The organism is Kordiimonas lipolytica (genome assembly GCF_042651265.1).
Taxonomy (GTDB): domain Bacteria; phylum Pseudomonadota; class Alphaproteobacteria; order Sphingomonadales; family Kordiimonadaceae; genus Kordiimonas; species Kordiimonas lipolytica.
Map to the genome: position 1 here is coordinate 399664 of NZ_JBHSCR010000001.1, position 56477 is coordinate 456140.

Below are 56477 nucleotides of genomic sequence, written 5' to 3' on the forward strand. Positions count from 1 at the left end.
GGTGGCGGCGGTTTCTCAGACGAACGCAGCCTGGACCAAACCCTTGAGGGCGAGGAAAACCTGCATGATTTCCTGATGCGCCAGATGGCCGTGTTGCTGCAGGAACCGGCAGACCGGCTGATCGCGACCCACCTGATCGACCTGGTGGACGAATCCGGCTATGTGAATGCGGACGACGCGAGTGAAGTGGGTGAACAACTGGGAGCCTCCAAGCAAGACATCGAGCGGGTTCTTGAGGCCCTGCAAACCCTCGAACCTTCAGGCTGCTTTGCCCGTAGCCTGTCCGAATGTCTCGCAATCCAGCTCAAGGAGTTGGACCGGTATGACCCCGCGATGCAGGCGCTCGTTGAAAACCTGGAACTTTTGGCCAAGCGCGACATGGCGGCCTTGAAGCGGCTTTGCGGCGTTGACCAGAACGACCTGGCGGACATGATCAAGGAAATCCGCCTGCTGAACCCGAAACCGGGCCTCGCTTACGGCGGGCAGGCGGTACAGCCTGTGGTGCCTGACATTTTCGTGCAAAAAAGCCGTGCTGGCACCTGGGTGGTGGAGCTGAATACCGATACCCTGCCAAAGGTGCTGGTGAACCAGCAGTATCTGACCGAACTGGGCGACGTGGGTGGCGGCAAGGAAGCCAAAGCTTTCGTTTCCGACTGCCTGTCGAACGCCAACTGGTTGGTGAAAGCGCTGGATCAGCGGGCACGAACCATTCTCAAGGTCGCGACCGCGCTGGTGAAAACCCAGAGCCAGTTTTTCGAGCATGGTGTCAGGTTCCTGAAGCCGCTGACGCTGAAGGACATCGCCGACGAGATCGAGATGCACGAATCTACCGTCTCACGCGTAACCAACAACAAGTTCATGTCCTGCCCACGCGGCATGTTCGAGCTGAAATATTTCTTCACATCGGCAATTTCCGCGGGCGATGGCGGTGATGCGCATTCGTCCGAGTCGGTCAAATTCCGTCTCAAGGAGCTGATCGACGACGAGGATCCGAAGAAGATTCTGTCCGACGACAAGCTGGTGATCATGATGAAGGCTGAGGGCATCGACATCGCACGCCGCACGGTTGCAAAGTACCGCGAAGCCATGAAGATCCCATCTTCCGTTCAGCGCCGCCGCCTGAAAAACATGGGCAGCTAGAAAGCCGCAAGGACAGCCCCTTGGAAAACCGCATGCTGAGTCGTTTTCAGCCCTTGCAAAACCGGCCGTTGATCCACACATAAAAACTTGTGGAGATTCAAAAATTTGACACAAATCAAGGTGGATTAACCACACTTAAACCATCTTTTGTGGTAGGCTGAAACTTCCAGCCGCAATGGGTGGAAAGCGGTGCCAGTGTCGGACGGGGACAGACGCTGGAACTCAACGCCGCAGCCGGGCCGCGACGGCCCGTGGTATAGTAGCGGTAGCCTCCCCGGCTACCTGAGAAAGGATGATTGGCTCCTATGGATATCAATGTTACTGGACGGAAAATGAATGTTGGTGAATCTCTGACCCAGCATGTCGAAGAACGCCTCGAAACTGTCGCAGAAAAGTTCTTTAGCCGCACCATTGATGCAAACGCCACTTTTGTCAAAGAAGGACACTTATACCGAGTTGATGTATCGCTTCACGCCAACCAGGGCATCAATATGCAGGCCCACGCGGAAGCGGATGACCCCTATGCTGCATTCGAACTTGCAGCCGATAAAATAGAAAAACAGTTGCGTCGATACAAACGACGCCTTAAGAACCACCACCACGTACCACAGCGCGAGATTGCAGTAGAGGTCGCAAGCGACCTGATACTCGCGCCGGAAGAAGAAGATGCCGAGGGCATGCTGAACGGCGATAGCGCCGAAAGCCAACCGTTAATCATTGCGGAGAACAAGAAAGAGATCCCCCACGTGAGTGTGCGGGACGCCGTGATGTTGATGGACTTGGCCGATGCCAGCGTCTTCATGTTCCGTAATCGCAAGGGCGATACGCTGGACGTGGTTTACCGTAGGCCGGATGGCAACATCGGGTGGATCAGCCCAAGTGCCGCCTAACGCGTAAACAGGTTGGAAACTGACAAGAGGGTAAACCGGGCCCGCCGCTTGTGGGCCCGGATGAGAGAGAGATCATGGAGATCGAAGATCTGCTTTCAGCAGAGAACGTACTTGGTGACTTCAAAGCATCAAGCAAGAAACAGACATTGCAATCCCTGTCCCGCAAGCTCGCTGACTTTGCCGGGGTGGATAGCCGTCTTGTATTCGACAAGCTTCTCGAACGCGAAAAACTGGGCAGCACCGGCGTTGGTAAAGGTGTGGCCATTCCGCACGCCCGCGTCGAAGGCCTGGACGAGATCAAGGGGCTGTTCGCGCGGCTCGCGAGCCCGATTGACTTTGATTCCGTTGATGACCAGCCGGTAGACATCGTCTTCATGCTGCTCGCGCCCACAGACGCGGGCGCAGATCACCTGAAGGCGCTTGCCCGTGTGTCGCGCCTGTTGCGCGACGAAGCCACACTGAAGAAGCTGCGGGCGACATCGGACGACAGCGCGCTTTATGCCATGCTCGCCCAACCTGCCAGCAACGCTGCCTGAGCCCTCGCCCAACAGGGCGTATCACGATCTTGCTGCAAACATCACCCCCAGGCACGCGGTGCTCTTGGGACTGGTATCGCTGTCCTCTATATCTGCTTTCAGAGCTAGAAAAATATAGAGACAGCGAGACCCCAATGAACAACCTGAAAACCTTCCTTCTGAAGCGACCAGTCGTCGGATCGGCATGCCTGATCGCCATCAGCTTGCTGCTTGTCCTTGGCATTCCCTATCTGTTGGGCAGCCAGCCTGAGCTGAAACTGATCGCTAAAACCTCAACCCGCCTGCTGGCCGCAATCGCCGCAGCTTATCTCCTTTGGAAAATGAACTGGGCGTGGGACGCGGGCCTCACGCGGCGGCCATGGCGCAGGCGTTGGTGGATTGCCCCCCTGCCCATGCTTGCCATCGTTGGCATCAACCTTCTGGGCGTGAACTGGTCGAAACTTGCTTTCACACCCACCGCCACAGCCGGCTGGCTGGGCTATAACCTCTCGGTCGGGCTATTTGAGGAACTCCTGCTGCGGGGTGTGTGTTTCTGCCTGCTGGCCACAGCGTGGCGCCAGCGCAAGAACGGCTTGCTTCTAGCGGCCGTCACCCAAGGCGCCATCTTCGGCCTTCTGCACCTGATCAATCTCGTGCACGCGCCTGTGCTGGATACCGTCAGCCAGACTGTCTATGCCACCCTGCTGGGCATCGGGTTCGCGGGCATGACCGTATTCTGCCGTAGCATCTGGCCAGCAGTCATGGTGCACACCGCCATCAATCTGGCGGGCTCGATGAACAGCGACCTGGTGCCGGGCGCCATCCAGGCTGAAGGCTCGCTGGAAGGATATATTGTGGCGACGGTGGTAATTTTGCTGGTGTCGGCCCTGCCGGGCGTGTGGCAGCTCAGAAAAGAACAGCGAGCGCTCGTGGGCGCTTCTGCCTAATACTCTACGCGCTTGAAATAAAGACCGTCCGGCGGGGCATTGAGCCCAAGCGCCTGGCGGTCACGCGCCTCAAGTGCCGCCTTCACGTCATCCTTTGTCCAGTTGCCTTCGCCCACCAGCTTCAGCGTGCCTATGATGGACCTGATCTGGTGATGGAGGAACGACCTTGCGCCAGCAAGCAGCCGCACCTCGTCGCCTTCGCGCTCAACCGTCAGATAGTCCATGGTCTTGATCGGGCTTTTCGCCTGGCAAGCCACATGCCGGAAGGTGGTAAAGTCGTGCTGGCCTACTAGAACCTGCGCCGCCTCGTGCATGGCATCGGCGTCCAGCGGCGTTTTCACATGCCACTTGAGACCAGCATCGAACGTGAGCGGCGCGCGACGGTTGGCAATGCGGTACACATAGTGACGCTTGAGGGCGTCAAAACGGGCATTGAACTCAGCATCCACAGCCTCAACCTTCACAATAGCGACCGTGTTCCTGGGCTGCATATGGTAGTTCAGCGCCCCTTGAACCTGATCCGGTGTCATCTCACGCTCAAGATCAAAATGGGCGATCTGCCCCAACGCATGCACGCCCGCGTCTGTCCGGCCCGAACCGGTCACCCGGACATTTTCATTCGGCGCGAATTTTTTGATCGCATCCTCAATGGTGGCCTGCACTGACGCACCATTGTCCTGACGCTGCCAACCCACAAAGGGGCGGCCATCATATTCAATTGTCAGCTTGAAGCGCTGCATGATGGCTCCTCAGTCGAACCGCGTGCCCTTGGGCACGCTGAAACCGCGCAGCAATTCTTCGCGGTCCATTGCCGCCTTACCCGCACGCTGACCACGGTCGATCCTGTAAGCACCCTGGCCGCACGCGACCAGAAGCCTGTCATCAAGGGCCGTACCCGCGTCACCCGAAGCATCTTCCACGCTTCCCGCAAGGATTTTCAGCCGCTCGCCATCCACCATGGTCCAGGCCCCGGGGAAGGGAAACAGGCCGCGCACCTGCCGGTCAACCGCGTCCGCGCCCAAAGTCCAGTCCACCTTGGCTTCGGCCTTGTCGATCTTGTGGGCGTAGGTCACGCCTTCTTCCGTCTGCGGCTCCGCCGTGTGCGACCCGTCAGCCAGGCCCTCGATCGCCTCCACGATCAGCTCGCCGCCCATGGCCGCCAGCCTGTCATGCAGGCTCAGCGTCGTGTCATTCGGCGCGATGTCGGTTTCCGCGCGCATCAGCACGGGACCCGTATCAAGCCCGGCTTCCATCTGCATGATGCAAACGCCGGTCTTTTCGTCCCCTGCCATAACCGCCCGGTGGATGGGCGCGGCCCCGCGCCAGCGCGGCAAAAGGCTCGCGTGCACGTTGACGCAGCCATGCTTTGGCGCGTCCAGCACCGCCTGCGGCAATATCTGGCCATATGCCACGACAACCGCAACATCGAGACCAAGCGCGGCGAACTCTGCCTGCGTAGCCGTGTCGCGCATCGACTTCGGTGTATAGACCGGAATGCCCTGACTTTCCGCCCAGGCATGAACGGGCGACGGCCGCTCTTTCTTGCCGCGCCCGGCGGGGGCAGGCGGCTGGCTATAGACAGCCACCACGTCATGTGAGGAGGCTGCAAGCGCCTTCAAGGTTGGCAGGGCGAAATCGGGGGTGCCCATAAAGGCAATGCGCATGGGAAGCTCTCCCTTAAAGGACCTTGGTGTCCTTGGTTGCCTTCTGGACTTTCTTGATGATCATATTGCGCTTCAGGCGCGACAGATAATCAATGAATACAACACCGTTCAGGTGGTCGATCTCATGCTGCACGCAGGTGGCCATCAGACCTTCCATCAGCTCATGCTGCTCTTTGCCGTCATAGTCCAGGTATTTAACCTTCACGGCTGCCGGGCGCTCCACCTCGGCATAATGCTCGGGCACCGACAGGCAGCCTTCATTATAAACATTGAATTCTGGCGACTCCCAGGTAATCTCCGGGTTCACCAGGAAAATCGGCTGGCGATCTTCCTCATCCCCTTCGGTATCCAGAACAATCACCCGCTTCGGTACCGCTACCTGAATGGCAGCCAGGCCAATGCCCGGCGCGTCATACATGGTCTCCAGCATGTCGTCCATCAGGCGCCGCAGGTCGTCATCCACCTGACCGACAGGGTCAGACAGGGTTTTCAGAAGCGGGTCTGGCACATTCACGATTTGCAGTTTCGACATGCTCGGTTTCCTTAAAGGATCAATACTCAGTACTTTTCTTATGGGCTTTACCTATGGTTGGCGCCCTTCTCCGTCAAGCTGAAAGCGGCCTAAAACTCCGAAATCGGGGCATCAGGCACATATTTGCTGGTGCTGTCTTCAATCTCGATCACCCAGAGGTCCGGGTCGAAACCGCGTTTCTTGGCGATAAGCGCATCCGCCGCCTGTTCATCCTGGCCTTCAGCCGCACCCAAGCGCCGCCAGATGCGATTGCCGTCGAAATCCAGAGACTGCTCGAAAAGGAGCACACCGTCCTTGAAGCGGTTTACCTTCAGGATAACCCCGCCGCGCTCCGCATCGCCCTTGGCAACCACAAAAGACGGCATGTCTGCGCCAAAACAAGTGCGCAGATGGGCATCAATCCAAAACTTTGTTGAAAGGCGTGCAGTCATGGAAAGGATATGCGCCAAGGAGCGCAGCCCGGTCAAGGGAGAAGAAAAGAGGGTGACTTAATCGTCTTCACTGAGACCAAGCACGTGCAGGCGGTCTTCGAACATGCGCTTGATCACATCCGGGCCCACATTGAAGGCGACCCCCAGAAGCTCACCCTTGGCCCAGGCAACCGTTGCCGGGATTTCACCGCGACCGGTCATGACCAGCTCAATCTCGACACCGTCCTGAAGCGGCAGGTCCACCCGTACCCGGGCACCGCCGAGCGACAGGTTCCATATCTGGCAGGAAAGCTCATGCTTGCCCACCCTGATTTTGGCAGGCCAAAGCACGGACCGACGTTTAAAGCGCCGGCTGTCCAATCCTTCGGCTTGGGCCTCTTCAGCCTCTGCCGTCTTATTCAAAGTGTCTTTTGCCACGTCTTGCGCCACGCCACCAATGAACGATACCTGCAGGTTTGCACAGGTATGCTACCACAATTCCGCATTCAGACTATAGCCTTAACCGGTAAACCAAAAATGACCAAATCCATAGAATTTTCCTAAATTGCCCCGAAGCGCCCACCCGAAGAACCCATACGGGTGGTGGTGCAAGGAGATGCTTGTTTATGGGTACGCCATTCGGTACCAATAGAGAACCGGGGGGTAAGGAGCGCTCTATGGCGTCAAAGGAATTGTCTGAAACAGCTGGGGCTGCGGACCAGCCTCCGATCTTGATCGTTGAGGACAGCCCGACGCTGGCGCTGACCTATCGCGAATATCTGCGCCGTGCAGGCATGGACGCCATCATTGCCGAAACCGGGGCTGCGGCGCTTGAGGCAATCAGCAAGTCAAAGCCCGCGATTATCCTTCTGGATTTGCGCCTGCCTGACATGGACGGACTTGATATCCTCAAGAAGCTCAATGCGGAAAACAACAGCGCGCGCACCATCGTGATCACCGCTCATGGGTCGGTGAAGGTCGCTGTTGAGGCCATGCAGGAAGGGGCGTCCGACTTCCTGCTGAAACCCTTTGCAGCCGAACGGCTGGTAACTACCGTTAACAACAACCTTGAGATCACGCGCCTCGCAGGCCTGGTGCAGCAATATGCCGGCGGCCAGAAGAAGAAATTCGGCCGCTTTATCGGCGTCAGCCCGGCCATGCAGGCGGTCTATCATATGATCGAAGACTGCGCGTCATCGAAGGCGTCTGTCTTCATCATGGGCCAGTCGGGCACGGGCAAGGAACTGTGCGCCGAATCGATCCACAACCAAAGCCCCAGGAAAGACCGGCGCTTTGTGGCCCTAAACTGTGCGGCCATCCCGTCGAACCTGATCGAAAGCGAGATTTTCGGCCACAAGAAAGGCGCCTTCACCGGCGCCACGTCAGACCGGGAAGGTGCAGCCGTGGCGGCAGACGGCGGCACGCTGTTCCTGGACGAAATCTGTGAGATGCCGCTGGATCTCCAAGCCAAGTTACTGCGCTTCATCCAGACAGGTGAAGTGGTGCCTGTGGGCAGCAACACCCCCATCCAGGTGAATGTGCGTTTTGTTTGCGCCACCAACCGCACACCTTGGGAAGAGGTGGAGGCCGGGCGCTTCCGGGAAGACCTTTACTACCGGCTTCATGTGGTTCCCATTCACCTGCCGCCACTTGCGGAACGGGACCAGGACGTACTGATCATCGCACGCCATATGCTGGAAAGTTTCGCCAAGGAAGAGGGCAAGGAATTCACGGGTATCAGGGCGGACGCGGAAAACCGTCTGCTGGCCCACAGCTGGCCCGGCAACGTGCGGGAACTGGGCAATGTGATCCAAAGCGCTGTCGTACTGAACGAGGGCCCAGAACTGACGGGTGAGATGCTTGACCGGCTGATGGGCCCGACACGCAGGCAGGCGCTGAGGCAACCAGCCAGCCCAATCTTGCCTGACGGCATGACATCCACGGGCGCCATAGAGCCGCTTGCAGCAGCCGAACGCCGGATCATCGAACGGGCGATTGAGATTTGTGGTGGGAAAGTCAGGCTTGCAGCCAAGCGGCTTGAGGTAAACCCCTCCACGCTTTACCGCAAGCTCAAGGAATGGGAGGCGGACTAACCGCCCCCGCGTCTATTCAGCCCTTATTCGGCGCTTATTCAGCGTCCTCGTGGCCCAGCTCTTCCCGCGCCTGCTCCAGCGCGAAGGCCGTACTGGCCGCAAGACCGGCCATATTCACAAGGTCGGATGCACTGGCCGTCATGCGCGCCACCTGGATGGAATGTTCCATGCCCAGAAGCATCGGACCGATAATGCGCGCGCCGCCAAGCTCGGTCAGCAGCTTGTAACCGATGTTGGCGCTATGGAGCGCCGGCATCACCAGAACGTTCGCCGGGCCCGAGAGGCGCATGAACGGATATTGTTCCATCAGGTCCCGGTTCAGGGCCACATCCGCCTGCATTTCGCCGTCATATTCGAAGTCCACATCGCGCTCATCCAGAATGCTCACAGCCTTCTGGATATGCTGGGTCTTGTCAGACGGCGGGTTGCCGAAGTTTGAGAAAGAAAGGAACGCGATGCGTGGTTCGTGGCCAAGCCTTTTCACAAAATAGGCCGCGCTTTCCGCGATATCTGCCAGTTCTTCTGCGTTCGGACGTTCGTTCACCGTGGTGTCTGCCATGAAGACGGTGCGGCCTTTGGTCACGACAATCGACATACCGAACGGGCGGTGGCCCGGGATCGGGTCAATCACCCGGCGGATGTTCTTGAGCGCCCGCCAATAGTGGCGCGTCACGCCCGTGATCATGCCGTCCGCATCTCCCGTCGCCACCATGCAGGCGGAGAAAACGTTCCTGTCCCGCTTCACCAGGCGCTGCACGTCCCTGAGCAGGAAACCCCGGCGGTTCAGCCGCTCATAGATATAATCGATATAGTCGCTGGTGCGCTTGGTATTGGCCGCATTCCAGATTTCAAACTGGTCGTCGTCCACGCCCATTTCACGCAGCTTCTCGCGGATCGGCGCCTCATAGCCCACAAGGATCGGGATACCGTAGCCTGCGTTCTTAAAGCCCACAGCCGCGCGCAGAACCTTTTCTTCCTCTGCTTCCGCAAACACGATGCGTTTTGGCTCGCGGCGCTTGAGGTCTTCGAACATGGTCGACAGCGTATCGGCTGTCGGATCAAGCCGGGCGCTGAGCTCCTGCTCGTAAGCTTCCATGTCCTCAATCGGCTTTCTGGCCACGCCTGTGTCCATCGCGGCCTGCGCCACCTTCACCGGAATACGGCGGATAAGGCGCGGGTCGAACGGTGCCGGGATGATATAGTCCGGGCCATAATGCGGCTGCTTGCCGCCATAGGCTGCGGCCACTTCTTCCGGCACGTCTTCGCGCGCCAGTTCCGCAAGCGCAGTCGCCGCCGCAATTTTCATTTCTTCATTGATGGTGCGGGCCCGCACATCCAGTGCGCCGCGGAAGATATAGGGGAAACCAAGAACATTATTCACCTGGTTCGGATAGTCCGACCGGCCGGTGGCTATGATGGCGTCAGGGCGTGCTTCGCGCGCGTCCTCCGGCGTAATCTCAGGGTCAGGGTTTGCCATGGCAAAGATGATCGGCTTGTCGGCCATCTTCTTGACCATCTCTTTACTGATCGCGCCCGCAGCCGCCAGGCCGATCACCGCATCCGCGCCCACAAGGGCCTCTTCAAGCGTGCGCGCGTCGGTCTCAATCGCATGCGCCGATTTCCACTGGTTCATGCCTTCAGTGCGGCCAGCGTAGATCACGCCCGTGCGGTCAACCATGGTCACATTTTCATGCGGCAGGCCCATGGCCTTGATAAGTTCGATACAGGCGATGCAGGCAGCGCCCGCACCCAATGCAACAACCTTGGTATCTTTGAGTTCACGCCCCGTCAGGTCGAGCGCGTTGATAAAGCCGGCGGCGGTAATGATCGCCGTGCCGTGCTGGTCATCATGGAACACTGGAATGTCCATCAGTTCGCGCAAGCGCTGTTCGATGATGAAGCATTCAGGGGCTGCGATGTCCTCAAGGTTGATGCCGCCGAAGGATGGACCCAGCAGCTTCACGCAGTTGACGAACTCGTCAATGTCTTCGCTGTCCACCTCAAGGTCGATGCTGTCCACGTCCGCAAAGCGCTTGAAAAGAACCGACTTCCCTTCCATCACAGGCTTCGAGGCCGCTGCACCCAGGTTCCCAAGCCCCAGGATGGCTGTTCCGTTCGAGATCACCCCCACCAGATTGCCTTTGGTGGTATAGTCATATGCCGTGTCGATATCTTCCGCGATCGCTTTCACCGGCACCGCAACGCCGGGGCTGTACGCGAGCGACAGGTCGCGCTGGGTCGCCATTGGCTTTGACGGGGTGATTTCAAGCTTGCCGGGGCGACCGGCGGAATGGAACCTGAGGGCCTCCGCATCCGTAAATTTGGATGAATTACTCGGCATGGGGAATCCTTTGTTCTTATGACTGATGTCTTATGGTAGCAGTCCGGGCCAGAATGCTCTAAAAGCGTTTTATGCTATGCGGCATACTATGGCATAAAGCGGCTGACAATTGAAATCGGGAAGTTAACCGGGAGTTAGTTAAAAAAATGGAAGGACGCGCTGTTTTGGGCCCTGAAACAGAAGAAAATTTGTCATCTGACGCCCAAAAAGAAACAAAATATCAAAATGGCGCAGAAAACAAGTGGGCGCGAGCGGCCAAGGCCCCCGGCGTGACCCCCATGATGGCTCAATTCCTCGAGATTAAGTCCAACTATCCCGATTGCCTGCTGTTTTACCGCATGGGCGACTTCTATGAACTCTTCTTCGAAGACGCAGAAAAAGCCGCTGGTGCGCTTGATATCACGCTGACGAAACGCGGCAAGCACGACGGCGAAGATATCCCCATGTGTGGGGTGCCTGTGCATTCATCCGAAATGTACCTCTCCCGCCTGATCCGCAAGTCCTTCAAGGTGGCAGTGTGCGAGCAAACCGAAGACCCGGCAGAAGCCAAGAAGCGGGGCTCAAAATCCGTGGTACGGCGCGAGGTCGTGCGGCTTGTCACCCCCGGCACCATCACGGAAGAAAACCTGCTGGACGCCCGGTCAAGCAACTATCTGGTGTCGCTCGGCCGCGCGCAGACTGATTTCTCGCTCGCAGTTGTTGAAATCTCCACCGGTGACTTTTTCATCCTGCCCACCAAGGTCGGACGGCTGGACGCTGACCTCGCGCGCCTCAATCCGGGCGAGATTATCATCCCTGAAGGCCTGATGGATGACGACAAGATCGGCCGCGCGCTGTTTGACTGGCGCAGCGTCATCAGCCCCTTGAATGCGGGCAGCTTCGACAGCAGTTTCGGCGCGCGCCGCCTTGAGGACATTTTCGATGTCGCCACGCTGGACGGCTTCGCCTCGCTGACCCGCGCGGACCTGGCGGCGGCTGGCGCGCTCGTTGACTATCTGGACGACACGCAAAAGGGCAAGATGCCGCGGCTTTATCCGCCCAAGCGCCTGTCCGCCGACGGCACGATGATGATCGATGCCGCCACGCGCCGCAGCCTGGAGCTAACGCGCACGCAAAATGGCGAAACGTCAGGCAGCCTCCTGTCCGTGATCGACTGCACGCTCACGGGCGCGGGCGCACGGCTCCTGACCAAACGCCTGTCCGCACCGCTCACGGACCCGATACGCATCAACGAGCGCCTCGACGCCGTTGAATATATGCTGGAGCGCCCAAGCCTGCGCACGGACCTGCGCACCGCACTTAAAGCCGCGCCGGATATGGAGCGCGCGCTGGCGCGTCTCTCGCTTGGCCGCGGCGGCCCGCGCGACCTGATGGCCATCCGGGTGGGCCTTGAGGCCGCCCGCACCATTGAGCATTATCTGACGGCCCCCAAGGGCGCACTTGAAGATATGGCGGAGCTGGTGGCCGACGCAGTCAGCGACCTTGGCGAACATGAAGCCCTGATCACGGAGCTTGAACGCGCGCTTGTTGACGAGCCGCCGCTGATCACCCGCGACGGCGGCTTTATCCGGCCAGCCTACAATGAAGCGCTGGACGAATACCGGATGCTGAAGGACGAAAGCCGCCGCTTGATCGCCGGGCTTGAGGCTGACTATCAGGCGCTGACGGAAGTGAACTCGCTCAAGATCAAGCATAATAATGTCATTGGCTATCATGTGGACGTAACGGCCAAGCATTCCGAAAAGCTGTTATCCGCGCCACTGAATGAAACCTTCATCCACCGCCAGACGCTGGCGAATTCGGTCCGCTTTTCAACCTCTGAGCTTTCGAAGCTTGCAGGCAAGATATCTGAAGCGGGCGACCGGGCGCTGGCGCTGGAGCAGGAGCTCTTTGGCGCGCTTGTGACAGCAGTGCTGGAAAAAGCAGGCGATATCTCGGTCGCGGCTGAAGCGCTGGCGAACCTTGATGTGGCCGCTGCTCTTGCAACACTCGCGGAAAACGAACGCTGGACCCGCCCTGAGGTGGATGACAGCCTGGCGTTTGAGGTCACCGGCGGGCGTCACCCTGTGGTGGAAAAGGCACTTCGGGCAGAGAACGATACACCGTTCGTCGCCAATGACTGTGACCTGGGCCCGGACGACCGCCTGTGGCTGATTACCGGCCCCAACATGGCGGGTAAAAGTACCTTCCTTCGGCAAAACGCGCTAATCGCGGTGCTGGCGCAGATGGGCGCTTTCGTGCCTGCCGACCGCGCCCATGTGGGCGTTGTGGACCGGCTCTTTAGCCGCGTTGGCGCCTCAGACGATCTGGCCCATGGCCGCTCCACCTTCATGGTTGAAATGGTCGAAACCGCCGCGATCCTAAACCAGGCGGGGCCACGGTCGATGGTGATTTTGGACGAGATCGGGCGCGGCACAGCCACCTATGACGGCCTGTCGATCGCCTGGGCCGCCGTAGAGAACCTGCATAACATCAACCAGTCTCGCGCCCTTTTCGCCACCCACTATCATGAGCTGACAGCGCTCAAGGAAACCCTTGATGCCGTATCGCTGCGGTCCATGAAGGTGCGGGAATGGAAAGGCGAAGTTGTCTTTTTGCACGAAGTTGGCTCAGGCGCCGCTGACCGGTCCTACGGTATTCAGGTTGCCAAGCTGGCTGGCCTTCCGCCCCGCGTGATTGAGCGCGCGCGCCAGGTTCTTGATCATCTGGAAAACAGCGACAAGGGCGACAAGTCCACAGGGCTCGTCAATGATTTGCCGCTTTTCCAATCTACACCATCTTACCATGCACCGGCACCAAGTGGGCCGTCGGAACTCGAGGAAAAGCTGACCGATATAAACCCGGACCAGCTGACGCCAAAAGAAGCGCTCGACCTGATATACGCCCTGAAGGACATGTTGCCTCAAGACTGACGTTTATCGCTTAAGGACACTACATGAGCCCCATCCGCAATCGCCGCGCCATCATCAACCGCAAGAAGCTTGTGGTTGCCTTGAACGAGCTTGCCGAAAATAAGAACCCGGCCGATTGCCAGCAGGATGTTGTGAAAATCCTCAAAGAGGCCCACACGGCGGGCTGGAACGAGGTCAAGCGGCGCTTTGATGAAGAAGCCGAAAACGGGCGCACGGCGGCCAAGTCGCTTTGCTTCCTGATGGATCAGCTGCTGCGTACGCTCTATGATTTTGCGACCGAGCATGTTTATCCGCTTGCGAACCCTACGGCATCAGAGCAGCTCTGCCTCGTGGCCACAGGCGGCTACGGCCGCGGCGAGCTGGCACCCTTTTCCGACGTCGATCTCCTGTTCCTGATCCCCTACAAATCCACGCCGTGGGCTGAAAATGTCGTGGAATATATGCTCTATGTGCTGTGGGACCTGGGCATCAAGGTGGGCCACGCAACAAGGACACCAGAGGAATGCTCGCGGCTGGCCAAGGAAGACCTGACGATCCGCACGTCCCTACTGGAAAGCCGCTATCTGTGGGGCGAAGAAGCCCTGTTCCAGGCAGCCGCCAAGCGCTTTATCCGCCGCGTGGTGGCCACAACCGGCCCAGAGTTTATTGAACTGAAGCTTGAGGAACGCGACAAACGCCACCAGAAAATGGGCGACAGCCGCTATGTGGTCGAACCCAACATCAAGGACGGCAAGGGTGGCCTTCGCGACCTGCAGACCATGTGGTGGATCGCGCGCTATCTCTATGGCGGCATCTCACGCGACAAGATGATCGGCGACGACATGCTGACGATCCATGAAAACCGCCAATTCAAGAAGGCCGAAAGCTTCCTGTGGACCGTGCGCGTGGCCATGCATTTCATCGCGGGCCGCGCCGAAGAACGGCTGACGTTCGACATGCAGCGCCTGCTGGCTGAAAAGCTGCACTATAAAGACCACCCTGGGGCGTCTGGCGTTGAACGCTTCATGAAACACTATTTCCTGGTGGCCAAACAGGTGGGTGACCTGACGCGCATTTTCTGCGCGGTTCTTGAGGAACGCCAGCAAAAGAGCACCTTTCTGGCGCGCTTCCGGCGCACCAAGAAAGTGCAGGAATTTGCCGTGGAAAACGGTCGCCTGACATTTGTTGCGCCAGACGACATTAAAGAAAACCCGGTCCTGATGCTGAAGATCTTCGCTGTGGCAGACGACAAGGGGTTCGATATCCACCCCGATGCGCTTCGGCTGATCAAGCTCAACCTCAGCCGCATCACAGACAAGGTGCGCCGCGACCCTGAGGCAAATGAGTATTTCCTGTCGGTGCTCACCAGCACCAAGGAAGGCGAGATCAATCTCCGCCGCATGAATGAGGCGGGTGTGTTCGGTCGCTTCATCCCGGATTTCGGCCGGGTTGTCGCGCAGATGCAATATGACATGTATCACCACTATACGGTGGACGAACATACCATCCGCGCCATCGGGCTTTTGCCCCGCATTGAAAGCGGCGAACTGAAGGACGACCATCCGCTGTCGACTGACGTGATCCAGAAAGTGATCTCGCGCCGGGTCCTTTATGTGGCGGTGCTCCTCCATGACATCGCCAAAGGCCGCGGCGGGGACCATTCGGTCCTGGGGGCAGAGGTCTGCGAAAAGCTGTGTCCACGCATGGGGCTGACGGCGGCTGAGACGGAAACCGTGGCCTGGCTGGTACGCTGGCACCTGCTGATGAGCAACACGGCCTTCAAGCGCGACCTTTCCGACCACAAGACAATCCTGGATTTCTGCGAGCTGGTGAAAAGCCCCGAGCGCCTGCGCCTTCTCTTGGTGCTGACAGTTGTGGACATCCGCGCGGTCGGCCCGGGCGTGTGGAACGGCTGGAAAGGCCAACTGCTGCGTGAGCTATATTATTCGGCTGAAGAAGTGCTGCTGGCGGGTCACGCCACCAAGGGCCGCAGCGAGCGCGTGAAGGCCAAGCAGGATGAACTGCGCGATACGCTCAAGAATTGGACGAAGAAAGAGTTCGAAGCCCACGTAAAGCGCATGAACGACGCCTACTGGATCGCCGAAGGGCCGCGCACGCTGGCGCAGAACGCCCGCCTGATGAAACGCACGGACGAAACAGGCTCCGCCCTTGGCGTCACGGCGCGGGTCGAGCAGTTCCAGGACATGACCAAAGTGTCTGTCTATACGCAGGACCACCCTGGCCTGTTCGCCCGCATCGTCGGGGCGCTGGGCGTCGCAGGCGCGGCCATCATGGGCGCCAAGATCCATACCTCACGCGACGGCCTGGCGATGGATAATTTCGCGGTGCAGGATCTGGAAGGCAACGCGTTCGACAGCCGCCGCCAGCTGGACAAGCTTGAGGACACCATCCTGGAGACCCTGAAGGGCAACGTGAAGCTGAAGGAGCGGCTGCAGGAAAGACGCGTTTTCGGCGCCAAGGACGGCGCGTTCGAGGTTGAGCCCGTCGTGCTGGTCGACAACAAGGCCTCCAACTGGTCCACGGTCATTGAAGTGAACGCCAAGGACCGACCAGGCCTACTTTATGACCTTGCCTATGCGCTTTACCGGCTGAAGCTGTCGCTGGTGTCTGCCCACGTGGCCACCTATGGCGAGCGGGCCATTGACGTTTTCTATGTACGCGACCTGGTGGGCCAGAAGGTGACCAACAAGATCAGGCTTCGGAATATTGAAGACAAGCTTCTGAAGGCCGCGAAGGGCGAGCCCATCTTTACCCGCAAGAACAAGCATACGGAGACGGCGGCGTGAGCCTGGCGAAACGCATCTCGACCGTCGGCGGCTTCACGCTGCTGAGCCGAATTTTCGGCTTTGTCCGTGACGTGCTGATGGCCCGCTACCTGGGGGCCGGCATGGCGTCAGATGCCTTCTTCATCGCCTTCAAGCTGCCGAACTTTTTCCGCCGCCTGTTCGCCGAGGGTGCCTTTTCCGTTGGCTTTGTGCCGCTGTTTGCGCGCGCACTTGGCAAGGACATAACGCCTGAGAGCCAGCAGGCGGCGCTTGATTTCGCCAGCCGCGTCTTTGCCTGGCTGTTGCCGATCTTGCTTGTATTCCTCGTTATCATGGAAGCCGCGATGGTACCGGTGATGCTGGGGCTCACTGGCGGGTTCGAGGGTGACGCAACCAAATTCGACCTTGTGGTCGAGCTGGGGCGCTACACCTTCCCTTATCTGGCGCTGATATCGTTGGTGACATTTTACGCCGGCATGCTCAATGCCATGGAGCGCTATTCCGCCGCCGCTTTTGCGCCTGTCATTTTGAACATCTTCATGATCGGCGCGCTGATCACCTTCGGTGAGAGCGAAATTGGCGCGGCCCGCGCGCTCGCGGCTGCTGTGTCGCTTTCCGGGATCGCCCAGTTCCTGTGGCTGGTGCGAGCGGCGCACCGGGCCGGGCTCAAGGTCCGGCCGGCACTACCGAAACCCAGCGAAGACGTTCGCGAGCTGATGCGCGTGATTGCGCCCGCAGCCATCGGTGCTGGCATCATCCAGATTAACCTGCTGATCGATGTCCTCTTGGCCGCGCGCTTCCTGCCGGAGGGGTCTGTGTCCTGGCTTTTCTATGCTGACCGGCTCAACCAACTGCCGCTTGGGGTGATTGGCGTGGCAGTGGGTACTGTGCTTTTGCCCAGCATCTCGCGCCTGCTGGCGGGCGGCGATAAGGCCGGGGCAATGAGGCAACAGAATAAGGCGATCGAATTTTCGCTGCTGCTGACCTTGCCCGCGGCCGTTGCGCTGGCGACCATACCGGGGCCGATCATTGCCACGCTATTCGAGCGGGGCGCATTCACGGCACACGAAACCGCACAGACAGCCGCGGCGCTTATGGCCTATGCTTTGGGCTTGCCCGCCTACGTGATCGCCAAGGCGCTTACACCCGGCTATTTCGCCCGCAAGGATACCAAAACGCCGGTGAAGTTCGCGACTGCGTCGCTTGTGGTCAATCTGGTGCTGAACCTGATCCTGATCCAAACTCTAGCGCATGTGGGGCTCGCGCTCGCCACCGCCATCGCCGCCTGGTTCAATGTGCTCTTGCTGTATATCGGCTTGAAACGCAGCCATGGCTTTCACTTTTACCGCGAAACACTGGTGCGGCTGGCGAAAATGCTGGTCGCCAGCGCCCTGATGGCCGGGGGCATTTACCTGTTGGTAGGCCGCTTATCCACTGCCTTCGCAAACGGTGGGATGGAGCGCATCGGTGCGCTTACGCTCCTTGTGGCCGCCGGGGCCGCCCTCTATTTTGCTGCCCTCATCCTGCAGCGGACACTGCCAATGGGCGAAATCCGACGCTTTGTGAAGCGCTAGGCCGCCTGCGCGCTTGACCACCCAGTCTCCGCTTGCCATAAGGTTTGCGCTCGGCGGCCCGTCCAAAGGTGCCGCCTCAATTTATGGAGACAGACAAGTGACCAATCGTGTTTTTTCGGGCGCCCAGCCCAGCGGCAATATGCATCTCGGCAACTATCTTGGTGCCTTCCGCAACTGGGCCCATCTGCAGGACGACTATGAATGCATTTACTGCGTCGTTGACATGCACGCGATCACTGTCTGGCAAGACCCGGAAAGCCTCAAGGACCAGGTGCGCGAAGCGGCCGCCGCTTATATTGCCTCTGGCGTGGACCCTTCGAAATCGATCCTTTTCAACCAGAGCCGCGTGCCCGGCCACGCGGAGCTCGCGTGGATTTTCAACTGTGTGGCACGGATTGGCTGGCTGAACCGCATGACCCAGTTCAAGGACAAGGCAGGCAAGAACCGCGAGAATGCGTCCGTAGGGCTTTATGTTTACCCGAACCTGATGGCGGCGGATATTCTTCTGTATAAAGCCACGCACGTGCCGGTGGGCGAAGACCAGAAACAGCACCTGGAGCTGACCCGTGATATCGCACAGAAGTTCAACAACGACTTCGGAATCGAGCTGTTTCCGCTGACAGAGCCTGTGATCATGGGCGAAGGCGCGCGGGTGATGAGCCTGCGGGACGGCACCAAGAAGATGTCCAAGTCAGACCCGTCTGAGTACAGCCGCATCAACCTGAACGATGACGCCGACACGCTGGCGCTAAAGATCCGCAAGGCGAAAACGGACGCAGAGCTGCTGCCTGCGCTGTCGAAAGACCTTGAGGGCCGCCCTGAGGCCCAGAACCTTGTGGGCATTTATGCGGCGCTGATGGACATGAGCCGCGACGCGGTCTGTGGCCAGTTTGAAGGCAAGGGCTTTGGCGACTTCAAGAAGGCGCTCACTGAAGTGGTGGTCGACAAAGTCGCGCCCATCACCAACGAGATGACACGCCTGATGAACGACCCGGCTTACATCGACAGCATCCTCAAAGAGGGTGGCGAAAAGGCGCAGGCCATCGCAGAGCCGATCCTTGCGGACGTCAAGAAGGCAGTCGGCTTCCTTGCTTAGGATACCCTCCTCGTGACTTGCCACCTGATAGGCGAGTCCACCGCCTGCAACAGCATGAAATATAGATTCGCCGGTCAAACCGGCGAATGACGAAAGCGAGGACGCGCACAGCGTTCAGTTTCCGTTCAGCCAGCCTCTGGTAAAACTGCACCAAGACCTGAGCTCTGTCCTTGCGAACACAGCAAGGCCTGCTAGAGTGACGGTAATTGGAGAGAGAGGCTTATGACTGCATTCATGTCCCGATTGAAACCTGTTCTGGCCGGCGCGATGGCGCTCGCCGTGGCAGCCTGCACCAATACCTTCCGAAGCGACGTGGCCACCTTCCACGAACTTCCGGCCCCGAGCGGAGAAAAGGTTTCCATCCTGCCAATGGACGAGGCGAAGCAGGACAGCCTGGAGTTTCGCCAGTATGCCGCGATTCTTGGCAATCACCTGCGCCTTGAAGGTTATGAGCAAGCCGGCAATGGCAAGCCCGACCTGATCGTGGGCTTCGATGTCATGATCAACGATGGCCGCGAAAAGCTGGACACTCGCATGGGTTTTTCGGGTCCTCGCCCCTTCTATTGGCGCAGCTATTGGCACTATGGCTATTTCTGGGACCCGTATGACCCCTTCTACCGCCACAACACCGAAGTGGTGGCGCGCACGGTTTATACCGCCACGCTGGTGATGGAAGTCCGGAAACCCGACGGCACGCTGCTGTTCGAAGGCCGCGCGGAAACCGAAACCCGCACCAAAGCCGTGCCTGAGGTCGTGCCGCTGCTCGCCGAAGCCCTGTTCGTGGAGTTCCCCGGACCATCAGGCGTGACCCGGCATATCCGGGTCGACCTGGACGATACGGGCAAATAAACCCCGCCAAATGAGATGTCAGAGCCCCGGTCCACCGCCGGGGCTTTTTATTGCCAGGGCTAAAAATACTTTTTAAACAGGTGGGTAGCGAAAGAGGCCAAGGGAACACTCCGCATGGAGCGAAAATCACATTTCTTTCCACTTCAAAGGCCGACATTTTTGGCTTTCAACTGCTTTCTTATCATGTTGGGCATTCTTGCAGTGGCTGCATCCATTCACGCCGGAGTGACTTGGTATGAGCAGGGCACCGAAAGCCTGAACAGGTTCGGACGCTTGTTTCCTATTTCTTTGGCTGGTGGCTTACTCCTCCTTTACATCATTGCAAAGCCACTAACGACGAGTAACGCTGGGCTTTTCGTCTCCGAAGCAATCTTTGGATTTCAAGGCGCGGCGTTTCAAAAACAAAATGTCTACAAAATCGGCGACATAGAAGCGTTGGAAGTGCGATCCCTGAAGCTGATTCCATTTCTTATGTGGACCGACAATCTCCTTAGTGTGACATTGAGGACGAACGGCAAGAGACGGATACTCAATCTCAACTGCGACCAATTCGGCTGCAAGAGTGCAGAAGTTCTGGCTTTGCTGGAAGAAAGCCGCTCACAATTGGCTCCAGCGTCGGGCTTTTTAGGGGAATAAGATTGAAATGAGTTTTGATTCTTCAGAAGACAGATGTGGATTTAATGAGCAAGCAAGAACACTTTTTTAAACTGCGAAAATTGGCATTTATCAGGTTTAATATAATCGTGTACGCGGCAGGCTTTCTGATGTTGGTTGTGTCCTTGGAGACGCTGTTGAAATGGCAAGAAATTGGGTTTTTCAATCTGACGCCGCTAGAGCGCTTAGTGCCTGTGGTTTTGATCGCTGGCGCAGTTTTTCTTTACATATTCGTGAGACCTTTGGTCTGGGGCAATCCGGGATACTGGATCGGCGAGAATGAGTTTGGGTTTAAGGGTGTTGGCTCGCAAAAGTATAATATTCATACTTACCCTGAAATCGAAGGACTGGAGCTATCGTATACTAAATTGGTTCCCTTCTTGATTTGGACAGAAAACGTCTTGCGGATAACCTTAAAGAAAAACGGCAGACGGACGACCATAAACCTAAATTGCGATTACTTTGGCTGCCGTAGTTCAGACCTTCTGAGGCTTCTGAAAGAAAGATGCTCCAAGCAATAGAGTCTATAGCCCCGGGAAATCCGGGGACATAATACTTAATTAGTTTGCGCGGTTAAAAGGGCACATTTTGGGCCCTATGGGTGTGCCCTTTGTGTGCCCTTTTTCCCTATCGAGTGCCCAAAATTCTCACGTTATTTCAGGCTGAAATGCCTTCCTGCAAAAAATGGCCAGGCCGCCCCGTGAGGCGGCCTTTTCAAATGATGTCACACAAAACCCGGCTTACAGGCTTTTATAGATAAAACCCGCAACCTTGCTGGCCCAGCCGTCGCTGAACTGGATCAGGTCATAGTCCTTGAAGGGGTCCATGGCTTCAACTTCCTCAAGCGTTTTGCCGTCCGCCTTCAGCTTCGCCACAATCTCCCTCAGTTCGCCCATCGTCTGGCGGTAGGTCACCAGCCCCGCCTTGTCCGTCACCTGGCCGTGGCCCGGGATCACGATCGTTTCGTCATCCGCAGCTGCGATGGCCATGTCGAGCCCTGCCAGCACGCCGTCGATATCGCCGCCGTTATCGACATCAATGAAAGGGAACATGCCGTTAAACATGATATCCCCCATATGGATCACGTTCGAGCTTTGGAAATGGATGATGCTGTCGCCGTCCGTGTGGGCGTTCTTGACAAAAATGATCCGCGCATCGTCGCCATTCATATGCAGCGACATCTCTGAATTAAAGGTGATGGAGGGCAGCGCCACCTTGGGCTGGGGGTCCATCTTCATGCCAAATGATTTGATAAAGGCGCCTTCGCTCAGGCGCTGGCGAACATTGTCATGCGCCACAATCACTGCCGCATCGCCCAGATTTTCGTTGCCGCCTGTATGATCCCCGTGAAAGTGGGTGTTGATCACATAGCGGATTGGCGCGTCAGAGATTGCCGCGATCGCCGCCTTAATCTTGCCCGTGAGCGGAGCGTACTGGTCATCGATCAGGATGATGCCGTCCTCGCCCACCGACAGGCCAAGGTTTCCCCCTTGACCATAAAGGGCATAAAGTCCGCCACGGAGTGGCTGTGTCTTGATTTCAACCTTGTCCCAGTCCTGTGCAAAGGCACCGCCGGTCAGGCCCGCAAGCAGTGCCCCGCCCACCAGGGCTTTGGCCCAGATCGATTTCTTCATCTCATGCTCCCAAAACTTGTCTAAGTTTGATCTATATCCGTTGGCGGGAAGTTTAGGGTTTTTGCGCCTGTCGTCAATTGACAGCTTGGTGAATGCCGCTGCCCAATCCCAAGTCAGCGCCCCATCCCTGCCATCAAAGTGCCAAGCTTTGCGCTTTTAGTGGCCGCGGGCTTGGATTAGCCTTTGCCCAAAAGCCACTAATTGGCTACATGAATAAGGAGCCCGGTGGCTGATGGCTAGCCGGGCACAGTTTTGGTTTCATCAAGGGGGAGCGCCCGTGGCCCAGAAGAAGGTCATTGCAGTCATTTTTGGCGGAAGAAGCGTGGAGCATGATGTCAGCGTGCTCACAGGCTTGCAGTTTCTTGAGGCGCTTGATCCCGGACAGTATGACGGCCTGCCCATCTATGTGGACCCGCTGGGCCAGTGGTGGACGGGAGATGCGCTCACCAAGCGGGCGCACTATCCGCTCAAAAGCGACAAACACAAGGACCTGCGGCAAGTGATGCTGGACCTGGCAACACCCGCAAACGGTCGGCCGCAGCTGGTGTCCTTCACCAAGGGCCTGATGGGCGAGAAACGCACCGTGGTCCCGTTCGACCTGATGGTGCCTGCGATCCACGGATCAAACGGCGAAGACGGCTCGCTGCAGGGGATGCTTGAGTTTGCCGATATCCCGTTCGCGGGCTGCCGGTCTTTGGGGGCTGCAGCCACGATGGACAAGGTATTCGCCAAATCGGTGGCGCGCGCAGGGGGCATCAACGTACTGCCGGAGCTTGCTCTCACACGCCCGGCGAAGGGTACCTTCCTTGACCCCGATATCCTTGAAGGCCAGCTCAAGGGCGCCTTTGGCGATATCGCTTTCCCCTATATCGTCAAACCCTGCAACCTGGGCTCAAGCGTTGGTGTGGGCAAGGCCGACGATATGGACGGTCTCATCGCCGCACTCATGTCCGCCTTTAGGCTCGACAGCCGCGTGATCGTCGAACCCTTCGTCGCCAACCTGACAGAATATAATATCGCAGCGCGCCGGGAAGCTTCGGGCGCTATTGTTACTTCGGCGATCGAGCGCCCCCTGCGGGAGGCCGAGCTGCTTGATTTCAAGAACAAGTATCTGGCGGGCGGCGAGCCGGGTGGCCCGAAGCTCGACACAGGCCCAAGCGAAGGCATGGCCTCCCTCAATCGGGAGCTGAACCCTGCAGATCTCAAACCCGAGCAGGAGCGCTTCATCCGCGACAGCGCAAGCCGCATGTTCGACCTTCTGTCGCTGGGTGGCAGTGTGCGCATAGATTTCCTCTCGAACAGCGAAAGCGGCGAATTGTGGCTCAATGAGGTGAACACCATCCCCGGTTCCTTCGCCTATTTCCTTTGGGAAGCAGCAGCTGAGCCCATGACCTTCCTCGAGCTCACGTCGGCAATCGTGGAAGAAGGCTTTCGCCTGTCTGCCGACAGGCTTGGCAGCACAGACAAGGGCCTGGGCGGCGCCACGATTTTCATGAGCAAGGACTGACACAGGTACCCGCATGACCGCGAACACCCCAAAGTGGCATTATCAAGAGGTCGGCACAGAAGTGACAGACGGCGAGGGACAGTCCTTCGTATGGCTTCATGGCTGGGGTCAGGATGGCGCGTCCATGATGCGGCTCGCTGACCTGTTCAAGACCGAAGGACGCCACCGGATCTACGACCAGCCGGGTTTCGGCCAGACAGACCGGCTTCCGGACGGTGCTGGGACGGAAGATTATGCGGATGCCCTGGCGCTTGAACTTGAGAAGATCGGTCCTCAGCAACATATTTTTATCGGCCATAGTTTTGGTGGTCGGGTTTCTGTCCAGATGGCCGCAAGGCACCCGCACCTGGTGAAAGCCATCGTGCTGATTGGCGGTGCTGGCCTAAAGCGCCGGCGCTCTCTGGCTTTTCGGCTGCGAGCCGCAACACTTAAACTCATTGGTCGTCTGGCCCGATTTTCCGACAAACTGTTTGGCACCAGTTTCCGTGAAGCCTATGCGAAACATTTTGGCAGCGCAGACTATAAGAACGCAGGCCCCTTGCGCCCAACCTTTGTGAAGGTGGTGAATGAAAACCTGATACAGGAAGCCAAGGCCGTGCGTTGTCCTGCTCTTTTGATCTATGGGTCTGACGATACGGAAGCCCCACCCGAAATCGGGCGCAAGTATGAACAGTTGATGCCCATCGCCCGCTTCACCGAAGTGAAGGGCTTCAACCATTGGGATATCCTGACCCGCGGTGCCTACCAATGTCAGGCACTGATCAAATCCTTCCTAAAGGATGTGCGAGATGATTGACGCGATTATGCCATACCTCTGGCCTGCACTTGCGGCCCTCACAGCGCTCTATTTTGCTTATGAGCGCGGCCTGGCGCTTATGATGTTCTTCCAGCAGGAAGAATATGACGCACCGCGTTTTTTCAACTGGCTTCGTGACAACAAAGCATATGACCGGCGTACGAGTGCATGGCTGGTTCTGGCTGTTCTTGCTGGTATAGTGCCACATCTGCCTGTCCTGTCGGAGATGACGGACCTTGCCACAATCCTGCTGGCAATCGGCTGGGTTCCGATTTTCCTGGGCTTTGGCCACGGTGTTCTGCGCTCCCGCGCTATCCGCACGCAATCCAAAAAGCCGTTGGTGCAGACTGCGCGGGTCAAGCGCATCCTTACGGTCTATATGGGGCTTTCTGCTGCTTTGTTGGTGATTATTGTGCTGGCGGCGCAACTGGCGCCGCAAGGCACCAATTATGCCCTTCAACTGGACCGGTCCGGCATCGGCTTTGCGGCCATGACTTTCAACTGGGAAGCTGTCCTGCTGGCCGTGCTTCTTCTCGGTTTCGTGCAGGCGCCGCCCATGATGCTGGTGCTTGCCAACAAGCTTTTGGAGCCCGCCGAAGAACGTGTCAAAGCCAAATTCAGGCAGGAGGCGATTGATAAGTTTGCTGAGCTGCAACCCAAAGTGATTGCCATCACCGGGTCGTTTGGCAAGACATCCACCAAGCATATTCTGAACCATATTCTGGCAGCGGCCGCCCCAACGCTTGCGACCCCCGGCAGTGTCAACACAGACATGGGCATCACGCGGGTGATCCGCGAACAGCTAAAGCCGGAGCACCAGTTTTTCATCGTTGAAATGGGCGCTTATGGCCCCGGTTCCATTGCGCGGCTGTGCACGCTGACGCCGCCGGATGTATCGCTGATTACGGCTGTGGGTGCCGCGCATTATGAACGCTTCAAGTCGCTTGAGACTGTGGCCCGCGCCAAATTCGAGATTGCCGAAGCAGCTTTCGCGCGGGGCGGCAAGGTTGTGGTGAATTGCGCCGGTATCGAAGACCGTCTGCTGGACGAACGCATGTCGGCTGTCAAAGGCGCCTATACACTGGTGGGTGAGGGCAAGGATGTCTCCTTTGACGGCTTCGACGCCACCAAAGACGGACTTACTGTGCATGTCACTGAAGGCGGTGAAAAACATGCTCTCAAGGTGCCCCTTTATGGGCGCCACCAAGCGGGCAACATTGCCCTTGCAGCCGCGACCGCACGGGCCCTGGGCCTGCCGTGGGCAGCCATCAAAGGCGGGCTGGCAAGCATGCCGCAAATCAGACACCGGCTGGAAGTAAGCCGCAGCACAGGCCAGCCGACGATTATCAACGACGCCTACAACTCAAACCCTGTGGGTTTCGCAGCAGCCCTTGAAACGCTTGATGTACTGGTGGATGAGGGCGGCAGGCGCATCCTTGTGACCCCGGGCATGGTAGAACTGGGCGACAAGCACGAAGAAGAACACGCCCATTTGGGCGCGCTGGCGGCAAGGCACTGCGATATCGTTGCAGTCGTGACGCCGGACCGCATCCCCACCTTTGTGAAAGCGCTGGAGAAAGCCAATGACGGGCATGTCACGGTCATGACTTTCGCAAAACAGGAAGATGCCGAAACATGGGTGCGCAGCCACTGGAAAGCCGGGGACGCAGTTCTGTTTGAGAATAACCTGCCGGACCTCTATGAGGCGAAAGTGAGCTTCTAACCTGCCGGCGTGTCCGCTGCCTGCACATCCATTTTTTCGATATTGGCGCGCGCAGCATCGGCGCTCGGCCCCTGATCCTCAAGAAGCAATACCTTGAGCCACGCCTGCCGGGCGGCTTTCCTGTCAGCCTCCGCGTGCCTCAGGTTTCCGAGTTCCAGATAGCCCGATGCGTTATTCGGGAATACCGCCTGAAAGGCTTCAAGGGCCTGGTTGGCGCGGCCATAATCACCCACGCCACGAGCAGCAGCAGCCACCAGCACCAGAATGTCCTTCCTGCCCGGATCACCCTTCAAGACATAGTCAAGGTCCCTGAGCGCGAGCTGGAAATCCTCGTCCGCAGCTGCAATGCGTGCCCGGTCCAATACCAGTTCATACTCCTGGGGCGTGTTTTTGGGCGCAAGTGTTAGCGCGAGATCAATCGCATCTTCGGCGCGGACCAGTTCGTCCGCGAGCAACCAGGCGTTCGCGGCCTGGCCATACATGTCAGCAAGCATCGGCGCACTGGCAACAATGCGTTTACCCATCCGGATCGGCATGTCGCGGCCAATGCGCATGTCTTCCGCGATTTTCAGGAACCGGGCCGCAGCTTCCGCATGTTCTCCCAAGCGTGCAAGGCCATAGGCTTCACAGTGGCGCGCCGGTACCCCGCCGCCATCGGCAATCCAGGCCAATGCCAGATTGATGCCCTTGTCGGGTGACCGGTCTGCCATATCCATACAATTGGCGTATCGGTCTTCATCCTTGACTGCGGACCGGGCGGCCGCTGCACCTGTCAAAGACGTGATTGCAACCGTACTGGCAACCAGGAGGAAAATGGTTATGCTGGCTTTTGTTTTCATGGCAGGGAAAATGCGCAAAGCGCGTGGCAATTTCAAGGCAGTAAGTGATCCTCATGTCGAATAATCCGCACCTAATGATCTTTGGGCCAGGCTTCAGCGCCCGAGCCATTGCAAAAAAGGCACAGGATGCCGGCTGGACAGTGAGCGGCACCTACCGAAACCCTGACAAGGTGGAAGAGCTCAAGGCACTCAGCATCGCGCCTGTTGCGTTTAACGCTGATGACCTCAAATCGGCGCTTGAAGGTGTGACCCACTGGCTGGTGTCCACCGCACCGGATGCGGAAGGGGACCCTGTCCTGCGGTTACTTAAAAATCACCTGGGCCAACTTAATGCGCCCAAATGGATCGGCTATCTTTCCAGCACAAATGTTTACGGCGATCATGGCGGCGCCTGGGTGGATGAAGACACACCACCAGCCCCCAGCCTGGATCGCGGCAAGCGACGGGTGGAAGCGGAAAACAGCTGGCGGCAGGTCGCAGACACGCTTGGCGCATCACTTCACATCTTCCGCCTGGCGGGCATCTATGGCCCAGGGCGTAACGCCGTACGCTCGCTTCTTGACGGCAAGGCAAGGCGCATTGTCAAACCGGGGCAGAAGTTCAGCCGTATTCATGTGGCTGATATCGCCCAGACCGTTTGGGCTGCCATGAACCGCGCCTGCCCAACCGGCATCTTCAATCTGGCTGATGACACACCATGTGCGCCGCAGGATGTCATCCTGGAGGCAGCGACTGCAATGGGCATCACCCCACCGCCGGAAATCCCACTGGAACAGGCGGATATGAGCCCGATGGCGCGAAGCTTTTATGCGGAAAGCAAGCTGGTAAGAAACGACCGCATCAAAAAAGACCTGGGCATCAATCTGATTTACCCAAGCTTTTCGGATGCCCTGCCGGACCTGATAAAATCGGAAAAATAGAGTTTGAAGCCTAGGCCATGGCGTCGACTTGCTCGTACGTCATATTGCCTGGAATGAGAAACAGCGGGCACGGCAGCTGGCTTGCGAGCTCATTGGTGAAATAGTCCACCAGAGGCCCCGGCCCACCTTCCGAGCCCACGCCCAGCACCAAACCGAAGATATCCTTCTGTTCATCGATGCTTTTCTTGATTTCTTCCTGAGGCTCGCCTTCGGCAATGATGATCTCGGGCGTCACGCCGCAATAAGCATGCAGGCGTTCGGAGACTTCCGCCAAAAGGGCTTCGGCCTCCTCATACGCTTCCTCGCGCATGCGGTCCGCCACAGCCATCCAGTGCTGGAATTCGCCTGGGCGAATGCAGTGAAAGAGGATCAACTCGCCGCCAGTGATGTGGGCAGCACGCGCAGCCGCAAAGCGGATGGCGACCTTGGATTCAGGCGATCCATCCACCACAACCATCAGTTTTCGAACCCGTTTCGTGACTGGCCGTATTGGCCCATGGATTTCTTCTGTCACTCTGCCAGTCCCCCTTTTTTCGTACTCCAGAGTGGCTTATGACCGGTCTATCCGCAAGTTATTTGAGCAAGATATTGCTGACTTCCCTCAGTTGCGTGCGGGCCCGAAGAAGATAAAACCCCTGAACAGACAGATGGTTAGCGATAAAGCCGTCGGCAGCACCATTTGTCACCAGCATGGGATCAAGCGTCGCCGCCGCTGTCATGGACGCAAGCAGCTCATCATACAGCGAACCAAGCTCTCGGCTTTCAATCACATTCGGGAAATCCTGCCTCAGCGCCTTCAGGATCATCAGATAGCCATAAACCTGGCCTTTCACCTGATAAAAGAGATCATCTGCGCCAAAGTCCGGCAGAACGCCGCCGGCATTTTCGCCAACATATTGCTCAAGTGCTGCGGACGATGCGCCAAGGTCGAGCGCAATGCGGTCAAGGGTCGCCAGGAAATTGTCGGACCGGCGTTCGAACACAGCCTCTCCTGAAACCAGTCTGGCGTTATAGGCGTCAAGTTCCTTGATCGCTTCCCTATAGTAGGTATGAGACGGCGTTGTGGGCAGAAGCGACGTGGAAAAATCAATCACCCAGCGGTCAGGTTCCTTGGACAGATCACCCGCAGCTTTCTCCAAATTCTCATCAACCGCGCTGGAGCCGCGCGTGCGCCCGAGCTGGTCTCGAAGCTCAAACGAAAACCGCGCAAGCGCTCCCATCATGCCCTTCTGGTAGTTCGGCGTATTATCAAGCCACCAACCTGGCAAGAAAGCAGGGTCATTTGGTGTCCAGTTATTATCGACCACCTCGCGCCGCACGAGATAAGACACCGTATTCACCACATGCGAGCCACCGGGCGCGACATTTGGGCCGCCGTCAAGGCTGTCATCCACACGGTGAACCACCATCATGCCGATAACGATATAGAGGAAGAACAGGACAGGCACAGCGACAGCGACCTTGCGCCAGGTGCTGCCCGATACGGTCGACAGCCAGCCAGCAAGATAACGCCACAGCTTCTTGAGCCAGCGACCAAGGCCGCCGACCGCCTTGCCTGCCAATTCCTTGAGCCAGAGCCATATCTCTTTTGCCATCCGGTTGCCTCCCTGACGGAAATTCGTTGCCTGAACCCTTAATGTCGTCACTAATTGGGGTCAAAACAAGTGCTATCTGGCGAAAGACTGTGTAAATTCATGATCGGTTCAGCTTGAATTTCACAGCATGAACCAAGCCTGAATCCGAGGAACGCGATGCCTGACGTTAGCCGACTGTCTTTGTTTTTCCCAATCGCCGGTGTGTTGGCCCTAGTGTCGTTTACTGTTGCACAAGCGCAGGAAACCACTGATGCCAAGCCTATTGATGACAAGCAATGCATCAACGCTGATAAAATAAGTGGCTACCGCGTCGTGTCGGACGAACTGGTACGTCTTGAGATGCAAGGCCAGAAAGACATTCTTTTGCGGCTGAAAAGACATTGCCCGCAACTCTACTATCACAAATATATGTCCTTCACCCCGGTGAACGGTAAGCTTTGCGCCCGGTTTGATGATATCATCACCCGGAGCGGCACTCCTTGCCGCATCGAGTCTTTCTCGGATGTTTCAAAGGAAACCACAGAACGCGCCAAGTAGCGCGTTCTGGTGCGACTATTCGCTTGAAAGCCGCCGTCGAAGCGCCTATTCAAACCACATGTCAGCCATGATTTTTAAAATTCTGCGCCCAGGCGAATGGCAAGAAGCCGAGCATGCCGACACCTTCTGCGGCGCGCCGATCGACCATGAGGACGGATATATTCACTTGTCGTCCGACACCCAGGTCGCAGAAACCGCCGCGCGGTATTTTTCGGATGAAACAATCATTCACGTGCTTGCTGTTGACCCGGAACGCCTACCCAAAGGTGAGTTGAAGTGGGAAACGTCACGCGGCGGCGACTTGTTTCCCCACTTATACGGCCGTCTGCCTATGGCTGCTGTAGCAAAGGCTTGGCCCCTAGAGAAGTCTGCTGACGGGTTTGATTTTAGCCCCATATTCAAGGACTTGCGCAATGATTAACCTATTCCCGCTTGCACGCCCGTTCATCCACGCGCTGGATCCTGAAAAAGCCCATAACCTGACCATTAGCGCGCTCAAAGCAGGCATCACCGGCTGTTTCGGCAGTGCGGCCGATGACCCAGTCTTGGCAACGGAAGCCTTTGGCCTCAAGTTTTCCAACCCCGTTGGCCTTGCTGCCGGTTTTGACAAAAATGCAGACGCCGTTATGGGTGCACAGAAAATGGGGTTCGGCTTCACCGAGGCCGGTACGGTTACGCCAAAACCCCAAGCAGGCAACGACAAACCGCGGCTGTTCCGCCTTTCCGAAGACAGAGCAGTGATCAACAGGTTTGGCTTCAATAACGAGGGCCTCGACTATTTCGAAAAGCAACTGAAAGCTTTGCCAGCAACACGTCAGCCTGTCGGCGCCAACGTGGGCGCCAACAAAGACGCCGAAGACCGAACCGCAGACTATGTCACAGGCATCAATCGGCTTTATGGTCTCAGCGACTATTTTACCGTCAATATCTCAAGCCCGAATACGCCGGGCCTTAGGGCGCTTCAGTCAAAGGCCGCGCTTGAGGACCTGATCGGCCGTGTGCTTGAAGCCCGCGCCACGCAAATAAAGGGCGGCAAGCCTTATATCCCGATGCTGGTCAAGATCGCGCCAGACCTTCTTGAGGCGGACATCGCAGACATCGCAGACATCGCGCTGAACACAGAGATCGATGGTTTGATTGTCTCCAACACAACGATCACCCGCCCTGACACGCTTGTCTCAAGCCAAAAGGGCGAAACCGGCGGCCTTTCCGGTGCCCCACTAATGAGCCTATCCACCGAAACCTTAAGCGCCATGTATCAGGCGACAGATGGAAAAGTGCCGCTTGTCGGCGTTGGTGGGATCGCAAGCGGGCGGGATGCCTATGCCAAAATCAAGGCTGGCGCGTCACTGGTGCAGCTTTATTCCATGCTTGTCTATGAAGGCCCGGCGCTGGTGCATCGGGTGAAAAAAGATCTGGCAGCGCTTTTGAAAGCCGACGGGTTCAATTCTGTTGGAGAGGCCGTTGGCTCAAGCCACCGCTGAAGTATCAGGCGATCAAGTCAATGCTGATTGCGGTTGGTTGCTGAACCTCTGGCCGCGGCGCATTGACGCCAAATGCTGGGCCTTCGGGCGCCAACCCAGCCTCAGTTTCATTCTGTTCGGCTAAACCAAAAGCGTCAGCTGGGGCCTCGCCCGGCCCATCACTGCCTTCAAGCTGTTCCTGCTGTTCTGCAGCGCGTTGTTCCTGCAGTTCCGCCTGCGCAGCTCTCAGCGACTGCTCGGCCGCGGACGCCACGGCCCTGTCCTGACCAGACGGACGGGCCGGAGCAAGTGCTGCCTGGCGAACGACTTCCATCTTGGCAACAGTGGCTTCCGGGTCATCCGGCACAGTGCTCGTGTCGATACTCACATGGCCGCCAACCGCATACTGAACCCCGTCGGGGCCCCTGACATATTCAAAATTGGGAGAACTGGTGTAGCCGCTGCCCGCGGTGGCGTGTGCTGCTTCATGTGCCCGCACTTCCCTGTCGCGGGCTCTAAGCTCGCGCACATATGCCTTGTCTTCTTCTGAGAGCTCACCAGAGAGCTTGATATCCTGAGACCTTGATTGCTGTTCTTCCAGCTTGGGCGGAGCCACAGGCCTGTTGTTAGCCCCTTGAGCAACAGTCGCGGCAGCTTGCTGGCCTTCCAGCACCTGAAGCGCAACGGCGGAATTGTTGCCTTGGGGTTTTTGGCCCGGCCCTGCAGGGCCTTGCTGAACCCCTGAAGCTGCCTGCCTGGGTTGGGGTTCTGGTGAGGCTTCGGGGGGCGCACGATAAATGGCCGGGCGCGAAAGCTCTTCCGCCCGGGTGGCAATCTTTGGTTTCAAGTCCTCCGGCACATTGGGTCGCCGCATATTCGGCGGCGGTGGACCAACCGAAGGCAACGTGCTAGCGCTTGTCATGCGTGCATTTTAGCATGAAACCCGCACCAGCGCTAATTTTCGTGAATTCTTTACGAAAATGTGACCGGCTAGGCGCCAGGTGGTGGTGGCGGCCTGTCATCGGGTTCGAAGTCTTCATCACCCCGCGGCGGGGGTGGTGGGCGCCTGCCGTCCGGGGAACCACCCATGCCGGGGCGGTGCAGCGGGCGACCTTCCGGGCCAGGCCCACGGCGCTCAAACAGGTCCTCTGCAAGAGCCTTGCGGGTCTCCTGGTCCAGCTTGGCAACAACATTCAGGATGATGTCACGCAGCGGGGCCTTTAGTTCTTCCGCCTTGGCCTGATGGCTCTCAAGCGCGGCTTCAAGGGCAGGCAAATCAACGCTTTCCGCACCCAGAAGGTCCTTGATGCGCTGTTCACTCTGCCGCATATCGCGGAAGTGGGTTCGCAGGCTACGGCGATGATCCTGAAGGATTTCCCTGAGCGCGCCCTGTTCCGATTCCGGCAGATACGCCGCGAGACGCCTGAGGTTGAACTCTACACGCTCACGCGGAGCACCTCTTGGGCCGTCTTCGGCGCGGAACTGGCGCCCAAGGATCACGCCGCCAATGAACAGGTTAACCGCAAGTGAAGCGGCCAGAAGAACCAATATCCATTTCATTTTGCCGGTCATATCTTATTGATCCCCAACGTAAAAATCTGCACTGCTTGAGAAAAGCGTGCTGCTTAGATCAAGCGAGCTTTCTTCATCATAGGGCTGTTGCAGCCCGACAAAAACCCCAACAACCAGAACAAGGGCATAGGCGACACCCTGGGACAAAACCCCAATAGGTGAAAACAGGTTGCGAAAATCTCGGTAAAGGCCTGTGAGCGTGGACAGGAACCCGGCATCACCCCACTCAATCACTTGGGTATGCTGCGCCGGTACGTCCAGCAGGCGATCAAGAAAGGCGTCGGCGCCAGCGTCTGCATCCATCGGCGCAGCCATATCGGCCAACTGGGCATCCAGCGACAACTCGGCAGCCGCGAAAGCCGCGCCTTCCTCTGTTGTCAGGAACTGCCGGGCGCGCTCGGCAAGATCAGCGGGCCATTCGGCCATGTTTGCCCCGTACGCGGCCCTTGCCAACTCAAACTCTTCAATTGTGATGGGCTTCATCTTTGCCCTCCTATCCTAAAACCGCAAGTAAACCGCTCTTGCTGCCTTCTAGCTCGTCCCTGAGCTTCGCCCGTGCCCGCACCAGCAGGCTTTCATAGGCCTTCAACTTCAAATCCATCACCTCTGCGGCCTCTATGTTCGACAGGCCGTCAAAATAGCTCAGCGTAACCGCCACCCTCTGGCGCTCCGGTAAGTTTGAGACCGCGTTCCTCAGCACATGGTTAGCGCTGTCGGTGACCATGATGTCCTCGGCATTGTCAGCCTCATCCTGCTGGTCAAAACCCTCCGGCAACGGGTCAGGGGTGCGCTTGCGCTTTTCGTCCAGGCACCTGTTCACCACAATTCGGTGAAACCAGGTGGTGAACTTGGCCTTCTTCGCATCAAACCTGTCCGCGTGGGTCCATAGTTTGACAAAAGCTTCCTGCACTAGATCTTCCGCCAGCGCCAGGTCGCCCAGCATACGGTAGGCAAGGGCCCTGTACCGGAGACCATGGCGGTGCACCAGCACGGCATAAGCCCCCCTGTCGGCCGCGGCAACATGGGTCACCAGCGTTTCGTCATCCAGTTCTTCACTCTTTTGCCGCAAGCTCTTACTCTTCAGGCAGATCACATTCTCTGATCCAGATACGGATGTGAGGCACGCCACCCTTCGCAAAATTTCGAGGTGACGGATCAACCCTATCACATTAGCGTAATATGGCCACGCTATGGCATGCGCCATTGACGAAGCCGCCGCTAGCTGCAATGAACATCAGCTAAGGCATTGATCCAGGGAACGCATCATGAAAATTGCAGTCATTGGCACCGGCTATGTTGGGCTTGTTTCAGGCACTTGTTTTTCCGAATTCGGTCATACGGTCACCTGTGTGGACAAGGACCCGAAAAAGATAGACGCGCTGAATCAGAATATCATGCCAATTTATGAGCCTGGGCTCGACAGTATGGTTGCCAAGAACCGGGCGGCCGGGCGGCTGCATTTTACCACCGACCTGGGTACCGCCATGAAAGAGGCTGAGGCCGTGTTCATCGCTGTTGGCACCCCAAGTCGCCGCGGCGACGGCCAGGCCGACCTGCAGTATGTCTTTGCCGCAGTCGAAGAAGCGGCTGACCACATCAAGGACTATACGGTGGTGGTCACCAAATCGACAGTTCCGGTAGGCACCGGTGCCCGGATCAAGGACATCCTGTCCGCCAAACTGAACGCCTCCCTGTTTGACGTGGCATCAAACCCGGAGTTCCTGCGTGAAGGCGCCGCGATTGAAGATTTCATGCGCCCAAACCGGGTTGTGTGCGGCGCCGACACCGAGCGCGCGCAGGCGGTCCTGAGGGAGCTCTATCGCCCGCTGTTCCTCAACGAAACACCGGTATTGTTCACCAGCCGCGAGACGGCAGAGGTGATCAAATATGCCGCCAATGCTTTCCTGGCCACCAAAATCAGCTTCATCAACGAGATGGCCGACCTGTGCGAAAAAGTAGGCGCGGACGTGCAGGAAGTCGCCAAGGGTATTGGTCTCGACACCCGCATCGGCGGTAAGTTCCTGCACGCGGGTCCGGGCTATGGCGGCAGCTGTTTCCCCAAGGATACCAGAGCCTTGGTGAGCACGGCGGACCAACACAAGGTTCCCATGCGGATCGTGCGGTCCGTGGTTGAGGTGAACGAAGAGCGCAAGCGGGCAATGGCCGACAAGATCATCCGCGCCTGCGGCGGATCAGTTGACGGCAAAAAGATCGCCATCCTCGGCCTGACATTCAAACCCAACACCGACGACATGCGCGAAAGCCCCTCGCTCGACATCATCCCGGCGCTGCAGGCAGCAGGCGCGAGCGTGGCCGCCCATGACCCGAAAGGCATGGAAGAAGCGCGCGAACTGCTTGAAAACATGGAGTTTTGTGACGACCCCTATGACGCCATGACAGATGCCGACGCGCTGGTGATCCTGACAGAATGGAACCAGTACCGCGCGCTTGACCTGGGCCGCGTCAAAGACCTTCTAAAGGCACCCCTGCTGGTTGACCTCAGGAACATCTATGGCCGCGCCAACCTGGCGGACGAAGGCTTCAAATATGTGGGCGTGGGGCGGTGCCCGGAATAGGGGCCGACAGGAAGGGCACACATCCGTTCCCATTGTGCCCTTATGGCACAAAAGGGCACACCCATAGGGCCCAAAATGTGCCCAAAAAGGCTGTCCTATGACAGCGGCTGCGATCAAACACCCGCACAGGCGCATCTGGGAGATCGCCGGACCGGCTATCATCGCCAATTCGTCGGCGCCACTCGTTGGGCTTGTCGACACATGGATCATCGGCCACCTGCCGGCGGCAAAATATCTGGCGGCTGTCAGTGTGGGTGCCCTTCTTTTCAGCTATGTTTACTGGGCGTGCGGTTTCCTGCGCATGAGCACCACGGGGCTGGTGGCGCAGGCGCACGGGCGCGACGACCAGGACCAGGTGGCGCGGGTTCTTCTGCGTGCAACCATGCTGGCAACCATGCTGGGTCTTGTGTTCCTTACGCTGTCCACGCCGTTCCGGATTGCGGCGCTCGCGTTTCTTGACCCTCCCACTGATGTGCTGCCGCTTTTCGACACCTATTTCGACATCCGCCTTTGGGCGATCCCCGCCGCCCTTCTGGGGCTCGGTATCAATGGCTTCCTCATCGGTACAGCGCGGGCGAAGCTGTCGCTCTATCTGCAGCTGACGCTCAATATCGCCAACGCCGCCCTCAGCCTACTGTTCGTGCTGGGGTTCGACATGGGCGTCGCGGGCGTGGCGCTTGGCTCCCTGATCGCGGAATGGCTGGCAGTGGCACTCGGGTTCCTGTTCATCAGCCGCACGCTGGGGCTGCGCAAACTGGCCATGGCCGTGCGAGAGAGCGAAACCTATAACCCGGCCAAGATGAAAAAGCTGATGAGCGTGAACGGCTTCATCTTTGTGCGCACGCTCCTCCTCATCTTTGCCTTTGCCATCTTGACGCGCGAAGCCGCGGCGCTGGGCGAAGTGGCACTGGCGGCGCACCATGTGCTGAATACCTTCATGATGCTGATCGCCCTGGGGCTGGATGGGTTCGCCTACGCCTCCGAAGCACTCGCAGGCGCGGCATATGGCAAAGGTGTGCGGTTTGAATTCCGAGCCTGGGTCAAATACGGCATGGCCTGGTCGGGCGCTATGGCGCTTCTTTATGCCGCCGGTTTCTATTTTGGCGGCGCACCGCTCATTCACGCGCTGACGGACGTGGAAAGCGTGCGCACTGCCGCCACCGCTGTGATCCCGGTGATCACCCTGCTACCGGTGATCGGCGCCTGGTGTTACCAGTATGACGGCATCTATATCGGCGCCACCGCGGGCCGCGCCATGTTCGGCACCATTGCGGTATCCGTAGCCGTTTTCGTACCATCAATCGGGCCGCTCGCGGACCGGTTTGGCTTGGTGGGGCTCTGGATCGCGATGATGGTCTTCCTTGGCATGCGCGGGCTTACGCAGGCCATATGGTATCCGCGGCTTGAGCGCAGGCTGGATGGGGACACAAGGGAATGAACACAGCCCTTTTTTTAGGCTTTCTGGCTGCCACGCTCCTTATCGCCGTCTCGCCGGGGCCGTCTGTTGCGCTTGCCTCAAGCCAGGCGGTTCGTCATGGGCCGAAAGCCGCCTTCATTGCCACGCTGGGCGATGCGCTCGGTACAGTCGTCCATATTCTGGTGGCGGTTCTCAGCCTTGAGGTGCTGGTACGGCTGGCATCGAGCATCCTGCCGTGGCTGCAGATCCTGGGCGGGCTTTATATCCTGTGGCTGGCTGCGCGAAGCCTGAGGGACGCCAAGGCCAACACTCCGGAGAAACCGAAAGCACCAGCCTACCGGTCAGCCTTCCTGAGCGGCTTTCTGGCGTGTGTGAGCAACCCCAAGGCCATCGTATTTTTCATGGCCCTGTTCCCCGGCTTTATCGACACAACGCTTAGCGTAGCCGTGCAGTCGGTGATTTACGGCACCACGTTCGTCCTAATCGATGGGGCTTTCATTTTTGGCTACGCGCTGATCGCACACAGTGCGGCAAAATCTCGACTTGGCGCGCGCCTCAACATGGATACCCTGAGCGGCTTCGGCCTCATTGCCGTGGCGCTTTTGTTGGTGGGTCGGGGCATCCTAACGCTTTAACGAAGAGGTTTCGTTTTCCGGTGGTCACTCGCCGGCTTCGCAAACGGCGAATGACGCTATTGACGTGTCAGAGGATTTCAGTGACACCTTCCGGTGGGCGGCCAATTTTGGCTTTTTCGCCGTTAAACACGATCGGGCGTTCGATCAATTTCGGCGTCGCAGCCATGGCTTTGATGAGCGCATCACCTTCCATGTCGGCGCAGCCGCCAGCTTTATACTCGTCCTCGCCCTTGCGCATCAGCGCGCGCGGGTCATCCATGCCGAGCTTCGCGAGCGCGTCTTTGATCTCTGCTTCCGATGGCGCGTCCTCAAGATACAGCCGCACGGTGGGTGCGAAGCCTTTTTCCTCCAGAATCGCCAGCGTTTGGCGGGATTTGCTGCAGCGCGGATTGTGCCAGATGGTGAGATCCATGATTGCTCCCCTTTATCTTTGAAGTTGCTTTCCGAAGGGTTTAACGATGATATGAAAGTGGGGCAAGAAATTTGGGGGATTAACATGGGCTATGCAAAACTGGCTTTTGTTTCTCTTGTTATGGGACTCTCGGCGTGCGCGGGGCATTCCAATTTCAAATGGGACGCCGAAAACAGACAAATCAAGTGCGGTCCCAATGTCGTGACGCCTACAGCCCTGTATTTGGAGCGCAAAGAAGATATCGTCAGTTATATGGCTGCCGAGGGAACATATGATCCCACATTCAAGTACCATAGACCTTCAGCCGTAGGGTATAAGCGGGAAAACGATCAACAACTTCTTCGCTATGATTTTGATATCCCAAAAGATGATGCACCACTTGGTTTTGATGGTGGTTCAGCTGTTATCATCGATGCGTGTACCAAGGAACCGGTGTCAACAGCCCTGATTGGTTGGTAATACAAAGTAAATTCTTTGTTTGGAGCGGGTGAAGGGAATCGAACCCTCGTCTTAAGCTTGGGAAGCTTCTGCTCTACCATTGAGCTACACCCGCGCGTACCATGGCTGGTGAAAACACCATTAACGACAGCTTCTCTGAAAAGCAAGAAATGATAGACTGCCGTCACATGCTTTGTCTTGACGCGTCCAAAATGGCAGCGCATCAAAGGCTCGCATGCTTTTATGCAGCTATATTCAATCCCTGAAGTAAGCACTCTCTGGAGACGACAGATGAAAAAAGGCACCGGCACAGACCGCAGCAAAACCAGCAAATGGGCACGCCAGACCCAGATGGTACGCGCGGGATCGATGCGGTCTGACTTCGGGGAAATGTCCGAGGCCATGTTCATGACATCGGCCTTCACTTATGAAACAGCCGAAGTGGCCGAAGCCCGCTTCGATGGCCGCGCCGAAGGCTTTACCTACAGCCGCCAGACCAACCCAACCGTTGCCATGTTCGAAGAGCGCATGGCGCTTCTTGAAGGCGCAGACGTGGGGCGGGCCACCGGCACCGGCATGGCGGCGATGACCGCATCCCTGATGGCCAGCCTGAAGGCAGGCGACCATGTGTTGGCCGCGCGGGCCTTGTTTGGTTCCTGCCGCTGGCTTCTTGACACCTATCTGCCCAGGTTCGGCATCGAGACCACGGTAGTGGACGGCACGGACCTTGAAGCATGGAAAGCGAACATCAAACCAAACACGAAAATCCTGTTCACCGAAACGCCAGCCAACCCGACGCTTGAGATTGTGGATATCCGCGCGCTGGCGGACCTGGCGCACGAAAACGGCGCGCTTCTGGTGGTGGATAACGTGTTCGCAACGCCTGTGTTGCAGCGCCCGATGGAACTTGGCGCCGACATCGTGGCCTATTCAACCACCAAGCATATCGACGGGCAGGGGCGTTGCCTGGGCGGTATCGTGCTCTGCAGCAAGGAATTCGACGAGGAGCATCTCTATGCCTATTACCGGCACACGGGCTGCGCCATGTCGCCCTTCAACGCGTGGGTAAACCTGAAGGGTCTGGAAACGCTTTCCCTTCGGGTGCACGGCATGTGCGACAATGCCGAGAAGCTGGCCAAAGCGATTGCCGAACGTGTGGTGGATACCCGCCATCCAGACCTGCCGAATTTCAAGCAGCAAAACCTGGCCCGCGCCCAGATGGAGCGCGGCGGCACCATGGTGGTGTTCGAGCTGCCGGGCGGGCGCGAGCAGGCCTTCACCTTCATGAACAGCCTTGAAATCGCCGATATCTCCAACAACCTTGGGGACAGCCGGTCGATCGCCACGCACCCATGGTCCACGACCCACAAGGCGCTGGCTGAGGAAGACCGGCTTGAGCTTGGCATCACGCCCGGGCTGATCCGTTTCTCGGTTGGCCTTGAGAACGGGGACGATCTGGTTCAGGATGTGATGCAGGCGCTCGACAAAGCGGGCGTGTGAGGGTCTAACAGGAGACATTATGGACAGCGATGACGATCTGATTGATGGCGTACTGACGTTTGAAGCGGAAACGGAAGGTGTGCATGTCGCTGTCCAGAGCTATTTCCTGAATGAACAGTCAGAGCCTGAAGAGGGCCAGTATGTCTGGGCCTACAGGATCAAGATCACCAACAAGAGCGATACCCCGGTCAAGCTTCTGAGCAGACACTGGATCATCACCGACGGCGTTGGCGGCATCCATGAAGTGCGCGGCGAGGGTGTTGTGGGCGAACAACCGCTCATCAGCCCCGGCGACAGTTTCATCTATACAAGCGGCACGCCGCTTTCCACGCCGTCCGGCTTCATGGGCGGTTCTTACGAGATGCGCCGCACCGACGGCCATACCTTTGATGTTGAAATTCCTGCCTTTTCGCTGGATAGTCCCCATACGTCGCTTGATATCAATTAGACATTGATATCGTTTAAGCCACAGTTGGATCAGCGGGAAACCCGGCATACATGGACCTGAGACCTGTTCTTTACACGCTTGGCGCGCTTGTTGTGTTACTGGCCGCAGGCATGATCCTGCCGACCCTGACAGATCTGGTGATGGGCAACCCCGACTGGCAAACCTTCCTGATCGCCCTGTTCCTTACAGCCGTCGTTGGCGGCATGCTAATGCTCTCCACCCGTGACAGCAGCGATACGCTGAACCTCAGGCAGGCTTTCCTTGTGACCACGCTGGCCTGGGCGGTGCTGCCGGGCTTCGCAGCGCTGCCGCTTGCCTTCTCGGAACTGGACCTCAGCTTCACCGACGCCTATTTCGAGGCCATGAGCGGGCTGACGACCACCGGGTCCACCGTCATCAGTGGGCTGGATCATGCACCGCCCGGCATTCTTCTGTGGCGGGCGCTATTGCAGTGGTTCGGCGGAATCGGGATTGTTGTGATGGCTGTCGCCGTGCTGCCGATGCTGCAGGTGGGCGGCATGCAGGTTTTCAGGACCGAAAGCTTCGAAACGGTTGAGAAGATCCTGCCGCGCGCAGCCCAGATTTCAGTTGCCATCAGCGGCATCTATGTGGCTTTCACGGCCCTTTGTATGATGCTTTACATGCTGGCAGGCATGGGCGCGTTTGACGCGCTGGCCCATTCCATGACCACCATCGCCACCGGCGGCTTTTCCACCTATGATGCCTCAATCGGCAAGTTCGACAGCTACGGCGTCGACATGATTGCCCTGGCCTTCATGATCATCGGGTCGATCCCCTTTTTGCTGTTTCTACAGCTCCTCAGGGGCAGGCCGCTCGCGCTCTGGCGGGATGAACAGACCCGGGGGTTCCTGTGGCTTGTTGCCTTTCTGTGCGCCTTTGTCACCGTGTGGTTGGTGATCTGGAAGGATTTCACCGTGGCTGAGGCCTTCCGGTATGGCAGCCTCAATATCATCTCTGTCCTCACGGGCACGGGTTATGCCTCGACGGACTATGGCCAGTGGGGCGCCTTCTCCAGCACGCTTTTCTTCTTTGTCATGTTTATTGGCGGCTGCGCCGGGTCCACCAGCTGCGGTATCAAGATTTTCCGCTTTCAGGTGCTGCTCAAGTCCATGCGAAGCTGGATCAGGCACACACTGCAGCCAAACGGCGTGTTCGTGGCGCGCTATAACGGCCGCCCGATCCCGGACGATGTGCGCGGCTCTGTTATGAGCTTCCTGATGTTCTTCATGGCCATCTTCCTGATCCTGTCGATCCTGGTCGCCAGTACAGGGACAGATATTGTCACCGCCATGTCGGCTGTGGGAACCGCGATGGCGAATGTCGGGCCCGGTATCGGCGATGTGGTTGGCCCCGCTGGCAATTTCTCCAGCCTCACGGACACAGCCAAATGGCTCCTTTCAATCGGTATGCTTATCGGGCGGCTGGAGCTGTTCTCCGTGCTCGTGCTGTTTTCCCCTGTTTTCTGGCGCGCCTGACCATTGGGCATCCGGGCGCATTATACGATTGTTCATAACTGCTCGCTTAAAATGGCGCATATGAGAGTTCTGGTTTTTACGCTTTGTCTCCTTTTCCTTGGCCCGCCGTCAGCGCACGCAGACGTTAACGCAGGCTGGGAGGCCTATCGAGCCGGGGATTACCAGAAAGCCCGAGACCTTTTTGAAGCGGCCGGTGGCGCTGAAGGCTATGCCGCTGCCTGCCGAACCGGACTGGTGCTGGGCGGCTTTTTTGAAAACGGCGAAACCCAGGTGCATACGCTGCACCGCGCGCTTGATGACTGCAATGCGGCGATTGAGCTGGATGGCGACCAACTGGACGCCCGGATCAGCTATGCCGTCGGCCTTGGGTTTGAAGGCAAGCGTTTGAAGAAGGTGAAATACGCAAAAGCATCACGCCGGAAGCTGGAAGACCTTATAGTTGTCTCAGGCGACTACGGCATCCTTCACGCCGCCCTCGGCGGCTGGCATACCACCGTGTATGAAGCCGGTTTCTTTGCCCGGCTGGCGCTCGGGGCCAAGCGCGGCATCGCGCGCCAGCAATTCGAGAAGGCCGTAACGCTTGCACCCAATGACATCGGCGTGCGGTTCGAATTCATCAAATATCTGGCCTATGGCAAGAAGGATGAGCACAAAGAAGCGCTTGAGGAAATCAAACAGGTTTCCGCCCTGCCTGCCCATGACGCCTTTGACCGGTTTCTGGTTGCTCAGGCCAGGACCATTGGCGCCATGATTGTAGCAGGGAGTGAGGACGGCCTCGAAGCCGCGCTGGAAGCCGCCACCCCGTTCGCGAGTATCCGCGATCACAAGAACCTGCCAGCCTATCCGCTAGAAACAGACTAAACCCACATCGGCCCTTTGAAACAGGCCTCGCGCAGGCAAACAAAAAAGGGCGCCAAACGGCACCCTTCCATCTCTACCCTTGGCCAGAAGCTCAGGAGAAGGTTTTCTGCCGCGCGGCCACACCGCGCTCGATCGCCGCAGCCGTCAGCCGGTCGATATCGAAATAGTGACGCATCATCTCAAGAAGGCGCAGCTCTTCCTGGCTCAGCGAGCCGTCAGATGCCGCCACTTCGCATGCCAGACCATAAATCAGGTCCATGTGGCTAGCGGGCACGGCTTCCTCGATCAGGCCAAGTACGGCATCAAGGCCTTCTTCGCTCTGGAGTAGCTCGATACAGGTGTTGGTGTCCGTGCGCAGGCGCTCGATATTATAATTCCGGAAAGCCGGCAGATAGCCAATGATCCCGGTCATCCGGTTCAGTTCGCTATCGGTCATTTCATCATCCGACGCGGACACGGTGACCATGGCGTAAACTAGCGCGGTTTCTGGACTGATTGTCGACATACATAAACTCCTCTCGTCGTGGCTAGAGAGTAGCCGACGGCACAGTCCGGACACAAGAAAAAGGTCTTGAAATCCTCAAAGTGGCAGGAAACGGCGCCACTTGGGGAAGGGCTTGGTGAATGTGGTGAAATAAGCTGCTTCTTTAGGGTCGGTCACCAAACCAAAGCGCGCCCACAGGTCCTTTATCATTTCTATCTGTCCAGCATCGGCCTGCAACAAGACCTCCCGATGAACCCCCATGCAATAAACAGCCGGATTTTCAAACCGTTTGAACAGCTCAATGCTTTCTTCCAGTTTGCCCGCCAATCCAACAAACAGGGTGGCCGTAGGCGACATCCGGTTTTGATAAAGCTGTGAGACATCCCCGAGCCGCGCTAGGATATAGGCGTAATAGAGGTAGAATTCTGTGAAAGCCCGACTTTCCATGAAATAGTCCGGGAAGGGCATGTGTTCGCGCGCTTCAATTTCTGCCATCAACGCCTGCGCCAAATCGCGCTTCATCAAGAAGGGCGTTGAGGTGGGCAGTCCTGTGGTCAGGTCGGGCTCCCCTTCATAGCCGAAATAGGCGCAGGCGCGACGGAAATGGTCCGCAAAACCAGGGTGAATTCGGTACATGTGCGACCTGAGCCTGCCATCCTCAGTGATCAGTGCGTCACTTGTCAGGGGTCGGATCAAATGGTTCTTTGCATCCAGAATCACAAAGTTTTCGGTTTCTACCAGGTTCGCGGCCAAAAGCTTGACCGCTTGCTGGGACCGCCAACCTGTTTTGCTTGTGCCCCCAGGCCACAGTTCGCGGTAATCCCACAGCCTGACCTTCGGGGCAAGCGCACCATATTCCGGCAGCACATCGCGCCGGAAAAGCCGTCCAACTGACTTGAAACAGGCATCATTCACAATGACATGAATTTTTCCGACATTCGATGGGTCGGCAAAACGGGCGAGCGAGCGAGCCTGCAGCTGCAAAAGCCTGAGATCGGCGGAAAAGACAACTGTCACGAAATCAAATCGTGTTTCGTTCATTGAACGCCCCCAAACATAATGTTTCAGGGCTTACCCTGTGTATGGGAAAAACTCAACTTCAACATTTTCTTATTCGCCGGTTTCCGGGAAGAATTCACAGATGGATTTGACAGCGTCTGCAAGGCCCACGCGCTCAATCTCCACGCCTTCCGGCAAGGCTTCAAGAAGGCGGGTTGGGGTCTGGCCGTCCAGCATGACGAACACGCCGCGGTCACCCGCGCGCCGCACCAGCCGCCCGTATGCCTGCGCCAGCTTGAGGCGCGTCAGCATTTCGTCATAACCGCGCCCGCCGAAGGCCGCGCGGCGCGCGCGGTGCAGCAGCGTGGGCCGGGGCCAAGGCACCCGATCAAACACAATCAGGCGCAAACTTTCACCCGGCACGTCCACCCCATCCCTGACTGCGTCCGTACCCAGGAGACAACTGTCCAGCTCGTCGCGGAAAATATCCACAAGGGTTGCTGTATCCACCGGGTCCACATGCTGGGCATATAAGGGGATGTCCATGCTTTCAAGCGGCCCGACAATCTGCTCATAGGTTGACCGGAGGCGGCTGATGGCCGTGAAAAGCCCGAGCGCCCCACCCTTTGACGCCATGAAGAGCGACCGGTAGGCTGACGCCACCTGCACTGGGTCATGCTTGTTAACGTCACCCACAATCAGCACTTTGGTTTGGGCCGCATAATCGAACGGCGACGGCACCCCGAGCCGCTTGGGCGCGATGGTCAGATGCTGCGCGCCCGTGCGCATATCGGCCGTGCGCCAGGCATCATCGCTTTGGGCCTTGTCGCGCAGCGTAGCAGACGTGATCACCACACCGTGGGCGTTTTCCAGCACCACATCGGCGAAGGGTTTGGTGGGGTCAATGAAATGGCGGCACAAGCCCATATCGCGCTCACGCCCGAATGCGCGGTCCAGCATCAGCCACTCAACAAATTGTTCAGGCACCGGTGCGCCGAAGCCTTCAGCCATCTGGGCCCACATCATCACCGTGTCTGCCCGAAGCTTCAGCGACCGCGCGCTGGCTTCAAGCCGTCCGCGCGACGTGCTATCGAGCACTTCAGCGTCTTCATCCAGGCGCCTTACGAGCAACACCGCAAGCGCCCCCATGGGTTTGGCGAGCTGCATCAAGGCTTCGCCCAGCGCGTGGGCGGCGTCCACAAGCCCTTCAATCGGCTCAGATGTAGTGGCTTCAAGGCCGTACGGGCCTTCATTGGCGTCCGACCGCGCCAACACTTGCGCCCGCGCAAGCATCAGGAAGGTCTCAAAACGGGTCATGGCGGCCGCGCCGGTCACGCGCCCCAGCCAATTGTCTGACGGCAAAAGGCTTGCGGCGTCCAGCACCTCTTCCAGAAGTTTCCTGGCGTCCATATCGTCGCTGATCAGTTCCTCAAGCCGGGATTTGAGACCCCGCGCCCTTGTCGTGCCACCCGACTCTTTGCCTCTCAGCCAGCGTCTGAGCTCCGCCCCTTCCATCCCGGTCAGGTGGGCGGAAAAGGCACTGTCGGCCGCTTCAAACACATGATGGCCTTCATCAAACACCAAGCGGCGCGGTAGGTCCGGGTCATCCCCGCGGGTGGCGGCCTGGGTGACCACCAGCGCATGGTTGGCCACCACAAGGTCTGCGTGCTTGGCCTTGCGCGCCGTCTTTTCGACAAAACATTTGCGGAAATGGGCGCAGGCGGAATAGAGGCATTCGCCGCGCCGGTCCGTCAGCCCCGCGATGCGCCCGGCGCCGAAGTGCGCCCCAAGCCAGCTGGGGAAATCGCCGCCGATCATGTCGCCGTCGCGGCTATAGCGCGCCCAGCGGACCACAAGCCCCATCAGGATCTTGTCCCTGTCCATGCCTTTGGATTCATTAACCCCCGCCCGCATCATCACGGCGCGCAGCGTTTCCTCAATGTTCAGAAGGCAGGCATAGTTTTCGCGGCCCTTGCGGATCACGGCTCGTTTGGCTTTCACCTTGGGGTCCGGGTAAAGCTTTGACAGTTCCTGATCCAACTGGCGCTGCAGGTTCTTGGTGTAGGTGGAGAGCCACACGGCCCCGTCGTTTTTCTGCGCCCACATGCTGGCGGGCGCAATATAGCCCAGCGTCTTGCCTGTGCCTGTGCCGGCCTCCAGAAGCTGCAGGTTCGGGCCGTCCTTGAATTCGCGCGGGCGAAAAGCGTGGGTCGCTGCGGCGGCATAGCGCTGCTGGCCTTCCCGCGTTTCAGAGCCTTCACCAAGGAGGTCTGCAAGGCGTGACTGGCTTTCATCCGCCTCCACTGGCTCGTCCCCCGGCGGGGGCGGCGGGGCACCATCTTCCCATTCCGTGAGTGCCGTCCAAACAAGGAGGCCATCTTCACGGCTGTGGTCAGGGTAGGTCTCTATCGCCTTCAGGGCGTAAGGCCCCCATGTCCAGCCTGCGCGCGCCATCATCATGGCCACCTTCGCGCCCCCGGCCCGGTAGGCATAGGTCTGGGCTTCCATGTCGACAAGCAACCGCTCGGCAATCGCCTTGACGGCCAGGCATTTATCCTCGTCCGAGTCGATATCGAGGCTGAGATGCAGGGCTTCCATCAGTCCCTGAATGGTGGGCAGGCAGTAACGCGCAGGCCTGACAAATGCGTATAGCTCCAATGCGTCAAACGCGCGGATCGGCGGCAGCCCAAGCCTGCGGGCCGCCATCACCCGGTTGACCATCAGGTGAGGTTCACGGGAAATTCGCTCTGCCGCATCCTCAAGCGAGAGGCGCTCAAACTCGCCATGACCTGAGAGAAACTGCGCACTTCGGGCCCCCACCACTGCCACAGGCAGCCTAGAGAGGTCCGCGCCTTTCATCTCCGCACTAACAACAAGGTCTTCCATGGCCCCGGAGCATAGCGAGGCAATGATCCAAAAAACAGTGAATAAGTTGCGTGATGGGAAATAAGCTATATCTTGACGGAACGCCGCAGAGAGCCTAGCTTCCGCGGCTGATTTCAACTACCAGAGAAGGTAACGATTATGACCGGTAACATTGACCTCGCCCTCGCGTCCAAAGCCTGGCCTTTCCAGGAAGCCGAGAAGCTGGTCAAACGGTACAAATCGGGCAAACCCGAGAAGGGCTATGTGCTCTTTGAAACGGGATACGGCCCATCCGGCCTGCCGCACATCGGTACCTTCGGTGAAGTTGCGCGTACGACCATGGTGATGCGCGCCTTCCAGGAAATTTCCGATATCCCGACGAAGCTGATCTGCTTTTCGGACGATATGGACGGCCTGCGCAAAGTGCCGACCAACGTGCCGAACCAGGAGCTTCTTCAGGGCGCGCTTGGCAAACCATTGACGCAGGTGCCTGACCCTTTCGGCACGCACCCAAGCTTTGGCGCGCACAATAACGCCCGCCTGCAGGCCTTCCTTGACCAGTTCGGCTTCAAGTATGACTTCTATTCGGCGACCGAATGCTACAAGTCTGGCCAATTTGATGAGACGCTTCTCAAGATCTGTCGCATGTACGACAAGGTCATCAATGTGGTGCTGCCAACCCTTGGTGAAGAGCGCCGCCAAACCTATAGCCCGTTCCTGCCGCTCTGCCCGGATACCGGTGTGGTACTGCAGGTGCCTGTGCGCGTTGAAGACCCGGAAGCAGGCATCATTTCGTTCGAGAATGAAGCCGGCAAACGATTTGAGACCGAAGTCACCGGCGGCAAGGTGAAATGCCAGTGGAAAGTGGACTGGGCCATGCGCTGGGACGCGCTGGATGTCGACTATGAAATGGCGGGCGCAGACCTGATCGAAAGCGTGAAGCTTTCATCCATCATTCGCCGCATCCTGGGTGGCCAACCGCCAGAGGGCTTTAACTATGAGCTGTTCCTGGATCAGGAAGGCAAGAAAATCTCCAAATCCAAGGGCAACGGCCTGACGATTGAAGACTGGCTGGCCTACGCAAGCCCGGAGAGCCTGTCCCTCTATATGTTCCAGGCGCCGAAGAAGGCCAAGCGGCTGTATTTTGACGTGATCCCGAAGGCGGTCGACGAATATTATACCTTTGTAAGCAAGTTCCACGAGCAGGACGAAGGCGCGCGCTACAAGAGCCCGGCATGGCACATCCATGGCGGCAACGTGCCTGAGTATGACCTGCCGGTTAGCTTCGCGCTTCTGCTGAACCTTGTGTCGGCTGCAAACGCGCACAATAAAGACACGCTTTGGGGCTTCGTCAGCCGCTACGCAGAAGGCACCAACGCCGAGAACCACCCGGAACTTGACCGCCTGATGGCCTATGCGATCCGCTACTATGACGACTTCGTCAAACCAACAAAGACCTACCGTCTGGCGGAGCCGCAGGAAAAAGCAGCCTTTGAAAGCCTGAAGCTGCGCCTTGAAGCGCTGGACCCGAACGAGCATGACGCCGAGCTGATCATGACCGAGGTTTACTCAGCGGGCAAAGACGCCCAGTTCGAGAACCTGCGCGACTGGTTTGGGGCATGTTACGAAGTGCTGCTGGGTCAAAGCCAGGGCCCGCGCATGGGCGGCTTCATCGCGCTTTACGGCATCAAAGAAACCCTGGCGCTTGTTGATAAAGCCATCGCTGGCGAGCTGATCGGCTAAAATACTGTCGCCCCGGCGCAGGCCGGGGCCTGTTCACCCAACCGGGTTCCAATTGACAGAGATACCGGCTTACGCCGGTATGACGGCTCAGACAAAAAGAAAGCCCCGCGAGAGTTGCGGGGCTTTTTCGTTCCTGGTTTCAGAGAAGGCTTAGACTTCCTGGTCCACCTTCTGCGGCTCGCCTTTTGCCACGCCCACCATGGCGGGGCGAAGCAGGCGGTCCTTGATCACATAGCCTGCGGCCACAACCTGCATCACGCTGCCGGGCGTATGCTCGCTTGTTGGCACTTCAAACATGGCCTGGTGGAACTGATGGTCGAATTTCTCGCCCACTTCAGGCTCCACCTTGCGGATACCGTGGCGCTCCAGAATGTTCAGAAGCTCGCGCTCTGTCATCTCCACACCGTCCACGAAGCCTTTGAGGTCTTCGGAAACTTCCGCAGGTGCAGCTTCAAGTGCGCGCTTCAGGTTGTCAGACACATTCAATATATCGCGGGCGAAGGCGGTCACGCCGTAGGCGCTGGCGTCCGCCTTGTCCTTCTCGGCCCGGCGGCGGACGTTTTCCGTTTCCGCCAGCGCGCGCACAAGGCGGTCTTTCAGTTCAGCGTTCTCGGACTTCAGCTGGGCGACAACATCTTCTTCTGCGCCCGTCTCTTCCCCGGCCTGCGCTTCGGCTGCAGCTTCAGCGGCTGCGGCTTCTTCCATCTGCTCTTCCGGCTTGTTGGTCTCTTGTTCGCTCATGGACTGCTCTCTTTACTCTTCATTCCGTTAAAATGCGGGGGCTGATGCATCAGAGCATCCGGCCAATCACCCGCGCGGTATAATCCACCATCGGCACAATCCGGGAATAATTCAGCCGCGTTGGGCCGATTACCCCGATCACTCCTACAATATTGTTCGCCCCGTTCATATAGGGAGAGACAACGAGAGATGAACCCGAAAGCGAAAATAAATTATTCTCGGCCCCGATAAACAGGCGCACGCCTCGCCCGTCTTTGGCGAGTTCCATCAAGCGGATCAAGTCTTTTTTGCGCTCAAGCTCGTTAAAGAGCTGGCGGATACGCTCCAGGTCCTCGGCCGCCTGCACGTTATCCAGAAGGTTGGCCTGCCCTGAGATCAGAAGCGACGCCTTGTCGTCGCCCCCGCCCCAAACGGCCAACCCTTCGGATACCACCTTGCCTGTCAGCTCATCCAGTTCCGCCTGCCGGGTCTTCAGTTCTTGCTCCACACCCCCGCGCACCTGGTCGAACGTGCGGCCCACAAGCCGGGTGCTCAGGTAATTGCCCGCCTGAATAAGCGCGGACGGCGGCAAGCCGGGCGGGATTGTGATAATGCGGTTTTCCACACTGCCGTCTTCGGCCACCATGACCACAAGCGCGCGGTCGGGGGCTATGGGTACAAACTCGATATGCTTGACCGTCAGGTCCTGCTTCGGGACCATCACGACAGACGCGCAGCGCGACAGGCCCGACAGCGCCTTGGTGGCATCTGAGAGCACATCTTCAAGCGCGCGACCCGTGGCGGAACACTGGCCTTTGATGGACGCCCGCTCCTCACGGGTCAGGTTGCCCACCTCCATCAGGCCATCGACAAAAAAGCGAAGGCCAAGGTCTGTGGGGATGCGGCCCGCGGACGTATGCGGGGAAACAAGGAGGCCTGCATCTTCCAGGTCCGCCATCACGTTCCGAACGGTGGCGGCAGACACGTCAATCCCGTCCGCCCGGCTGATGGTGCGCGAGCCGACGGGATCGCCCGAGTCCAGATATGTCTCTACAATCTGGCGGAAGATGGATTTCGATCGTTCGTTCAAAACTGCAAGTGACATGCTTTTGCCTTCTGTCCCTGCCTTCTATCCTTGGCTACAATAAAAAAGCCGGTGACACGCTTCAATCGAATAATCGGCCGAAAGGCGGCGCAGAAGCGCTTTCACCTTTGACCTAAATGGGGTGAGTGGGTAGAAGAAGCAACAGAAGAACTGCCAAAAACAAAGGATTTTCCATGCGACCCAGTGGACGCGCGGGTGACGAGCTTCGCACCCTTGAGATGACCCCCGGCTTTTCCAAGCATGCTGAAGGCAGCTGCCTGGTGAAATTTGGCCACACCCATGTGCTGGTAACCGCCACCGTTGAGGACAGCTGCCCACCGTGGCTGAGGAACACCGGCAAGGGCTGGGTGACGGCGGAATATGGCATGCTGCCGCGGTCCACCCATGGCCGGATGCCGCGGGAAGCCGCCAAAGGCAAGCAGTCGGGTCGCACGCAGGAAATCCAGCGCCTGATCGGTCGCGCGCTCAGGGCCGTTGTGGACCTCCGCAAAGTCGGCGAGCGTCAGGTGCGCGTGGACTGCGATGTGATCCAGGCTGACGGCGGCACCCGCACGGCGTCCATTTCCGGCGCCTATGTGGCCCTTCATCTGGCGTTTGAATGGATGATGCGCGAAGGGTTGATCAGTGAGATGCCGTTCACCGACAGCGTTTCCGCCATCAGCTGCGGCATCTACAAGGGCACCCCGGTGCTGGATCTGGATTATGACGAAGACAGCGCGGCGGAAACCGACGCCAATTTCGTCCTAACCGGCAAGGGCGGGATTGTAGAAATCCAGAGCACAGCAGAAGAAGAGCCGTTTTCGGAGGAAGAGTTCCTGCGCATGCTTCGCCTCGCCCGCATCGGCTGTGATCAGATCACGGCCGCACAGAAGAAGGCTCTGGGCTAACCATGGCGCGGCATTTCGAAGGCAACAAGCTGGTAATCGCCAGCCACAACAAGGGCAAGGTGCGCGAGATTGGCGAACTTCTGGCGCCTTTTGGTGTCGAGACAATCTCCGCCGGGGAGCTGGACCTCCCGGAACCCGTTGAAGACGGCCTGAGCTTCATCGCCAATGCCGAAATCAAGGCGCTGGCGGCGGCGAAAGCCTCCGGCCTGCCCGCGCTGTCGGACGACAGCGGCCTTGAAGTTCACGGCCTTGGCGGCGAACCCGGCATCTACAGCGCCCGCTGGGCCGGACCATCCAAGGATTTCAACATTGGCATGAAAGCCGTGATGGATAAGTTGGGCGACAACCCGGACCGCGGCGCCAACTTCACCTGCGCGCTGACGCTGGCGTGGCCCGACGGCCATATGGAAAGCTTTGAAGGCAAGGTCTTTGGCTCGCTCACATGGCCCATGCGCGGCGAAAAGGGCTTTGGCTATGACCCGATTTTCATCCCCGAAGGCCACGACATAACCTTCGCCGAGATGGAACCAGCGGAAAAGCATGCCATGAGCCACCGGGCTGACGCATTCAAGCAGTTGATTGATGCCTGCTTCAAGCCCGCATAAACCGCCAGCCATTGAGGCTTCAGCATACAAAGGGCCAGCCGCCATTTATGTGCACTGGCCCTTTTGCCTGAAAAAATGCCCTTACTGCGACTTCAATAGCCATGTACGCGATGAGGTGTCCCACGACCGTTGGCGCGCGGCCCTTGTGCGCGAGATCGACAGTTTTGCTGAAAAGTTCCCGGGCCTTTCTGCCAGTTCCATCTTTTTCGGGGGCGGCACCCCCAGCCTGATGGAGCCCGAGACTGTCGCCGCAGTCATTGACCGCGTAAGCCATCATTGGGGCAAAAGCGATATTGAGATCACGCTGGAGGCCAACCCATCAAGCGTGGAGGCTGGCCGCTTCCGCGCCTACCGCCAAGCAGGCGTGAACCGTTTGTCCGTGGGTATCCAGTCCCTGCGTGATGACGCGCTCCAGTTCCTCGGGCGGCTGCATAATGCGGGGGAAGCCCTCAAGGCCCTTGAAGTTGCGCGAGCCAACTTTGATCGCGTTAGCTTTGACCTGATTTATGCCCGGCCTGAACAATCACTTGAAGATTGGCGCACAGAGTTAACCGAAGCGCTCGCTTTTTCGCCCACGCACCTGTCGCTCTACCAACTGACGATTGAGGAAGGCACGGCCTTTTACCACCAGTATAAGCGCGGGCGGTTCACCCTGCCGAATGAGGACGAAGCCGCCGCGCTATATGACCTGACGCAGGAAATCACCAAAGCAGCGGGACTGCCCGCTTATGAGACCTCAAATCACGCAGCACCTGGCCAGGAAAGCCGCCATAACCTGAGTTATTGGCAAGGCGACTATTATGTGGGCATCGGCCCCGGCGCGCATGGCCGCGTGCCCGCCACCTTCAGGGGTACAGCCACAGCCCACGCCCAGATCAAACGGCCAGAAGACTGGCTCAGGTCAGTTGAAACCTTTGGGTTGGGGACAGACACGACTGAGCCGGTAAGTGCGGAAGACCGTTTCATTGAAGCCGTCATGATGGGGCTTAGGCTGCGGGCCGGCATCAATATCAAGGCCCTCGAGGCCCGGCTTGGGGTCAGCGCCAAGAGTGTGATCGATTTTGGTGTCGCAGGGGATCTGGTCGCAAGCGGCCACCTTTTCTATGACGGCGAGACATTGCGGCTAAGCGAGCAGGGCCGACCGCTCCTTAATTTCCTTCTCGGGAAACTGATTGCCTGATCGGATAGCCGAAGCTTGGGAAGGCTTTTGGCGCCGGGTCAATCACCTTGAATTCGCGTCGCGACACTTCAAGGATCGCCAGGGCGCGTTCGTTCAAGCCGTCAATATTCAGGCGGAAAAGCCCATCGACACCGACAAAACCGGTCGGACTCGTGAGCCGCGTGCCAGAAAACCGTTCTTCGCCTTCCTCCAGAGTATCACGCGACAACGCGGCCACAAGGCTCATGGCGTCATAGGCAATGGTGGCAATGCGCGGCGGCCGGGTGCCGAACATGTCCTCATAGCGGGTCATGAAAGCTTGTGGCTGCATGGGCTCGGGGGCCGCGAACCAGCCGCCATGAAGGGGAGGTTCGTCCATCAACGTCGGGTCATTCCAAAGGCCGGTGCCCAGAAGCTGCACATCATCAAGGTCAATCTCATAAAACGGCAGAAGAGGCCCAACCGTGCGCAAAAGTGCCCCGCCCTCAGGCACAAGCACCGCATCAAACCCCACGGGTTCAAGCTCTTCAGCTTTCGCCAGCCTGTTGGCGATTTCATCCGTCACATCATCGCCCAAGGCCCTGAGGGCATTGATTTCGTCGCGCAGGTTTTTTTGCCGCTGGTCATAGTTGGCAAGCGCCTTGACGGGCTCAAACACATTGTCCGGGTCGGGCGGATAGCTTTCAAGCGCCACCACCTTGCCACCGTCATAGCTGACAGCATCGCCGAAGGCTGCCCGAACGCGTTCGCCGTACCGGCCTTCCGGGATCAGCGCGCTGAAGTTCACATGCCCCTGGGTCACGGCATAATCCACAACCCGCTGCACTTCCCCTTCCGGCATGAAGCCAAGGATATAGCGCCCGGGTGCCGCCACACGGCTATCATTTGAAAAGCCAAGAACCGGAATGCCCGCTTGGCTGAAAACCTCGCCCGCAATTTGCACATTGCCCGCCAGAAGCGGCCCCAGCACAATGTCTACGCCAGCGTCAAGCACGGCGCGCGCTGCTTCTTCCGCGGCCATGCCTTCCGCCTTCGTGTCAAACGGCAACAGCGTCAGGCGTGGGTCATAGGCATCAAAGAGCGCCATAGTAGACGCGTTCAAAAGCGCCTGCCCCGTTTCCGCGAGAGGTCCCGTCAGCGGCAGGAGGATGGCGATGCGCACAGGGCGATCATCCGGTTCGGTAACGGGCAGTGCCTGTTGGTCTGCCTCGCCTTTTTGTTGGTCGGTGGACGCTTCTGAAGCAATGGGTACCGGTGCGCGTTTCACCGGCGCTTCGCCCGATGGGCCGCAGGCAGCCAGAAGACCGCAGAGCGCGACGGCCGCTGCCACTTTGAAGTCTTTCAGAAACTTACTTGCAACCATGACCAACCTTGGTGTTATCTGGGGCCGAACCTTGCCTTGTTTGCGCTGACCCTACTGATAAACAGGGCGCCTGTAAATCAGTGGCTTAGAAGGATATCAGCGACCCACCGGGAAACCGGCCGTTGGTGATGCCCTCACAACACATACTGGATCATAAAAATGGCTGAAATCGGGTCACAGAAAAAGCTGCCGGCAGGGCTTTATGTTGTCGCGACGCCGATCGGCAACCTTTCAGACATCAGCGAACGAGCGCTTGAGGTACTTTCGGGCGTGGACCATATCGCCTGCGAAGACACGCGTGTGACCGCCAAACTTTTAACCGCCAAGCTGATCAAGAAACCCCTGAGCCCCTATCACGAGCATAACGGCGCGCGCGAACGGCCGAAACTGCTGGCTCGGATCGAAGCCGGGGAGCGCATCGCGCTCGTCTCTGACGCGGGCACGCCCTTGATTTCCGATCCCGGCTACAAGCTGGTGGCCGAAGCTCAGGATGCCGGGCTTTATGTTACATCCATTCCCGGTGCCTGCGCGGCCATCACGGCGCTCACGCTCACAGGCTTGCCAACCGACCGCTTCCTTTTCATGGGGTTTCCGCCAAACAAATCGGGCGCGCGCCAAAGCTGGTTTGAGGCTGAGGCCAAAACCCAAGCCAGCCTGGTGTTCTATGAAAGCACGCGCCGGTTGCCCGATTGCCTGGCAGATGCGGCAGCCGTGCTGAGGGAACGCGAGGTCGCCGTTTGCCGGGAGCTGACCAAGAAATTTGAGGAAGTGAAGCGCGGCACGCTTGCGGATGTCGCCAAATGGTATGCCGATGAAGGTGCGCCCAAGGGGGAATGCGTGGTGGTGATCGGCCCGCCCGCCCATGTAGCGGACGCCGGAAGCGGATCTGACATGGATACCGAACATCTCCTTGAGGCTGCCCTTAAGCATATGAGCGTCAAGTCCGCCGCCGCTTTTGTGGCCGAGATCACGGGCGAAAAGAAAAAAGCCATTTACGCCCGCGCGCTTGAGCTTTCAGGCCGGTAGGATGACCAAGGCGCGGCAACAGGCAGAAGCAAGGGGCCGCAAGGCCGAAGAGTTCGCCGCCTGGTTTCTGCGCCTTAAGGGCTATAGCATTCTTGAGGAACGCTACCGGTCTTCCTATGGTGAAATTGATTTGATCGCCAGGCGAGGAAAACTTATCGCCTTCATTGAGGTAAAAAGCCGAAAAACTGACCGGGATGCCAGGGAATCTGTCACTTTCCGCCAGCGCGGTCGCATCGAGAAAGCGGCCGTTGATTGGCTGGCCCGTCACAAAGAAATGAACGCATCCGTTCGCTTTGATGTGATAGCCATTGTACGCGGCAGTTTACCGTCCCATATCAAGGATGCCTGGCGGCCTGAAGCATAAAGCCCAGCTAAAGTAACACTTTAAGTTTGAGAATTTTCTAGAGGAAATGTTAATGGCAGAGCGCGCTCTTAAAGTAGCGGTTCAAATGGACCCCATCGAAGATATCAATTTTGACGGCGACAGCAGCTTTGTCATGGCGCTTGAAGCGCAGGACCGCGGCTATAGCCTTTGGCACTATCAGCCGGAAGATCTGTTTTTCGATGAAGGCAAGGTTCAGGCGCATGCCCGCCCGATGATGCTGCGGCGCGAGCGCGACAATCACTATAGTCTTGGCGACAGGGAAATCATCGACCTTCGGGACATGGATGTGGTGCTGATGCGCCAGGACCCGCCGTTTGACATGGCCTATATCACCGCGACCCACCTTCTGGACCTGGTGCATCCCGATACGCTGGTGGTCAACAAC

The 56477-nt window shown here is 58.2% G+C and carries 54 protein-coding genes, 1 tRNA gene and 1 pseudogene (2 of these 56 only partly in view); 34 read left to right on the forward strand and 22 right to left on the reverse strand.

The genetic code is table 11. From position 1 onward, the window contains the following. From rpoN to ACFO5Q_RS01865, 4 genes are all read left to right on the forward strand, one after another. Positions 1–1140, forward strand: partial view of an RNA polymerase factor sigma-54 gene (gene rpoN / locus ACFO5Q_RS01850; protein ID WP_068148006.1) — the 3' portion only. It extends 444 nt beyond the left edge of the window; only the last 1140 of its 1584 coding nucleotides appear in the window; the start codon falls outside the window, past its left edge; the stop codon is at positions 1138–1140. Positions 1141–1445: 305 nt separating this feature from the next. After that, entirely contained in the window at positions 1446–2030 is a 585-nt protein-coding gene (gene hpf / locus ACFO5Q_RS01855; RefSeq protein ID WP_068148009.1) for a ribosome hibernation-promoting factor, HPF/YfiA family, read from the forward strand. Between the two features lie 74 nt (positions 2031–2104). Further along, positions 2105–2566, forward strand: a complete 462-nt coding sequence (gene ptsN, locus ACFO5Q_RS01860; RefSeq protein ID WP_068148011.1) for a PTS IIA-like nitrogen regulatory protein PtsN — start codon at positions 2105–2107, stop codon at positions 2564–2566. A gap of 134 nt (positions 2567–2700) precedes the next feature. Continuing rightward, positions 2701–3492 carry a CPBP family intramembrane glutamic endopeptidase gene (locus ACFO5Q_RS01865; protein WP_068148014.1) on the forward strand — a complete coding sequence of 264 codons (792 nt, stop codon included), beginning with the start codon at positions 2701–2703 and terminating at the stop codon, positions 3490–3492. On the opposite strand, the gene truA is transcribed toward ACFO5Q_RS01865, so the two are convergent. The 5 genes from truA to ACFO5Q_RS01890 all read right to left on the reverse strand — a co-directional run bounded on the left by truA (position 3489) and on the right by ACFO5Q_RS01890 (position 6536). After that, positions 3489–4232: a tRNA pseudouridine(38-40) synthase TruA gene (gene truA / locus ACFO5Q_RS01870; RefSeq protein ID WP_068148019.1), complete on the reverse strand. Its 744-nt coding sequence runs from the start codon at positions 4230–4232 to the stop codon at positions 3489–3491. The two genes, ACFO5Q_RS01865 and truA, sit on opposite strands and share 4 nt — an antisense overlap. Before the next feature lie 9 nt (positions 4233–4241). Then, on the reverse strand, positions 4242–5156 hold the full coding sequence (gene fmt / locus ACFO5Q_RS01875) for a methionyl-tRNA formyltransferase (RefSeq protein WP_068148022.1): 915 nt from the start codon (positions 5154–5156) through the stop codon (positions 4242–4244). Positions 5157–5169: 13 nt separating this feature from the next. Continuing rightward, the gene (gene def / locus ACFO5Q_RS01880; protein ID WP_068148025.1) at positions 5170–5688 is read right to left on the reverse strand and encodes a peptide deformylase; all 519 of its coding nucleotides are present in this window, start codon (positions 5686–5688) and stop codon (positions 5170–5172) included. 89 nt (positions 5689–5777) lie between these two features. Beyond that, positions 5778–6119: a DUF1491 family protein gene (locus ACFO5Q_RS01885; protein WP_156431963.1), complete on the reverse strand. Its 342-nt coding sequence runs from the start codon at positions 6117–6119 to the stop codon at positions 5778–5780. A 57-nt stretch (positions 6120–6176) separates the two neighbouring features. Beyond that, positions 6177–6536, reverse strand: coding sequence for a PilZ domain-containing protein (locus ACFO5Q_RS01890; RefSeq protein WP_068148030.1), 360 nt, complete (start codon positions 6534–6536; stop codon positions 6177–6179). Positions 6537–6775: 239 nt separating this feature from the next. Here ACFO5Q_RS01890 and ACFO5Q_RS01895 point away from each other — a divergent pair, with 239 nt between their 5' ends. After that, entirely contained in the window at positions 6776–8191 is a 1416-nt protein-coding gene (locus ACFO5Q_RS01895) for a sigma-54-dependent transcriptional regulator (protein WP_068148033.1), read from the forward strand. A gap of 34 nt (positions 8192–8225) precedes the next feature. Here the strand turns inward: ACFO5Q_RS01895 and ACFO5Q_RS01900 are convergent, their stop codons facing one another. Next, entirely contained in the window at positions 8226–10532 is a 2307-nt protein-coding gene (locus tag ACFO5Q_RS01900; RefSeq protein ID WP_068148036.1) for an NADP-dependent malic enzyme, read from the reverse strand. Between the two features lie 278 nt (positions 10533–10810). Between ACFO5Q_RS01900 and mutS the strand changes: the two genes are divergently transcribed. From mutS to ACFO5Q_RS01935, 7 genes are all read left to right on the forward strand, one after another. Next, complete coding sequence (gene mutS, locus ACFO5Q_RS01905) at positions 10811–13444, forward strand: DNA mismatch repair protein MutS (protein WP_068148593.1); 2634 nt, start codon at positions 10811–10813, stop codon at positions 13442–13444. 23 nt (positions 13445–13467) lie between these two features. Then, entirely contained in the window at positions 13468–16230 is a 2763-nt protein-coding gene (locus ACFO5Q_RS01910) for a [protein-PII] uridylyltransferase (RefSeq protein WP_068148038.1), read from the forward strand. Then, positions 16227–17783 carry a murein biosynthesis integral membrane protein MurJ gene (gene murJ / locus ACFO5Q_RS01915; protein WP_068148039.1) on the forward strand — a complete coding sequence of 519 codons (1557 nt, stop codon included), beginning with the start codon at positions 16227–16229 and terminating at the stop codon, positions 17781–17783. The genes ACFO5Q_RS01910 and murJ overlap by 4 nt, the downstream gene beginning before the upstream one ends. Before the next feature lie 97 nt (positions 17784–17880). Then, positions 17881–18879: a tryptophan--tRNA ligase gene (trpS, locus tag ACFO5Q_RS01920; RefSeq protein ID WP_082719889.1), complete on the forward strand. Its 999-nt coding sequence runs from the start codon at positions 17881–17883 to the stop codon at positions 18877–18879. 222 nt (positions 18880–19101) lie between these two features. Continuing rightward, positions 19102–19728 carry a DUF4136 domain-containing protein gene (locus ACFO5Q_RS01925; protein ID WP_068148042.1) on the forward strand — a complete coding sequence of 209 codons (627 nt, stop codon included), beginning with the start codon at positions 19102–19104 and terminating at the stop codon, positions 19726–19728. Between the two features lie 114 nt (positions 19729–19842). Further along, the gene (locus ACFO5Q_RS01930) at positions 19843–20364 is read left to right on the forward strand and encodes a hypothetical protein (protein WP_068148044.1); all 522 of its coding nucleotides are present in this window, start codon (positions 19843–19845) and stop codon (positions 20362–20364) included. A 44-nt stretch (positions 20365–20408) separates the two neighbouring features. Continuing rightward, positions 20409–20903 carry a hypothetical protein gene (locus ACFO5Q_RS01935; protein WP_197421090.1) on the forward strand — a complete coding sequence of 165 codons (495 nt, stop codon included), beginning with the start codon at positions 20409–20411 and terminating at the stop codon, positions 20901–20903. 219 nt (positions 20904–21122) lie between these two features. Here the strand turns inward: ACFO5Q_RS01935 and ACFO5Q_RS01940 are convergent, their stop codons facing one another. Next, positions 21123–22016 (reverse strand): MBL fold metallo-hydrolase, encoded by an 894-nt coding sequence (locus tag ACFO5Q_RS01940; protein ID WP_068148051.1) that lies wholly within the window; start codon positions 22014–22016, stop codon positions 21123–21125. 277 nt (positions 22017–22293) lie between these two features. Between ACFO5Q_RS01940 and ACFO5Q_RS01945 the strand changes: the two genes are divergently transcribed. Genes ACFO5Q_RS01945 through ACFO5Q_RS01955 form a run of 3 tightly spaced genes read left to right on the forward strand, consistent with a single transcriptional unit; the run spans position 22294 to position 26042 of the window. Beyond that, the gene (locus tag ACFO5Q_RS01945) at positions 22294–23523 is read left to right on the forward strand and encodes a D-alanine--D-alanine ligase (protein WP_068148054.1); all 1230 of its coding nucleotides are present in this window, start codon (positions 22294–22296) and stop codon (positions 23521–23523) included. A 13-nt stretch (positions 23524–23536) separates the two neighbouring features. Next, positions 23537–24319, forward strand: coding sequence for an alpha/beta fold hydrolase (locus tag ACFO5Q_RS01950; protein ID WP_068148056.1), 783 nt, complete (start codon positions 23537–23539; stop codon positions 24317–24319). Further along, positions 24312–26042, forward strand: a complete 1731-nt coding sequence (locus ACFO5Q_RS01955) for a Mur ligase family protein (RefSeq protein ID WP_068148058.1) — start codon at positions 24312–24314, stop codon at positions 26040–26042. The genes ACFO5Q_RS01950 and ACFO5Q_RS01955 overlap by 8 nt, the downstream gene beginning before the upstream one ends. On the opposite strand, the gene ACFO5Q_RS01960 is transcribed toward ACFO5Q_RS01955, so the two are convergent. Continuing rightward, entirely contained in the window at positions 26039–26917 is an 879-nt protein-coding gene (locus tag ACFO5Q_RS01960) for a tetratricopeptide repeat protein (RefSeq protein WP_156431965.1), read from the reverse strand. The two genes, ACFO5Q_RS01955 and ACFO5Q_RS01960, sit on opposite strands and share 4 nt — an antisense overlap. Positions 26918–26934: 17 nt before the next feature. Between ACFO5Q_RS01960 and ACFO5Q_RS01965 the strand changes: the two genes are divergently transcribed. After that, the gene (locus tag ACFO5Q_RS01965) at positions 26935–27801 is read left to right on the forward strand and encodes an SDR family oxidoreductase (RefSeq protein WP_068148066.1); all 867 of its coding nucleotides are present in this window, start codon (positions 26935–26937) and stop codon (positions 27799–27801) included. 10 nt (positions 27802–27811) lie between these two features. On the opposite strand, the gene ACFO5Q_RS01970 is transcribed toward ACFO5Q_RS01965, so the two are convergent. Together ACFO5Q_RS01970 and ACFO5Q_RS01975 are read right to left on the reverse strand one after the other, a co-directional pair. Next, the gene (locus tag ACFO5Q_RS01970; RefSeq protein WP_068148068.1) at positions 27812–28315 is read right to left on the reverse strand and encodes a universal stress protein; all 504 of its coding nucleotides are present in this window, start codon (positions 28313–28315) and stop codon (positions 27812–27814) included. Between the two features lie 58 nt (positions 28316–28373). After that, the gene (locus ACFO5Q_RS01975; RefSeq protein WP_068148071.1) at positions 28374–29396 is read right to left on the reverse strand and encodes a DUF2333 family protein; all 1023 of its coding nucleotides are present in this window, start codon (positions 29394–29396) and stop codon (positions 28374–28376) included. Positions 29397–29552: 156 nt separating this feature from the next. Between ACFO5Q_RS01975 and ACFO5Q_RS01980 the strand changes: the two genes are divergently transcribed. Genes ACFO5Q_RS01980 through ACFO5Q_RS01990 form a run of 3 tightly spaced genes read left to right on the forward strand, consistent with a single transcriptional unit; the run spans position 29553 to position 31417 of the window. Continuing rightward, positions 29553–29933 carry a DUF6491 family protein gene (locus ACFO5Q_RS01980; RefSeq protein ID WP_068148076.1) on the forward strand — a complete coding sequence of 127 codons (381 nt, stop codon included), beginning with the start codon at positions 29553–29555 and terminating at the stop codon, positions 29931–29933. A 58-nt stretch (positions 29934–29991) separates the two neighbouring features. Further along, entirely contained in the window at positions 29992–30354 is a 363-nt protein-coding gene (locus ACFO5Q_RS01985) for a DUF952 domain-containing protein (RefSeq protein WP_197421092.1), read from the forward strand. Then, positions 30347–31417 (forward strand): quinone-dependent dihydroorotate dehydrogenase, encoded by a 1071-nt coding sequence (locus ACFO5Q_RS01990; protein ID WP_068148079.1) that lies wholly within the window; start codon positions 30347–30349, stop codon positions 31415–31417. The genes ACFO5Q_RS01985 and ACFO5Q_RS01990 overlap by 8 nt, the downstream gene beginning before the upstream one ends. A gap of 4 nt (positions 31418–31421) precedes the next feature. Here ACFO5Q_RS01990 and ACFO5Q_RS01995 read toward each other — a convergent pair whose 3' ends face one another. The 4 genes from ACFO5Q_RS01995 to ACFO5Q_RS02010 all read right to left on the reverse strand — a co-directional run bounded on the left by ACFO5Q_RS01995 (position 31422) and on the right by ACFO5Q_RS02010 (position 34037). Next, positions 31422–32243 carry a putative metalloprotease CJM1_0395 family protein gene (locus tag ACFO5Q_RS01995; RefSeq protein ID WP_197421094.1) on the reverse strand — a complete coding sequence of 274 codons (822 nt, stop codon included), beginning with the start codon at positions 32241–32243 and terminating at the stop codon, positions 31422–31424. 143 nt (positions 32244–32386) lie between these two features. Then, positions 32387–32968, reverse strand: coding sequence for a periplasmic heavy metal sensor (locus ACFO5Q_RS02000; RefSeq protein ID WP_068148084.1), 582 nt, complete (start codon positions 32966–32968; stop codon positions 32387–32389). Between the two features lie 3 nt (positions 32969–32971). Beyond that, positions 32972–33451 (reverse strand): hypothetical protein, encoded by a 480-nt coding sequence (locus ACFO5Q_RS02005; RefSeq protein WP_068148089.1) that lies wholly within the window; start codon positions 33449–33451, stop codon positions 32972–32974. Between the two features lie 10 nt (positions 33452–33461). Next, positions 33462–34037, reverse strand: a complete 576-nt coding sequence (locus tag ACFO5Q_RS02010) for a sigma-70 family RNA polymerase sigma factor (RefSeq protein WP_068148091.1) — start codon at positions 34035–34037, stop codon at positions 33462–33464. Between the two features lie 196 nt (positions 34038–34233). On the opposite strand from ACFO5Q_RS02010, the gene ACFO5Q_RS02015 reads away from it, so the two are divergent. The 3 genes from ACFO5Q_RS02015 (at position 34234) to ACFO5Q_RS02025 (ending at position 37596) form a co-directional block, all read left to right on the forward strand. Then, positions 34234–35544, forward strand: a complete 1311-nt coding sequence (locus tag ACFO5Q_RS02015; protein WP_068148093.1) for a UDP-glucose dehydrogenase family protein — start codon at positions 34234–34236, stop codon at positions 35542–35544. A 97-nt stretch (positions 35545–35641) separates the two neighbouring features. Then, positions 35642–36982 (forward strand): MATE family efflux transporter, encoded by a 1341-nt coding sequence (locus ACFO5Q_RS02020; protein ID WP_068148095.1) that lies wholly within the window; start codon positions 35642–35644, stop codon positions 36980–36982. Further along, positions 36979–37596, forward strand: a complete 618-nt coding sequence (locus tag ACFO5Q_RS02025) for a LysE family translocator (RefSeq protein WP_068148097.1) — start codon at positions 36979–36981, stop codon at positions 37594–37596. Before ACFO5Q_RS02020 ends, ACFO5Q_RS02025 begins: the two co-directional genes overlap by 4 nt. 67 nt (positions 37597–37663) lie before the next feature. Here ACFO5Q_RS02025 and arsC read toward each other — a convergent pair whose 3' ends face one another. Further along, a complete protein-coding gene (gene arsC / locus ACFO5Q_RS02030) occupies positions 37664–38011 on the reverse strand; it encodes an arsenate reductase (glutaredoxin) (protein ID WP_068148100.1) in 348 nt (115 codons plus the stop codon). An 81-nt stretch (positions 38012–38092) separates the two neighbouring features. Here arsC and ACFO5Q_RS02035 point away from each other — a divergent pair, with 81 nt between their 5' ends. Next, positions 38093–38467, forward strand: coding sequence for a hypothetical protein (locus tag ACFO5Q_RS02035; protein ID WP_068148103.1), 375 nt, complete (start codon positions 38093–38095; stop codon positions 38465–38467). 20 nt (positions 38468–38487) lie between these two features. On the opposite strand, the gene ACFO5Q_RS02040 is transcribed toward ACFO5Q_RS02035, so the two are convergent. Then, positions 38488–38561: transfer RNA gene (locus tag ACFO5Q_RS02040), tRNA-Gly, on the reverse strand. Positions 38562–38737: 176 nt separating this feature from the next. On the opposite strand from ACFO5Q_RS02040, the gene metZ reads away from it, so the two are divergent. The 4 genes from metZ to ACFO5Q_RS02060 are packed head-to-tail and all read left to right on the forward strand — an operon-like array spanning position 38738 to position 42751. Further along, the gene (gene metZ / locus ACFO5Q_RS02045) at positions 38738–39946 is read left to right on the forward strand and encodes an O-succinylhomoserine sulfhydrylase (RefSeq protein ID WP_068148105.1); all 1209 of its coding nucleotides are present in this window, start codon (positions 38738–38740) and stop codon (positions 39944–39946) included. 19 nt (positions 39947–39965) lie between these two features. Beyond that, positions 39966–40394: a Co2+/Mg2+ efflux protein ApaG gene (apaG, locus tag ACFO5Q_RS02050; protein ID WP_068148108.1), complete on the forward strand. Its 429-nt coding sequence runs from the start codon at positions 39966–39968 to the stop codon at positions 40392–40394. 50 nt (positions 40395–40444) lie between these two features. Then, a complete protein-coding gene (locus ACFO5Q_RS02055) occupies positions 40445–41890 on the forward strand; it encodes a TrkH family potassium uptake protein (protein WP_068148111.1) in 1446 nt (481 codons plus the stop codon). A gap of 60 nt (positions 41891–41950) precedes the next feature. Beyond that, positions 41951–42751: a PIN domain-containing protein gene (locus tag ACFO5Q_RS02060; protein WP_156431967.1), complete on the forward strand. Its 801-nt coding sequence runs from the start codon at positions 41951–41953 to the stop codon at positions 42749–42751. Between the two features lie 91 nt (positions 42752–42842). On the opposite strand, the gene ACFO5Q_RS02065 is transcribed toward ACFO5Q_RS02060, so the two are convergent. The 3 genes from ACFO5Q_RS02065 to ACFO5Q_RS02075 all read right to left on the reverse strand — a co-directional run bounded on the left by ACFO5Q_RS02065 (position 42843) and on the right by ACFO5Q_RS02075 (position 47120). Next, positions 42843–43256 (reverse strand): tellurite resistance TerB family protein, encoded by a 414-nt coding sequence (locus ACFO5Q_RS02065; protein WP_068148119.1) that lies wholly within the window; start codon positions 43254–43256, stop codon positions 42843–42845. Positions 43257–43331: 75 nt separating this feature from the next. Then, positions 43332–44276 (reverse strand): DUF6492 family protein, encoded by a 945-nt coding sequence (locus ACFO5Q_RS02070; RefSeq protein ID WP_068148122.1) that lies wholly within the window; start codon positions 44274–44276, stop codon positions 43332–43334. Between the two features lie 69 nt (positions 44277–44345). Then, complete coding sequence (locus tag ACFO5Q_RS02075; RefSeq protein WP_082719894.1) at positions 44346–47120, reverse strand: ATP-dependent DNA helicase; 2775 nt, start codon at positions 47118–47120, stop codon at positions 44346–44348. A gap of 138 nt (positions 47121–47258) precedes the next feature. On the opposite strand from ACFO5Q_RS02075, the gene ACFO5Q_RS02080 reads away from it, so the two are divergent. Continuing rightward, positions 47259–48842 carry a lysine--tRNA ligase gene (locus ACFO5Q_RS02080; RefSeq protein WP_068148124.1) on the forward strand — a complete coding sequence of 528 codons (1584 nt, stop codon included), beginning with the start codon at positions 47259–47261 and terminating at the stop codon, positions 48840–48842. A gap of 150 nt (positions 48843–48992) precedes the next feature. On the opposite strand, the gene grpE is transcribed toward ACFO5Q_RS02080, so the two are convergent. Beyond that, positions 48993–49583 (reverse strand): nucleotide exchange factor GrpE, encoded by a 591-nt coding sequence (grpE, locus tag ACFO5Q_RS02085; RefSeq protein ID WP_068148127.1) that lies wholly within the window; start codon positions 49581–49583, stop codon positions 48993–48995. A gap of 49 nt (positions 49584–49632) precedes the next feature. Then, positions 49633–50667 carry a heat-inducible transcriptional repressor HrcA gene (gene hrcA, locus ACFO5Q_RS02090; protein ID WP_068148130.1) on the reverse strand — a complete coding sequence of 345 codons (1035 nt, stop codon included), beginning with the start codon at positions 50665–50667 and terminating at the stop codon, positions 49633–49635. Positions 50668–50840: 173 nt separating this feature from the next. Here hrcA and rph point away from each other — a divergent pair, with 173 nt between their 5' ends. The 3 genes and pseudogenes from rph (at position 50841) to hemW (ending at position 53339) form a co-directional block, all read left to right on the forward strand. Continuing rightward, positions 50841–51554: a ribonuclease PH gene (rph, locus tag ACFO5Q_RS02095; protein WP_068148132.1), complete on the forward strand. Its 714-nt coding sequence runs from the start codon at positions 50841–50843 to the stop codon at positions 51552–51554. 77 nt (positions 51555–51631) lie between these two features. Beyond that, positions 51632–52159, forward strand: a pseudogene (rdgB, locus tag ACFO5Q_RS02100) (RdgB/HAM1 family non-canonical purine NTP pyrophosphatase); the annotation flags it as partial. Continuing rightward, a complete protein-coding gene (gene hemW / locus ACFO5Q_RS02105; RefSeq protein WP_082719895.1) occupies positions 52137–53339 on the forward strand; it encodes a radical SAM family heme chaperone HemW in 1203 nt (400 codons plus the stop codon). The pseudogene rdgB and the gene hemW, both read left to right, overlap by 23 nt. Here hemW and ACFO5Q_RS02110 read toward each other — a convergent pair. Beyond that, positions 53308–54681: a penicillin-binding protein activator gene (locus ACFO5Q_RS02110; protein WP_068148141.1), complete on the reverse strand. Its 1374-nt coding sequence runs from the start codon at positions 54679–54681 to the stop codon at positions 53308–53310. The genes hemW and ACFO5Q_RS02110 overlap by 32 nt on opposite strands. Positions 54682–54840: 159 nt before the next feature. Here ACFO5Q_RS02110 and rsmI point away from each other — a divergent pair, with 159 nt between their 5' ends. The 3 genes in view from rsmI to gshB are tightly spaced (at most 52 nt apart) and all read left to right on the forward strand, a layout consistent with a single transcriptional unit that may run on beyond the window. Next, entirely contained in the window at positions 54841–55707 is an 867-nt protein-coding gene (gene rsmI / locus ACFO5Q_RS02115) for a 16S rRNA (cytidine(1402)-2'-O)-methyltransferase (protein ID WP_068148144.1), read from the forward strand. Between the two features lies 1 nt (position 55708). Continuing rightward, on the forward strand, positions 55709–56071 hold the full coding sequence (locus ACFO5Q_RS02120) for a YraN family protein (RefSeq protein ID WP_068148149.1): 363 nt from the start codon (positions 55709–55711) through the stop codon (positions 56069–56071). Positions 56072–56123: 52 nt separating this feature from the next. Further along, on the forward strand, positions 56124–56477 hold the beginning of the coding sequence (gene gshB / locus ACFO5Q_RS02125; RefSeq protein ID WP_156431968.1) for a glutathione synthase. 600 nt of this gene lie beyond the right edge of the window; 354 of the gene's 954 nt are visible here — the first part of the coding sequence; the start codon lies at positions 56124–56126; the stop codon falls past the right edge of the window.

Coding starts and splice junctions, on each gene's coding strand:
- hpf (WP_068148009.1), top strand. CDS start 1,446: ATGGATATCAATGTTACTGGACGGAAAATGAATGTTGGTGAATCTCTG.
- ptsN (WP_068148011.1), top strand. CDS start 2,105: ATGGAGATCGAAGATCTGCTTTCAGCAGAGAACGTACTTGGTGACTTC.
- ACFO5Q_RS01865 (WP_068148014.1), top strand. CDS start 2,701: ATGAACAACCTGAAAACCTTCCTTCTGAAGCGACCAGTCGTCGGATCG.
- truA (WP_068148019.1), bottom strand. CDS start 4,232: ATGCAGCGCTTCAAGCTGACAATTGAATATGATGGCCGCCCCTTTGTG.
- fmt (WP_068148022.1), bottom strand. CDS start 5,156: ATGCGCATTGCCTTTATGGGCACCCCCGATTTCGCCCTGCCAACCTTG.
- def (WP_068148025.1), bottom strand. CDS start 5,688: ATGTCGAAACTGCAAATCGTGAATGTGCCAGACCCGCTTCTGAAAACC.
- ACFO5Q_RS01885 (WP_156431963.1), bottom strand. CDS start 6,119: ATGACTGCACGCCTTTCAACAAAGTTTTGGATTGATGCCCATCTGCGC.
- ACFO5Q_RS01895 (WP_068148033.1), top strand. CDS start 6,776: ATGGCGTCAAAGGAATTGTCTGAAACAGCTGGGGCTGCGGACCAGCCT.
- ACFO5Q_RS01900 (WP_068148036.1), bottom strand. CDS start 10,532: ATGCCGAGTAATTCATCCAAATTTACGGATGCGGAGGCCCTCAGGTTC.
- mutS (WP_068148593.1), top strand. CDS start 10,811: ATGATGGCTCAATTCCTCGAGATTAAGTCCAACTATCCCGATTGCCTG.
- ACFO5Q_RS01910 (WP_068148038.1), top strand. CDS start 13,468: ATGAGCCCCATCCGCAATCGCCGCGCCATCATCAACCGCAAGAAGCTT.
- ACFO5Q_RS01925 (WP_068148042.1), top strand. CDS start 19,102: ATGACTGCATTCATGTCCCGATTGAAACCTGTTCTGGCCGGCGCGATG.
- ACFO5Q_RS01930 (WP_068148044.1), top strand. CDS start 19,843: ATGGAGCGAAAATCACATTTCTTTCCACTTCAAAGGCCGACATTTTTG.
- ACFO5Q_RS01935 (WP_197421090.1), top strand. CDS start 20,409: ATGAGCAAGCAAGAACACTTTTTTAAACTGCGAAAATTGGCATTTATC.
- ACFO5Q_RS01940 (WP_068148051.1), bottom strand. CDS start 22,016: ATGAAGAAATCGATCTGGGCCAAAGCCCTGGTGGGCGGGGCACTGCTT.
- ACFO5Q_RS01950 (WP_068148056.1), top strand. CDS start 23,537: ATGACCGCGAACACCCCAAAGTGGCATTATCAAGAGGTCGGCACAGAA.
- ACFO5Q_RS01955 (WP_068148058.1), top strand. CDS start 24,312: ATGATTGACGCGATTATGCCATACCTCTGGCCTGCACTTGCGGCCCTC.
- ACFO5Q_RS01965 (WP_068148066.1), top strand. CDS start 26,935: ATGTCGAATAATCCGCACCTAATGATCTTTGGGCCAGGCTTCAGCGCC.
- ACFO5Q_RS01975 (WP_068148071.1), bottom strand. CDS start 29,396: ATGGCAAAAGAGATATGGCTCTGGCTCAAGGAATTGGCAGGCAAGGCG.
- ACFO5Q_RS01980 (WP_068148076.1), top strand. CDS start 29,553: ATGCCTGACGTTAGCCGACTGTCTTTGTTTTTCCCAATCGCCGGTGTG.
- ACFO5Q_RS01985 (WP_197421092.1), top strand. CDS start 29,992: ATGTCAGCCATGATTTTTAAAATTCTGCGCCCAGGCGAATGGCAAGAA.
- ACFO5Q_RS01990 (WP_068148079.1), top strand. CDS start 30,347: ATGATTAACCTATTCCCGCTTGCACGCCCGTTCATCCACGCGCTGGAT.
- ACFO5Q_RS02000 (WP_068148084.1), bottom strand. CDS start 32,968: ATGACCGGCAAAATGAAATGGATATTGGTTCTTCTGGCCGCTTCACTT.
- ACFO5Q_RS02005 (WP_068148089.1), bottom strand. CDS start 33,451: ATGAAGCCCATCACAATTGAAGAGTTTGAGTTGGCAAGGGCCGCGTAC.
- ACFO5Q_RS02015 (WP_068148093.1), top strand. CDS start 34,234: ATGAAAATTGCAGTCATTGGCACCGGCTATGTTGGGCTTGTTTCAGGC.
- ACFO5Q_RS02020 (WP_068148095.1), top strand. CDS start 35,642: ATGACAGCGGCTGCGATCAAACACCCGCACAGGCGCATCTGGGAGATC.
- ACFO5Q_RS02025 (WP_068148097.1), top strand. CDS start 36,979: ATGAACACAGCCCTTTTTTTAGGCTTTCTGGCTGCCACGCTCCTTATC.
- ACFO5Q_RS02035 (WP_068148103.1), top strand. CDS start 38,093: ATGGGCTATGCAAAACTGGCTTTTGTTTCTCTTGTTATGGGACTCTCG.
- metZ (WP_068148105.1), top strand. CDS start 38,738: ATGAAAAAAGGCACCGGCACAGACCGCAGCAAAACCAGCAAATGGGCA.
- apaG (WP_068148108.1), top strand. CDS start 39,966: ATGGACAGCGATGACGATCTGATTGATGGCGTACTGACGTTTGAAGCG.
- ACFO5Q_RS02055 (WP_068148111.1), top strand. CDS start 40,445: ATGGACCTGAGACCTGTTCTTTACACGCTTGGCGCGCTTGTTGTGTTA.
- ACFO5Q_RS02060 (WP_156431967.1), top strand. CDS start 41,951: ATGAGAGTTCTGGTTTTTACGCTTTGTCTCCTTTTCCTTGGCCCGCCG.
- ACFO5Q_RS02065 (WP_068148119.1), bottom strand. CDS start 43,256: ATGTCGACAATCAGTCCAGAAACCGCGCTAGTTTACGCCATGGTCACC.
- ACFO5Q_RS02070 (WP_068148122.1), bottom strand. CDS start 44,276: ATGAACGAAACACGATTTGATTTCGTGACAGTTGTCTTTTCCGCCGAT.
- ACFO5Q_RS02075 (WP_082719894.1), bottom strand. CDS start 47,120: ATGGAAGACCTTGTTGTTAGTGCGGAGATGAAAGGCGCGGACCTCTCT.
- ACFO5Q_RS02080 (WP_068148124.1), top strand. CDS start 47,259: ATGACCGGTAACATTGACCTCGCCCTCGCGTCCAAAGCCTGGCCTTTC.
- grpE (WP_068148127.1), bottom strand. CDS start 49,583: ATGAGCGAACAAGAGACCAACAAGCCGGAAGAGCAGATGGAAGAAGCC.
- hrcA (WP_068148130.1), bottom strand. CDS start 50,667: ATGTCACTTGCAGTTTTGAACGAACGATCGAAATCCATCTTCCGCCAG.
- rph (WP_068148132.1), top strand. CDS start 50,841: ATGCGACCCAGTGGACGCGCGGGTGACGAGCTTCGCACCCTTGAGATG.
- hemW (WP_082719895.1), top strand. CDS start 52,137: ATGCCTGCTTCAAGCCCGCATAAACCGCCAGCCATTGAGGCTTCAGCA.
- ACFO5Q_RS02110 (WP_068148141.1), bottom strand. CDS start 54,681: ATGGTTGCAAGTAAGTTTCTGAAAGACTTCAAAGTGGCAGCGGCCGTC.
- rsmI (WP_068148144.1), top strand. CDS start 54,841: ATGGCTGAAATCGGGTCACAGAAAAAGCTGCCGGCAGGGCTTTATGTT.
- ACFO5Q_RS02120 (WP_068148149.1), top strand. CDS start 55,709: ATGACCAAGGCGCGGCAACAGGCAGAAGCAAGGGGCCGCAAGGCCGAA.